Annotated in this window: 46 protein-coding genes, 1 tRNA gene and 1 pseudogene (1 of these 48 only partly in view); 28 read left to right on the top strand and 20 right to left on the bottom strand. The window is 40.8% G+C overall.

Going from position 1 to position 44,953, the window contains the following annotated elements; all coding sequences use genetic code 11:
• Positions 1-430: the beginning of a sodium/proton antiporter NhaB gene (nhaB, locus tag H5203_RS05735; protein ID WP_145239277.1), read on the bottom strand. The gene continues 1,154 nt to the left of window position 1, outside the view; 430 of the gene's 1,584 nt are visible here — the first part of the coding sequence; the start codon lies at positions 428-430; its stop codon lies beyond the left edge, outside the window.
• A gap of 419 nt (positions 431-849) precedes the next feature.
• Between nhaB and fadR the strand changes: the two genes are divergently transcribed.
• On the top strand, positions 850-1,563 hold the full coding sequence (gene fadR, locus H5203_RS05740; protein ID WP_064666576.1) for a fatty acid metabolism transcriptional regulator FadR: 714 nt from the start codon (positions 850-852) through the stop codon (positions 1,561-1,563).
• 273 nt (positions 1,564-1,836) lie between these two features.
• Positions 1,837-2,442: a peroxiredoxin C gene (locus H5203_RS05745; protein WP_145239274.1), complete on the top strand. Its 606-nt coding sequence runs from the start codon at positions 1,837-1,839 to the stop codon at positions 2,440-2,442.
• A 65-nt stretch (positions 2,443-2,507) separates the two neighbouring features.
• On the opposite strand, the gene H5203_RS05750 is transcribed toward H5203_RS05745, so the two are convergent.
• Both H5203_RS05750 and smpB read right to left on the bottom strand, forming a co-directional pair.
• The gene (locus H5203_RS05750) at positions 2,508-5,105 is read right to left on the bottom strand and encodes a TonB-dependent receptor (RefSeq protein WP_145239270.1); all 2,598 of its coding nucleotides are present in this window, start codon (positions 5,103-5,105) and stop codon (positions 2,508-2,510) included.
• 189 nt (positions 5,106-5,294) lie between these two features.
• Positions 5,295-5,774 carry an SsrA-binding protein SmpB gene (gene smpB, locus H5203_RS05755; RefSeq protein ID WP_064666579.1) on the bottom strand — a complete coding sequence of 160 codons (480 nt, stop codon included), beginning with the start codon at positions 5,772-5,774 and terminating at the stop codon, positions 5,295-5,297.
• Positions 5,775-5,920: 146 nt separating this feature from the next.
• Between smpB and H5203_RS05760 the strand changes: the two genes are divergently transcribed.
• A complete protein-coding gene (locus H5203_RS05760; protein WP_145239267.1) occupies positions 5,921-6,358 on the top strand; it encodes a type II toxin-antitoxin system RatA family toxin in 438 nt (145 codons plus the stop codon).
• Positions 6,358-6,687, top strand: coding sequence for an RnfH family protein (locus H5203_RS05765; RefSeq protein WP_145239596.1), 330 nt, complete (start codon positions 6,358-6,360; stop codon positions 6,685-6,687). The genes H5203_RS05760 and H5203_RS05765 overlap by 1 nt, the downstream gene beginning before the upstream one ends.
• A 60-nt stretch (positions 6,688-6,747) precedes the next feature.
• Here H5203_RS05765 and H5203_RS05770 read toward each other — a convergent pair whose 3' ends face one another.
• Complete coding sequence (locus tag H5203_RS05770) at positions 6,748-7,107, bottom strand: outer membrane protein assembly factor BamE (protein ID WP_145239264.1); 360 nt, start codon at positions 7,105-7,107, stop codon at positions 6,748-6,750.
• 119 nt (positions 7,108-7,226) lie between these two features.
• Between H5203_RS05770 and H5203_RS05775 the strand changes: the two genes are divergently transcribed.
• Positions 7,227-7,544, top strand: coding sequence for a GIY-YIG nuclease family protein (locus tag H5203_RS05775; RefSeq protein ID WP_145239261.1), 318 nt, complete (start codon positions 7,227-7,229; stop codon positions 7,542-7,544).
• 37 nt (positions 7,545-7,581) lie between these two features.
• Here the strand turns inward: H5203_RS05775 and H5203_RS05780 are convergent, their stop codons facing one another.
• The 4 genes from H5203_RS05780 to ilvC all read right to left on the bottom strand — a co-directional run bounded on the left by H5203_RS05780 (position 7,582) and on the right by ilvC (position 13,343).
• Positions 7,582-8,451, bottom strand: coding sequence for a M28 family peptidase (locus tag H5203_RS05780; protein ID WP_259397105.1), 870 nt, complete (start codon positions 8,449-8,451; stop codon positions 7,582-7,584).
• A 37-nt stretch (positions 8,452-8,488) separates the two neighbouring features.
• Positions 8,489-9,682, bottom strand: coding sequence for a tetratricopeptide repeat protein (locus H5203_RS05785; RefSeq protein ID WP_182819469.1), 1,194 nt, complete (start codon positions 9,680-9,682; stop codon positions 8,489-8,491).
• An 81-nt stretch (positions 9,683-9,763) separates the two neighbouring features.
• Complete coding sequence (locus tag H5203_RS05790) at positions 9,764-11,677, bottom strand: methyl-accepting chemotaxis protein (RefSeq protein ID WP_182731023.1); 1,914 nt, start codon at positions 11,675-11,677, stop codon at positions 9,764-9,766.
• 193 nt (positions 11,678-11,870) lie between these two features.
• Positions 11,871-13,343, bottom strand: coding sequence for a ketol-acid reductoisomerase (ilvC, locus tag H5203_RS05795; RefSeq protein WP_182731024.1), 1,473 nt, complete (start codon positions 13,341-13,343; stop codon positions 11,871-11,873).
• A 164-nt stretch (positions 13,344-13,507) separates the two neighbouring features.
• Between ilvC and ilvY the strand changes: the two genes are divergently transcribed.
• From ilvY to H5203_RS05820, 5 genes are all read left to right on the top strand, one after another.
• Positions 13,508-14,422, top strand: coding sequence for an HTH-type transcriptional activator IlvY (gene ilvY, locus H5203_RS05800; RefSeq protein ID WP_145239251.1), 915 nt, complete (start codon positions 13,508-13,510; stop codon positions 14,420-14,422).
• 152 nt (positions 14,423-14,574) lie between these two features.
• The gene (locus tag H5203_RS05805) at positions 14,575-15,435 is read left to right on the top strand and encodes a MipA/OmpV family protein (protein WP_182731025.1); all 861 of its coding nucleotides are present in this window, start codon (positions 14,575-14,577) and stop codon (positions 15,433-15,435) included.
• Between the two features lies 1 nt (position 15,436).
• Positions 15,437-15,823 carry a DUF3019 domain-containing protein gene (locus tag H5203_RS05810; protein WP_182719327.1) on the top strand — a complete coding sequence of 129 codons (387 nt, stop codon included), beginning with the start codon at positions 15,437-15,439 and terminating at the stop codon, positions 15,821-15,823.
• Positions 15,824-15,837: 14 nt separating this feature from the next.
• Positions 15,838-16,530 (top strand): response regulator, encoded by a 693-nt coding sequence (locus tag H5203_RS05815; protein WP_145239242.1) that lies wholly within the window; start codon positions 15,838-15,840, stop codon positions 16,528-16,530.
• A 6-nt stretch (positions 16,531-16,536) separates the two neighbouring features.
• Positions 16,537-17,772, top strand: coding sequence for an ATP-binding protein (locus tag H5203_RS05820; protein WP_182819470.1), 1,236 nt, complete (start codon positions 16,537-16,539; stop codon positions 17,770-17,772).
• Positions 17,773-17,943: 171 nt separating this feature from the next.
• Here the strand turns inward: H5203_RS05820 and H5203_RS05825 are convergent, their stop codons facing one another.
• The 3 genes from H5203_RS05825 to H5203_RS05835 form a co-directional block, all read right to left on the bottom strand.
• Entirely contained in the window at positions 17,944-18,162 is a 219-nt protein-coding gene (locus H5203_RS05825; protein ID WP_145239236.1) for a DUF3820 family protein, read from the bottom strand.
• A gap of 116 nt (positions 18,163-18,278) precedes the next feature.
• Positions 18,279-18,560: a hypothetical protein gene (locus H5203_RS05830; RefSeq protein WP_182819471.1), complete on the bottom strand. Its 282-nt coding sequence runs from the start codon at positions 18,558-18,560 to the stop codon at positions 18,279-18,281.
• 287 nt (positions 18,561-18,847) lie between these two features.
• Complete coding sequence (locus H5203_RS05835; RefSeq protein ID WP_145239230.1) at positions 18,848-20,419, bottom strand: cation:proton antiporter family protein; 1,572 nt, start codon at positions 20,417-20,419, stop codon at positions 18,848-18,850.
• A gap of 265 nt (positions 20,420-20,684) precedes the next feature.
• On the opposite strand from H5203_RS05835, the gene H5203_RS05840 reads away from it, so the two are divergent.
• The gene (locus H5203_RS05840) at positions 20,685-21,428 is read left to right on the top strand and encodes a sporulation protein (protein ID WP_145239228.1); all 744 of its coding nucleotides are present in this window, start codon (positions 20,685-20,687) and stop codon (positions 21,426-21,428) included.
• Positions 21,429-21,507: 79 nt separating this feature from the next.
• Positions 21,508-21,960: a GNAT family N-acetyltransferase gene (locus tag H5203_RS05845; protein ID WP_145239226.1), complete on the top strand. Its 453-nt coding sequence runs from the start codon at positions 21,508-21,510 to the stop codon at positions 21,958-21,960.
• 16 nt (positions 21,961-21,976) lie between these two features.
• Here H5203_RS05845 and H5203_RS05850 read toward each other — a convergent pair whose 3' ends face one another.
• From H5203_RS05850 to H5203_RS05875, 6 genes are all read right to left on the bottom strand, one after another.
• On the bottom strand, positions 21,977-23,329 hold the full coding sequence (locus H5203_RS05850; protein ID WP_145239223.1) for a sodium-dependent transporter: 1,353 nt from the start codon (positions 23,327-23,329) through the stop codon (positions 21,977-21,979).
• 216 nt (positions 23,330-23,545) lie between these two features.
• Positions 23,546-24,841 (bottom strand): ATP-binding protein, encoded by a 1,296-nt coding sequence (locus H5203_RS05855; protein ID WP_145239220.1) that lies wholly within the window; start codon positions 24,839-24,841, stop codon positions 23,546-23,548.
• A gap of 28 nt (positions 24,842-24,869) precedes the next feature.
• Positions 24,870-25,574: a response regulator transcription factor gene (locus tag H5203_RS05860; protein WP_145239217.1), complete on the bottom strand. Its 705-nt coding sequence runs from the start codon at positions 25,572-25,574 to the stop codon at positions 24,870-24,872.
• A 13-nt stretch (positions 25,575-25,587) separates the two neighbouring features.
• Positions 25,588-25,980 carry a DUF3019 domain-containing protein gene (locus H5203_RS05865; protein ID WP_145239213.1) on the bottom strand — a complete coding sequence of 131 codons (393 nt, stop codon included), beginning with the start codon at positions 25,978-25,980 and terminating at the stop codon, positions 25,588-25,590.
• Entirely contained in the window at positions 25,970-26,827 is an 858-nt protein-coding gene (locus H5203_RS05870; protein WP_145239210.1) for a MipA/OmpV family protein, read from the bottom strand. Before H5203_RS05870 ends, H5203_RS05865 begins: the two co-directional genes overlap by 11 nt.
• A 104-nt stretch (positions 26,828-26,931) precedes the next feature.
• Positions 26,932-27,735, bottom strand: a complete 804-nt coding sequence (locus H5203_RS05875; RefSeq protein ID WP_145239591.1) for a hypothetical protein — start codon at positions 27,733-27,735, stop codon at positions 26,932-26,934.
• A gap of 116 nt (positions 27,736-27,851) precedes the next feature.
• On the opposite strand from H5203_RS05875, the gene H5203_RS05880 reads away from it, so the two are divergent.
• Both H5203_RS05880 and H5203_RS05885 read left to right on the top strand, forming a co-directional pair.
• Complete coding sequence (locus H5203_RS05880) at positions 27,852-29,030, top strand: serine hydrolase (RefSeq protein ID WP_145239207.1); 1,179 nt, start codon at positions 27,852-27,854, stop codon at positions 29,028-29,030.
• Entirely contained in the window at positions 29,027-29,503 is a 477-nt protein-coding gene (locus tag H5203_RS05885; protein WP_145239204.1) for a histidine phosphatase family protein, read from the top strand. The genes H5203_RS05880 and H5203_RS05885 overlap by 4 nt, the downstream gene beginning before the upstream one ends.
• Before the next feature lie 93 nt (positions 29,504-29,596).
• On the opposite strand, the gene yhbY is transcribed toward H5203_RS05885, so the two are convergent.
• Entirely contained in the window at positions 29,597-29,893 is a 297-nt protein-coding gene (gene yhbY / locus H5203_RS05890; protein WP_016707974.1) for a ribosome assembly RNA-binding protein YhbY, read from the bottom strand.
• 88 nt (positions 29,894-29,981) lie between these two features.
• Between yhbY and rlmE the strand changes: the two genes are divergently transcribed.
• The 14 genes and pseudogenes from rlmE (at position 29,982) to H5203_RS05960 (ending at position 43,395) form a co-directional block, all read left to right on the top strand.
• A complete protein-coding gene (rlmE, locus tag H5203_RS05895; RefSeq protein WP_145239201.1) occupies positions 29,982-30,611 on the top strand; it encodes a 23S rRNA (uridine(2552)-2'-O)-methyltransferase RlmE in 630 nt (209 codons plus the stop codon).
• A 66-nt stretch (positions 30,612-30,677) separates the two neighbouring features.
• Positions 30,678-32,621, top strand: a complete 1,944-nt coding sequence (ftsH, locus tag H5203_RS05900) for an ATP-dependent zinc metalloprotease FtsH (RefSeq protein WP_145239198.1) — start codon at positions 30,678-30,680, stop codon at positions 32,619-32,621.
• Positions 32,622-32,723: 102 nt separating this feature from the next.
• The gene (gene folP, locus H5203_RS05905) at positions 32,724-33,578 is read left to right on the top strand and encodes a dihydropteroate synthase (protein WP_145239195.1); all 855 of its coding nucleotides are present in this window, start codon (positions 32,724-32,726) and stop codon (positions 33,576-33,578) included.
• A 2-nt stretch (positions 33,579-33,580) separates the two neighbouring features.
• On the top strand, positions 33,581-34,930 hold the full coding sequence (gene glmM, locus H5203_RS05910) for a phosphoglucosamine mutase (protein WP_145239192.1): 1,350 nt from the start codon (positions 33,581-33,583) through the stop codon (positions 34,928-34,930).
• Between the two features lie 72 nt (positions 34,931-35,002).
• Complete coding sequence (gene tpiA, locus H5203_RS05915) at positions 35,003-35,752, top strand: triose-phosphate isomerase (RefSeq protein WP_182819472.1); 750 nt, start codon at positions 35,003-35,005, stop codon at positions 35,750-35,752.
• Between the two features lies 1 nt (position 35,753).
• Positions 35,754-36,104: a preprotein translocase subunit SecG gene (secG, locus tag H5203_RS05920; RefSeq protein ID WP_169019853.1), complete on the top strand. Its 351-nt coding sequence runs from the start codon at positions 35,754-35,756 to the stop codon at positions 36,102-36,104.
• A gap of 82 nt (positions 36,105-36,186) precedes the next feature.
• Positions 36,187-36,271: transfer RNA gene (locus tag H5203_RS05925), tRNA-Leu, on the top strand.
• Between the two features lie 299 nt (positions 36,272-36,570).
• A complete protein-coding gene (locus H5203_RS05930; protein WP_182819473.1) occupies positions 36,571-36,780 on the top strand; it encodes a hypothetical protein in 210 nt (69 codons plus the stop codon).
• A 65-nt stretch (positions 36,781-36,845) separates the two neighbouring features.
• Positions 36,846-37,532: a F0F1 ATP synthase subunit A gene (locus tag H5203_RS05935; protein WP_182819474.1), complete on the top strand. Its 687-nt coding sequence runs from the start codon at positions 36,846-36,848 to the stop codon at positions 37,530-37,532.
• Positions 37,533-37,610: 78 nt separating this feature from the next.
• On the top strand, positions 37,611-37,892 hold the full coding sequence (locus H5203_RS05940) for a F0F1 ATP synthase subunit C (protein ID WP_145242870.1): 282 nt from the start codon (positions 37,611-37,613) through the stop codon (positions 37,890-37,892).
• 3 nt (positions 37,893-37,895) lie between these two features.
• Positions 37,896-38,801 carry a F0F1 ATP synthase subunit B gene (locus H5203_RS05945; protein WP_182819475.1) on the top strand — a complete coding sequence of 302 codons (906 nt, stop codon included), beginning with the start codon at positions 37,896-37,898 and terminating at the stop codon, positions 38,799-38,801.
• A gap of 151 nt (positions 38,802-38,952) precedes the next feature.
• Positions 38,953-40,434 (top strand): annotated as a pseudogene (locus tag H5203_RS05950) (alternate F1F0 ATPase, F1 subunit alpha).
• The gene (locus H5203_RS05955; RefSeq protein ID WP_182819476.1) at positions 40,431-41,348 is read left to right on the top strand and encodes a F0F1 ATP synthase subunit gamma; all 918 of its coding nucleotides are present in this window, start codon (positions 40,431-40,433) and stop codon (positions 41,346-41,348) included. Before H5203_RS05950 ends, H5203_RS05955 begins: the two are co-directional and overlap by 4 nt.
• Positions 41,349-41,769: 421 nt before the next feature.
• Positions 41,770-43,395 (top strand): methyl-accepting chemotaxis protein, encoded by a 1,626-nt coding sequence (locus H5203_RS05960; protein ID WP_182731043.1) that lies wholly within the window; start codon positions 41,770-41,772, stop codon positions 43,393-43,395.
• Positions 43,396-43,465: 70 nt separating this feature from the next.
• Here H5203_RS05960 and H5203_RS05965 read toward each other — a convergent pair whose 3' ends face one another.
• Both H5203_RS05965 and H5203_RS05970 read right to left on the bottom strand, forming a co-directional pair.
• Complete coding sequence (locus H5203_RS05965) at positions 43,466-43,873, bottom strand: phosphate ABC transporter substrate-binding protein (protein WP_145242880.1); 408 nt, start codon at positions 43,871-43,873, stop codon at positions 43,466-43,468.
• 10 nt (positions 43,874-43,883) lie between these two features.
• A partial coding sequence (locus tag H5203_RS05970) for a porin (RefSeq protein WP_182819477.1) occupies positions 43,884-44,953 on the bottom strand: 1,070 nt, incomplete at its 5' end.

The following is a 44,953-nucleotide window of genomic DNA, read 5'->3' on the forward strand; positions in this document are numbered from 1 at the left end:
ATGCAGAAAGAAATGCCGCCGCAATAGTAAACGCCAAGGAAAGTACTGTTTTACTTCGAACTGACACCACTAGGCGTGTAAAAATATAGAGCAGTAAATCTTTCATAAAGTAGATACCTGCGACCATAAAGATCAGCAGTAAGATTACATCTACATTTTGAACAATTTCATGTTCTACTTGCCCTGCAGTTGTCATGCCTATGAATAGTGCTTCAATCGCAAGTAAACCGCCGGGTTGCAGTGGGTAACATTTCAGCGCCATCGCGAGAGTAAAGATAAACTCTAAAACTAATGCCCAACCAGCCATGTAAGGGTTGATATGAAACAACACAGGGTTAATAGCTAAAAAAGCAATAATTGTGTATTTATACCACTGTGGGGCCGAGCCTAAAAAATTCTTAAAAATTGCATTGAAAACACTCTGTTGCATAGGTGTTCCTTATTATTTTGCATTTAAGTATAACTATTGTTGGTTAAGTTAATGTAGTCTAGCTGTGGTGTAAACAAAAAAGCTATAAACAACATCGAGTACCTTTTATCTGTTATGCGTTCCGCGCTATATTTAGTGTAGCTGAAATAGCTAAATGGGTGTATATAGTGTGCACAATGAAGTTAAAAGTCTATTACTCTTTAGGGTTAATACCTTAATTTAATATCGAAGAACTAGACAATGAAAGAGCAATAAATTAATTTTTATCCATTTTAGAAAACTTAGTTAGATAGAGGCTTTAACCTGCTATCGAAGGTGAATTAATGGGGTGACTTTACTTGTTAGTTTGGCTTCATCTGGTACAATCAGTCAGTTAATCGTTAAAAGTAATATTATGTGGTAACTCAAGTGGGAATTGAATGAGAATTTTTAAAGCGAAAAGCCCAGCAGGGTTTGCCGAAGAGTACATTGTTGAGTCAATCTGGAATGGTGATTTTCCTCCAGGTTCTATTCTTCCGGCTGAGCGAGAGTTATCAGAATTAATCGGTGTCACTCGTACAACCTTACGTGAAGTATTACAGCGTTTAGCGCGCGATGGTTGGTTAACAATCCAGCACGGTAAACCGACACGAGTAAATAACTTTTGGGAAACTTCAGGACTTAATATTTTAGAGACCTTAGCGCGTCTTGATGAAGATAAAATGCCCGAGTTAACCGACCAGCTACTTTCTGCGCGAACAAACATTAGCGCTATTTACACTCGTGCAGCCATTAAGCTAGCACCTGATCGCGTGATAGAAATCCTCTCGCAAAGTGATGAGCTTGAAGATAGTGCACAAGCTTTCGCTGATTATGATTACAAGGTACACCATGAGTTAGCTGTTGCAGGTAATAACCGTATTTATGTGCTTATTCTCAATGGCTTTAAAGGTTTTTACTCTAAGATTGGCTGTCATTACTTTTCAGATCCAGGCACGCGTCAGTTAGCGCGTCAATTCTATAAAGATTTAACCATACTTGCTGAGAAACGCGAACATGACGGCGCAATTTCAATGATGCGAAAATATGGTCATCAAACAGGTGAAATTTGGCAAAAAATTCGCGGTGATATGCCTGAAAATATCATGGATTAATACCGCATTTAATATGTAGTTATACCGATAAAAAGCCTGCATCTGCAGGTTTTTTTTGTTGCTGTTATTAGTGACAAATAGCGAGTGACAAACAGTCGTTCGCATTTTTCGATGACGTGAATCGGAAAATACGATTGTTCTTTTAAGTCTTTAGTCTCTAAAATAATTTGATAATTATGCATGTTAGCCCTTGGTATTTACTTTTTAGATCCCATATTAAAGGCAAGCATTGCGTAAGCAATTAAAAGCAAACTCAAATATTTGGAGAATAAAATGGGTGTATTAGTAGGCCGCCAGGCACCAGACTTTACCGCTGCAGCAGTACTAGGTAACGGCGAGATCGTAGATAGCTACAATCTTCACGAAACAATCAAAGGTAAAAAAGCAGTCATCTTCTTTTACCCACTAGATTTTACTTTCGTATGTCCTTCTGAACTAATTGCTTTTGACAAGCGTTATGAAGAATTCCAAAAGCGTGGCGTAGAAGTAATTGGTGTTTCAATCGATTCACAATTCTCACACAACGCATGGCGTAACACTGCTGTTGCAGACGGCGGTATCGGTGCAGTTAAATACGCACTAGTTGCAGATGTTAAGCACGAAATCTGTAAAGCATACGATGTTGAGCATCCAGAAGCCGGCGTTGCATTTCGTGGTTCATTCTTAATTGATGAAGAAGGTAATGTACGTCATCAAGTAGTAAATGACTTACCACTAGGTCGTAACATCGACGAAATGCTTCGTATGGTTGACGCTCTAGCGTTTCACACTGAGCACGGTGAAGTATGTCCAGCTGGTTGGACTGAAGGCAAAAAAGGTATGGATGCAAGCCCAGCAGGCGTTGCTAAGTTCCTTTCTGAAAACGAAAGCGACCTATAATTTAGGTCTTTGTTTTAGAATATGAAAACCCGCCAATTTGGCGGGTTTTTTATTTAGGGTAGTCGCTAGAAAGCGAATGACACTTTGGTGTAGATATAACGTCCGCGAGGGTTGTGAACCGCGGAAGCATAACCGTATAAATCACCATCACCATCACCAATTGCAAATGGTGGCTCTTCATCAAATAAGTTATTTACGCCAATCGAGATCTTGGTCGATTCGGTAATACGATAAGCCGTTTGTAAATCAACTAAGACTTGTGAATCAACCATTCTTGATGTGTTGCTATCAAAATCGAGGGTGCCATCAAAATCAATATCAGGCGTATCTTCAAACTCACCCACATAGCTGATATTTACATTAGTATTGAATTCACCAAGCTCCCAATTAGTTGAGAACATCCAGCGGTGTTCAGGGTAACCATATTCACCAGTATAATCGCGACCGTCTTTTTCAAACTTGTCTTGATAGGACCATTCTAAGTTGAACTTAAGTAAACCAAGATCATCCAAGGAGTGATTATAATTTGCTGAGAAATCAACACCAGACACTTCCTGCGAAGAGACATTTTTAAAAGTGCTATGAATTTTTTGGATAACACCAAGGGTTTCGCTTCCGGCTGGGGCTAGGCGAACACAAATCGTACTGTTTTGGTTGTTACATTCTGCGTCATAAATTGGGCCGAATGCTTGTTCATCAATTTTGTTATCTTGAGTAATACTCCATACATCAATACTAAAGCCAAGTTCAGCCATAGGAGCCCAAATAAAACCAACGTTCCATGATTCAGATTCTTCAGCTTGTAAATCAGGGTTACCAGCAAATTGGATATTGTAATCAAGAGCTTTACAATCAAGACCTGTAGCACTACAGCGGTAATTATCAATAAAGAATTGACTTTTCTCTGATGGACCTAGACCTATTTGTGCTAGTGAAGGTGCTCTAAAACCTTGTGCCCAAGAGCCGCGAACAGTAATTTCATCAGTAGGTGCCCAGCGCAGCGCTACTTTAGGATTGGTTGTGGTACCAAAGTCACTGTAATCATCGTAACGACCTGCAAGTTGTAATTCTAAGCTATCAGCTAATGGGATTGAGAATTCAACATAGGCAGCGTATTGGTCCCGCTCAGCGGCAGCAGAAACGGACTCAGTACCAAAAATTAAACCTCGCTGAAATTGATCATCAGGGGTATCACTGACATCCTCTTCACGGTACTCAATACCAGCCGCCATCATCACGACATTGTCACCAAAACTAAACGCTTCGCCAGTGATGTTGGCATCAAAAGAGGTCATATGTGATTCACCACGACGAACTAGGCTGGTTGAAATACGTTCAATGACTGCAGGATCATTATAAGTGCCGCCAAATGGGTTGTAGTTGCCGGCATCTATTTCTTGCTGTAAAAAATCAGTTCTTACCCAGCCTTGAGTACGATCACCGGTTTGCATTGATTTACTACGGCCTTTTTGTACAGCGGCTTCCCAGCTCCAATCGCTAATTTCACCACGTAGACCGGCAACAAATCGCAAAGTGTCTGACTCAATATCCCATTGACGGGCACCCGCATCAACAGTTCTATAGTAGTTGATAATTACTTCTTGATTGAAAGGATTATTTGGATGATTCCCTGGGACTGTTAAACCTGCATCTTTATCTAATGGTGTTGGAGCACCTGCGGCAATTGAATTGTTGTGTTGAACAGCCATTTCCATAAAGGCAGTAATACCATTATCAAAGTTATATTCAAACTGAGAAATTGCGCCAACGCGTTCAGAAGCTGGGGCAATATAGCCATAGGGTCCATAATCAAACACACAACTATCGCTACCACTAATTTGATCTGCAGGACAACTTGGATCTGGAGTTTGGACGCCATTCACGCCAAATGTACCTGGAAAGCCACGAGATGAACGGAAATCTTCACCACCATTCGCGGTTTGATTAGCAGTGCCTAAGCGGCCCATTTCATCTGATGATAAAGAGGTGTTTTTAAAGTAATCGATGATCACAGACGCACTGCTTTTTTCGTTTGAGGTACCCCAAACTATGCTTGCTGAGGTTTCTTCATAGTTAGGGCCGTCAGTACCACCATAACCTAAATTAACTTCTAAACCATCGATGTCTTTTTTCAAAATAATATTCACCACACCTGCAACGGCATCGGAACCATAAATTGCAGAGGCACCATCTTTAAGAATATCAATACGTTCGATAGCAGAGACCGGAATACTGTTAATATCAACAAATGAGTTAGTGATACTCTCAGCAAATGCGCTTATAGCTACTCGACGGCCATTAATTAACACAAGCGTTGCATCTGCGCCAAGACCACGAAGCGACACTGCCGCAGAGCCATTGGCCGTAGAGTCTTGGTTGTTGCCGCGAGTAGAAAAAGTACCATTACCAGCAGCAGGCATTCTTTCTAGTAATTGTTGTAGATTGTCATAGCCCATATTATCGATATCGGCGCGACTAATTGATTGTACTGGGGAAGGGCCTTCAATATCTGTTCGCTTTATTCTAGAACCAGTCACTTCAATACGTTCAACTTTTTTTGCTTCGTCCGCAGCAAATGATTGAGAAGTATAACCCGCTGTTGAAAGTGCAAGTGTTACACAAGCGATTAGCTTAGGTTTAAATGGGAGTGTTCTGTTCTTCATCCTTAAATCCTCGTTGTCATGTTAATTTTATCTGGTTAAATCAACCAGTAATATCAATATCATGTAAATGAATTGTTATCAAATTGTTTATTTGGATTGTGTACTATAATTTATACAGTTGCGGGGATTTAGGGGCTGAAAATAAAAACGCCTAACTGGGTTAGGCGTTTTTGAGGTTGTTTAGATAGATTAAACTTTGTGCTTCATTAACCGTTCTTTTTCGCGAGACCAGTCTTTGTTTTTACCGTCTTCACGTTTGTCATGCATTTTTTTACCCTTACCGAGGTGGAACTCAAGTTTCACCCAGCATTTTTTCCAATACATGGCAGTGGCAATTAATGAATAGCCATCGCGCTCAGTCGCACCGACTAAGCGATCTAGCTCGCGTCTGCTTAATAATAACTTGCGATAACGTAATGGATCGCAAATAACATGGGTTGAAGCACTATTGAGAGGCTGTATTTGACTGCCAAGCAAAAACGCTTCGCCATTTTTAAGGTGAATGTATGTTTCAGAGATGTTTACTTTACCAGCTCGGATACTTTTTACTTCCCAGCCTTGTAGTTCAACACCAGCCTCAAACTTGTCGTGTAAAAAATACTCATGACGCGCCTTTTTATTTAGCGCGATAGTATTACTTGTCGATTTAGATGAATTTTTCTTAGCCATAGTGGCCCATATTATACGTAAAGCTCTGCTTTTTACATCGATTTTTTATTTTTGCTAATAAAAAAGTGTTTGTAAATAAAGCGCCATGAAAGTTTGGGGAAAAACGCAAAGCTTGCTAAAATTCGCCCACACAGTTGGGAGTGAGTATGCCACAAATAGAAAAAAGTGCGCTAGTAATGTATAGCAGCAAAGAAATGTTTGATTTAGTCAATGATGTGGATGCTTATCCTGAATTTTTACCCCATTGCTCGGATGCAAAAATTATTGCACAGCAAGGTAATACCATGACGGCAAGTTTGGAAATTTCCAAAGCGGGTATAAAAAAATGGTTTACTACTGAAAACACCTTTTTAGATGACAATACAGTAACATTGCGCTTAGTTGATGGGCCATTTAAAGCCTTGCAAGGGCGTTGGCATTTTCAAGTGTTGGATGACAATGCATGTAAAGTTCAGCTACAGCTTGAGTTTGAATTTGCGAGTAAATTAATTGAACTTGCGTTTGGGCGCGTATTTAACGATGTTGCAAAAAACATGGTGAATGCATTTACTCAACGCGCTAAACAGGTATATGGACTGCGATGATGATAAAAGTTGAAGTTGTGTATGCATTACCTACCACGGCAACGTGTTTGCTTGTTGAAGTACCAGTTGGTACAACGGCAGAAAATGCCGTGATGCAATCAGGTATCCTCGCTAAGTGCCCTGAAATTGATGGCTTAGCATTAACCTTAGGAATATGGAACCGTACCTGCAAGCTTACGCAAGTGCTTGAGGATGGCGATAGAATTGAAATTTACCGTCCTTTAATTGCTGATCCTAAAGACGCACGACGAAAACGTGCAGAAAAAGCTAAAGACGAAGGTCGTGCTAATAAAATTACAGGTGGGCGACCGCTTGATAAAGCTAAATAATAGCTCAAACAAAAAAGGTTAGCTGTTGCTAACCTTTTCGTAATTTACTGAACTGGAGCGTTATTGCTCAAGCGGTGTATTAAACTCTGCGGGTTGTTCATAGTCACCACTGAGCGATACCAATTTTTCATTTTCAAAATTAATAGTTAGTGATTTACGTTGTTCGTTATCACGGCCAAGGTTAAAAGAATATAAGTAATGCCACGTGTTTTTATCGAAAGCGTCTTCTGCAACAGGTTTACCTAATACATAAAGAACTTGCTCACGGGTCATATTGATACGAAGCTTGTCAACATCGGTTTGTTCTAAAAAGTTACCTTGTGGGATGTTGATACGATAAACCCAGCTAGAACAACCGGCGGTTGCACTTAAGGTCAGAGCAACGATAAACCAAAGAGAAAAAGTTTTTAACGACTGCATTGTTTGTTTGGATCCTTATTTTTTATAAACTGCATGATACCGATTAGTCACCTAAGGTAAAACCCTTTTGAGTAATTGTTTGTGACTTAATTTTTACTATCGATGTTTGGAGCGTAATTTTGACCTCAGAGTCCGCTAAAAGTTTAACTACTACTGAAAATACTATGACAACTAAGATTTCCACGTGGTCACTTTATATTGTACAAACACGTTTAGGGCATTGGTACACTGGGATCAGCACGGATGTGGCAAAACGATTTGCCGCACATCAAGCGGGCAAAGGGGCTAAAAACTTAAAGGGGAAGGGGCCACTGACTTTAATATATCAATGTGAAGTCGGTTCTCGCAGTGAAGCCACCAAGCTTGAGATAAAAATTAAACGCTTAAGTAAGGCACAAAAGCGAGCGTTTGTTAGCTCTGGGATTTTGCTAACCTGAATTCAGTTTAAAATATATTTACTATCTACAATTTAGCTCAAAGAGTGTTTATATCGTTTATATCAAGTTGGCTAATAAATGCGGCAATATAATTAACTGCATCAATATAAAGTGCTTGGTCAATATTACTTAGTAGGTCGGAACTCTTATGATGGTGGGGATCATGACCCATACCAAAGTAAATATAAGCAATCCCGGCTTTAGCAAACGCATAATGGTCGCTTGCTCGGCGCCAATCAATACTATCTCCGAGGGTCATTCTGTTCATTGTGGTTGATGAACTAGCTACTTTTATCTTTAAATTATGCTCAGGCACCTGCTGTAGTTGTGCTTGTAAAGCACTGCGTTGTGCATGTGAGACAAAGGCATATAAGATTTTTTTTGGCGGCTTTACTGCTAACATATCCAAATTAATATTTAGCACGGTTACGCTGTCGTCGATTTGCAATTGACTAACAAAATATTCAGCTCCATGTAAACCATTTTCCTCTGCGTCAGTAGCAACAAAACTAAGTTGGAAAGGCAGATTTGTGTGTGCGAAGCGTTGCGCTAGGAATAACAAGGCACTGACGCCACTGGCATTATCGTTTGCGCCTGCATATAAAGTGTTACCACGCATACCTAAGTGATCATAATGAGCGGTAATTACCAAATGAGTCTTGGCTAAGTGTGGTGGTTTTAAAGTCGCAACGACATTTTTCCCCGTTGCTTTTGAAGACCAACCATGGCTGTAACTAAACGGCTGTAATTGCGTATTGTAACCGAGCGTTTGCAGTCGCATACTAATGTATTGGGCACTGGTATGCGCGCCGTCTGTATTGGTTTTTCTACCGCTTAGAGCCGTAGAGCTTAGATGCCTCAGATCATCGATCAGCTGTTGCTGCGCGCTGCTATTACTTTGGCACAATGTTGAAAAGCTGAGGCTCAATAGCAAAATAAAATAGTTAATGATTAATTACTCGCGCAGTCATGTCACTTAGTGCCTGTAATTTATTTTGATAACGTTGCTTATCATGGTCAAAATCGGCATGTTTATTAGCCAAACGAAATTGGCGATATGCTTGCTTAAAATCACCTAACTGATAATAAGTGCGGGCAAGACCAAAGTAGCTATCATGAATATCATCATCAATTCTTTTTGCTTTATTGAAATGCTTGATGGCATCTTGATAGTTTTGTCCAAGGTATGCGTTATTTCCTAATGACACATGATAATACGGATTACTTTGGCGCTTCAAATCAAGTTTATATAAAATCTTGTCTGCCAGCTCAGGACGGTCGGTGAGTTGATACAGTAAAGCTAAGTTGCCCAGTGCTGTATTGTTGTCGTTATTAAGCAGCAAAGCATAATTATAGGCTAATTCGGCGTTATCATACTGAGAATCAAGGCGAAGTAATACGGCTAAGTTACCCCATGCAGCAGAGTAATATTTATCTGCTTTTGTTGCCGCTAAAAAGTAGCTATAGGCTAAATCATAATTTTGATTGAGCATTGCCGCTGCCCCTTTATTGTTATAAAACATCGCGGTAATTCGTTGTTTGCTGATGGGGGTCGTCTGAAATTTCTCACCTCGCGAGTTCGGATCAAAATCAATCACTAATGAGGTTTTTGCGTCATACACATAAGTCACATTAGTGTGGTTATTACGACGCTGTGTGACGATCAAATTAATATGCCCAGTCAATAAGTTATAGCCTTTATTTAGCGCCCAATACTCAGGAATATGAACCGTTTGAAATTGCCCCTGCATGCCTAAATATTCCGCGATACTATAGGCCAAAATCGATAATGATAAACAGTTAGCATTTAAATCTCGGTAGGCTTGATTGGCGGTTAGGGTAGCCCCTGCTTGATATAGTAAGGATGCATCGCCATTTTCTAACAAAAAGTTTAGTAATTTTCGAGTTGTGTTTAAATTGTGTTTAGTACTTGGGAAGGCTGCATCGAGTTGTTGTGTTATTGTATCGCTTAAGGTAAAAATCTGTTCACTACTTTCCACCGGGTAAAGCGTGAAAGATTGGTTTTCAGTGACTGGTGGAGGGATGAGTATTGTTTGATTACTCACACTGGTACAGGCAGAGATACTAAAAAGCAGCACAATGACTGCTAACTTACAAAACCGCGTTAGTATTGTCATAATCATACCCCAACTAATTACTGACTTATTAAGTTTAGTCTGTTTTTTAGTCGAGATAGATGTTAAATGTTACAAACTGTGTCAGCGCTTTTCAAAGGTGGCGACTAAACTTGCTAAGGTTTGTGCGCTGGTTGCAAGTCCTTTGATCGCCTGCTCGGTATCAATTTGTTCTCGCATTGCCATATCGCTGATCTCACTAATTTGTTCAATATTACGGCCGACGTCAGCAACCACACTACTTTGCTCTTCAGTAGCTGTTGCAATCAAGGTTGCCATATCATTAATTTCATTAGCGGTATTGGTAATGGCATCAAGCAACTGCACAGAGCTTTGCATTGTTGCTACGCTGTACTGAGCTTTATCTTTGGACTGGGCAATATGTTCAACCACATTGGTAGCTGTTTTCGCGAGCTCTTCAATCATTGATTGAATTTCAGTCGTTGATTGTGACGTACGGTTGGCTAAGGCTCGTACTTCATCCGCAACTACGGCAAAGCCGCGGCCATGTTCACCAGCACGTGCTGATTCAATTGCTGCATTTAGTGCTAATAAATTGGTTTGCTCTGAAATACCACGAATAGAGTCAACAATACTGGCAATAGTCTGGGTTTTATTAGCAAGCTCAGTCACTTGTCCCGCAATTGTGTCAATATCACTGGCTAATGCGGTAATACTCTGTTGGCTTTGCACTACTTGCTGGTGGCTCTGTAATGTATTCGCTTTACTATCTTCGGTCAGTTTTGCGGCAGTTGCGGCGCTGTGGGCAATTTCTTGCACTGTCGCGCCCATTTCGTTGATTGCTGCTGCAACAGAGATAGTCTGCTCTTTTTGGTTGTCCATTGCCTGTGAGTTACGCTTGGCTTGAGTAAATACCTGATCTGAGCTTTGACGAATTTCTAAACTTTCGTGGGAGACTTGCGCAATAGCGGTTTCAATTTTATCAATGAATTGGTTAAAACCATTCGTTAATGCTAATAGCTCAGGCTGGTCACTGTGAGGTAAACGATAAGCTAGATTGGCATCACCAGACCCTAAACGAGTAAATAACTCTGCCATTTTTGATAGCGGTGAAGCTAACGAACGAGCCAGTAAAAAACTAACGATACATGCCAACAGCGCAATTGCGATAGCAAAACTTAAAATTTGCCATTGTAAAGTGGTGATCCCGGCAAACACTTCTGCTTTTGGTACTTGTGCAACCACATAGAGTTGAGTGTTTTTAATTGGACTCGCCGCAAGGAAAAAAGTGTCGCCATTGAGTTCGACTTCTTGCAAGTTAAATTCATTGCTTGTTAATAATTGACCACTTACTTGATGACCATACAAGCTATCTAGATTTGTTTTTTCTACTTTATTAACGTCTTGATGGAGTTTAATTACGCCTTTATCGTCAGTAATAAATACAAAGCCAGTCTGCTCGATAGTAAATTTATTCAGTAGTGCCTGCATATCATCAATACTTTTTGCCAGTCCGGTTAAGCCGATGCCATTGATCTGTTGATGATTAACAAACATTTTTGTGTCGCCATTAGGCTCTTGATATAAGCTAATAGAGTAAGCTTGGTTGGCGTTTTTAAAATCAAAAAACCAGCCATCTTGCTGCCGATCTAATACTCTTAAAAAGCCATCTTGATTCCAGTACTGCGCGGTATCGCGATTTGCCCATGATGCGGTTGCTAAGCCGTATTGTTTTACCAGACGATTTAATTCTTTGATTAAAACGTCATCATTGTTATCACGACTATTTGCCCACGCGAGTATAAAATGATTACTTGATACTTGTTCGGCCGCACTGAGTAATTCATTGATCTCTAAGCTTATATAGTTATTTATTGCGTGTAGTTTACTGGGCAACTCAGATTGTATCATCCGTTGTTCGATAATGGTTTTGGCGGATAACAGCGCCGTAATGCCAATTAAGCTGGCGACTGACAAGGCAATAGCGATCCCTAAAATAGTGATCTTACGTGTGATACTAAGACTTTTATACGGCATTGTGGGTACTGACTTTACAAATTATGAGGGTATTTTAGCATGTTTTTTTCATACAGTTCATCATCTAATAGAGTAAGTACTCAGTTTATAATTTACGCTAAGGCGTCTTTAGACAAATTAATAAAATGAAAAAGCCCACTGCGTTTAGCATGTGGGCTTGGTTTCTAACAAGCGAAATTGTTACTTTCCAGGGTTAAACAATTTTCTTCATTGCTGACATGTAGCCACGCAATTTGGTACCAATGATTTCAACAGGGTGCTCACGCAACGACTTGTTGATTGCAATTAGTGTTTGGTTATCAACATGATTACAGCGCTCGCCTAAGCCTCTACCAATCACATCAGTATCGATGTTTTGCATAAAGTCTTGTAACAGTGGCAAACATGCGTGATTGTATAAGTAACAACCATACTCTGCTGTATCAGAGATTGTGCGGTTCATTTCGAATAATTTTTTACGTGCAATGGTATTGGCAATTAATGGCGTTTCATGTAGCGATTCATAATATGCTGACTCAGCTATAATACCCGCTGCAGTCATGGTCTCAAACGCTAATTCTACACCGGCTTTCACCATTGCAACCATCAATATACCGTTATCAAAAAACTCTTGTTCGGTGATTTCAACATCACCGGCAGGGGTTTTTTCAAAATTTGTTTCAGCTGTTTCTGCACGCCATTTCAAAAGGTTTGCATCATCATTCGCCCAATCTTCCATCATTACACGAGAGAACGTACCATCGATGATGTCGTCTTGGTGTTTATTGTAAAGCGGGCGCATGATTACTTTTAATTCTTCACTTAATTCAAACGCTTTTACTTTCGCTGGGTTTGATAAACGGTCAAGCATATTTGTAACGCCGCCGTATTTAAGTGCTTCAGTAACAACTTCCCAACCGTATTGAATTAGTTTTGATGCGTAACCGGCATCTATACCTTTTTCGATCATCTTATCAAAACATAAAATTGAGCCTGTCTGTAACATGCCGCAAAGAATTGTTTGCTCACCCATTAGGTCTGATTTTACTTCAGCAATAAATGAAGACTTTAATACCCCAGCGCGATGACCGCCAGTACCCGCTGCATAAGCTTTAGCCTGGGCTAGACCATGTCCCTGAGGATCATTTTCTGGGTGAACAGCAATAAGAGTTGGGACACCAAAACCGCGTTTATACTCTTCACGAACCTCAGAGCCTGGGCACTTAGGTGCAACCATGATTACAGTGATATCATCACGTACTTGCATACCTTCTTCAACAATGTTGAAGCCATGAGAATAAGCAAGCGTAGAGCCTTGTTTCATCATCGGCATGATTGCGTTTACAACCGCAGTATGCTGTTTATCAGGTGTTAGGTTTAACACAACATCAGCAGTAGGGATCAATTCTTCGTAAGTACCTACAGTAAAACCATTTTCTGACGCATTAAGAAATGATTGACGACGTTCGCTGATTGCAGAATCACGCAATGTGTAGGCAACATCTAAACCTGAATCTCGTAAGTTCAGTCCTTGGTTTAAACCTTGTGCACCACACCCAACAATAACAAGTTTTTTGCCTTTAAGTGCTTCAACACCATCGGCAAATTCAGCCGGATCCATAAATTCACATTGTGCTAGTTGTGCTAACTGCTCGCGTAAGGGAAGAGTATTAAAATAATTCGCCATTGTTAGTATCCTATAAATTTCGTATTTGTTAGATGCAAGCGCTTGCTGCTTTGCTTAAAGTCACCATAAGGAATTTTTACCCTTGCGTAAAATGATATATTTGCATTAAAGTATTTCAAAAAATGAAATGCTTTAATTAATAACCGCTAACTATTGGGATCACTATGGACCATAAACGATTACATTACTTTCTGGCACTTGCCAAAACCTTACATTTTGCCCGTGCCAGCGAGTTATGCCACATAAGTGCTCCCACCTTAAGTCGCAATATTAAACAGTTAGAGGATGAAGTTGGAGTCGCATTATTCAGTCGCGATAATCGCAGTGTAAAGTTAACAGCTGAAGGAGAATCGTTTATTGACTATGCAACGGCTACGTTAGCTAATTGGCAGCGTTTTCGAGCAAATGTACAAAATCCTGAGCAAACTATTTACGGTAAAGTAAGCATTTACTGTTCAGTAACTGCCTCTTATAGTTTTTTGCATCAACTATTAGAGCAACTGCGTTTGCAACATCAACATATAGAAATAAAGCTTAATACTGGCGATCCCGCAGTGGCAATAAACCGTGTGCTTGACGGACACGAAGCCATGGCAATTGCCGCAAAGCCTGATAAATTACCGACGCAAATTGCATTTGCCAGTATTGGTTATTCATCCTTGGTATTTATCGCGCCACGTATTCCGTCGTTGCTCACTGAAAAACTGGCCCAGTTTGGCGATAAGATAGATTGGTCTGAGCTTGAGTTTATAGTGCCAGAGCAAGGTTTTACTCGTCAAAGGTTAGAGCTGTGGTGGCGTAAGCACGGTATTAATGCAAAGATCTATGCGCAAGTAGCGGGGCATGAAGCTATGGTGTCAATGGTGAGTTTAGGGCTAGGCATTGCCATGGTGCCAAAAATTGTTTTAGATAATAGCCCATTAAAAGATCGCGTTCAGGTGATCAGTGATCAAAAAGAGGCCCCTGCCGGGTTTGAGATTGGTTTGGCAGTATTACGTAAAGAGTTACCAGATGCCGCGTTAAATGCATTATGGGAGATTGCTCAATCACTGAAAAACGTTAATAGCTTAGCTCCTTAGCCGAGTCTAAATACGCAGATGTAAAGTTTATTTACCTTGAATCGTTCCATATGTATCAAAAGTGTGAATGATTGTAATCGTCTAGGGATTAGTTATTAATACCTTGCTATGATAACGATATTGGGTTGTCTCTTTTGGCATAAATAACAACAATGAAGTCGATAGTTAATATTCTTACTGCGCTTTGCATCTCTGTATGGCTTACAGTACCTTGTTTTGCACAGCCATCAGAAATTGAGCCTGTGCAGGATATAACAACAGGGCAGTGGCACTTGAGCCTTAACACGGGATTAGGAGTCATAACAAATCCATTAGCTGGTGGAGGTGATTTACCATTAGTGTTGATCCCAGATATAGCTTATTACGGTGAACAGTTCTTTTTTGATAATGGTCGCTTAGGCTATAGCCTGATACAAGACTCCCCACATACCTTTAATTTAGTCACTGAGTTTAATTCGGAAACTCGTTTTTTTGTTGATTGGCATCCAAGTAACATTTTTGCATTAAGATCAGAAAGTTCATTTACGAACAGTGAAAATGAACTTCAAATCCAACAACCTAGTCTAGATATCCGTGAGCTTAATAAACGTAAATGGGCACTTGATGCTGGCCTGAGTTACCATTATAGCTATCAGCAGCATGTATTTTCCGTGCAGGCATTAGCTGATGTATCCGGAGTGTATGACGGGTGGCGAAGTGCACTGCAGTGGCAAATGCACAAGAACATTGGTGAGTTACAGATTAAGCCGACTATTGGCATTTGGTATAAATCGGCAGCACTGAATACATATTTTTATGGCGTAACAGAAAAAGAGTCTCCAGTTCGTGCAATTGAGGTTGGCAGTAGTTGGCAGCCTTATGCTAAAATAGATGCCCGCTGGCCCTTAAATGGAGCCAACTCATTGCGTTTTCATCTGGCTTATTATGATTATTCCGCCTTAGCTGACGACAGTCCGCTGTTTGAACAAACGTATTCTCTGACTGCCTTTATAGGGTTTGATCATATTTTTTAATATGAAGTATTTACAACTTGGTGCGTGCGTCATTTTTTTGTTGGTATGGCCAAAGTTAGCTGCCGCAAAAAAAGATATATTAACAGTTACTCCAAAAGTCTGTGTGGTTTCCGAACAACAAGACTTTTGCGATGTTGATGTAAAATTTGCTTTAAATATGCCCCATAAAATGGACGTTTGTTTATACAGCGAAGATCAACAACTGCAATGTTGGCAACAGGTTACCTTAGAAGAATTCAATCATAAAGCGCGTGTTCAGGTTGAAACCATATACTCCCTAGTCAATCCTCACACGGATGAATTACTGGCGACAACACGCATTGAAGTACAGAGCACTCGCGCTAAAACAACTCGGCGCCGATTACGTTCTCCGTGGAGCTTTTTTTAATCTTGGAGCTGCAAATGGCAAAGATCTTACTTGTAGAAGATGATTTAGGGTTACAGCAATTAACCCGTGACTATCTTGAAAATAATGGCCTTGAAGTGGCGGTGCTAGACCGTGGCGATGAAGTGTTTAGTTACCTTGAAAACAATCCGGTTGATTTGATGATCCTCGATGTGATGCTGCCAGGTAAAGATGGCTTTAGTGTTTGTCGTCAAGTCAGAGATAAATTTAGCTTACCAATATTAATGTTGACCGCCAAAGGTGAAGACTTTGATCAAGTCATTGGTTTGGAACTTGGTGCCGATGATTATGTTATTAAGCCAGCTGAGCCAAGAGTATTGCTTGCCCGTATTAATGCGCTATTACGCCGTGGCCAAGCATCAGTAAAAGCGCCAGAAGAATTACAATTTGGCGATTTATGTATTGATAAAACCAGCCGTATTGTTCGCTTAAAGAATAACGAAATCACCCTCACTTCCCATGAATTTGAATTACTGTGGTTATTAGCTTCAAATTCCGGTGAAGTACTAAGTCGTGAACATGTTCATCAACACATGATTGGTCGCCAATATGATGGATTAGACCGCACCGTAGATGTACGTGTATCTCGGATCCGTAAAAAATTAGGTGATAACAGCGATAAACCATACCGTATTAAAACCGTTTGGGGACAAGGCTACTTATTTGTCTCCGATGCATGGGGTATGTAACTATTAATGGGGAAGCTATTTGCAAGTTTATATGTGTATATTATAGTTTCCCTGTTTTTAGTCAGTGGGGTAATTGAACAACTTTGGCCCTATGAAGACAGTCAACAACAAATTGCGCTCGATGATGAGTTTGGTCAATCCCTATGGCTATTAGCGCAAACCCCGCAAGGGCTTACAAAAATAGCCACTCGCTTTCAAAGTGAAATAGTACAAAAACAAGACCTAATGTTGCCCGCACAACAACAACAAGAACTTAACCTACATAATTATATTTATCTATTTGATCAACAACAGCGAGCTATCTGGTATATCGTTGTTGATAATGAGCAATTATTGCAAGTGGGTCCAATTACCGTTTCTGCGCCAGTATTCTCATCCGTTTGGCCTTATCTATTATTATTGTGTGTCGTTGGGATCCCTGTTGGCTTATGGAGTTTTTTACTGTGGCGTGATTTTGCTAAGTTGCGACTGGCCTGTGAAGCCGTTGGTGGATCACAAGACTTTGAGCTGAGCGCCACCTCGAAATCATTCTTTTTACCAATTACCGACACCTTAAGTGCTATGCAGCAGCGTATTCAGCATTTATTAACCGCTCAACAAGAACTTACATCGTCGGTATCGCATGAGTTTAGAACGCCACTGGCACGTTTAAAATTTGCGTTGGCAATGCTTGAGGATAAAGTAGCTGACGAAAAAGCCTTTGAATATATCGATAACATGCAATTAGATATTGTGGAGTTAGAGTCGTTAGTTAAAGAAATGCTTGATTATGCTCGCCTTGATAGCCAACAACCTAATCTTACGGTGCAAACATGTAACTTAGTGCAGCTAGTAGAAAGTGTTGTCACTAAACTTGATTTTGCTACGCAAATAAAACTCAATATGCAATTACCAGCTTTATGCCGTTACACTTGTGACAGTCACTTTATCGCCCGCAGTATCCAAAACTTAGTAGGCAATGCGTTGAAATATGCTCGTCACGAAGTGCGAATTAGCTTAGTTGAAAATACTGGGCAGTTAATTTTATCGGTCGAAGACGATGGCCCTGGCATTGAACAATCACAATGGGATGCAGTGTTTAAACCTTTTGCCCGACTTGATAAAAGTCGAGATAAAAAGACTGGAGGCTTTGGGCTTGGTTTAGCCATTGTGGCAAAAATAGTGTCTTGGCACCAAGGCAGCTGTTCGATATCGAATTCAGAATTAGGTGGCGCCAAATTTACAATCTATTTGCCTAAGTAACCAGAGTTCAGGGTAAGTAACTCCTTTTCTATTGCTATATCTGTGGCTAAATTGATACTCAAAAAAAAAGCGCCTAATAGGCGCTTTTCTGTGGTTAAAACCAAAATCAACAAGTAGCAAAAGAGTAGACTTCACTTTGCTAAGTAAGTTCCATTATTTATTACTTTTAATTTATTTATGTGTTTTTAAAAGCGGCATGAGCATCTGCTCCAAGCCATTGAGTTTAACTTCATACATCATTGCTAATTGAGCACCGAGTGTGCCGTGAGGAAATCCTTGCTGCTTAAACCAGACCAAGTATGGTTCTGGTAATAGCAGCAAAGGGCGGCCTGCGTATTTACCAAACGGCATTTTTGTATTGATCGCTGTTTTTAAAAGCTCTGGATCCATGATTAACTTAATTTGCTAGATTATGCGTGAAGTGTATTACAAAAGAGGGTGAGAAAATAGGCTGTGACGGGCAAGAAACAGCCTATTTAATGAGGGGAGTAGGCCCTCATAATTTACTAATGGATCTGATATTGATGCTTTTTGGTAAATCCAAGTTGTTTAAGTTTGTTTATAATTGACGGATCATCGATGCGGCTTGGTGTTTCGCTATCACGCAAGAAATGATTTTCCGGCACTTGATATATATCGAGCATTTTTTGAAATAGCACTGCGCGCATTGTTAACGCTGTCATTCCATTTTTTTGTATTTCATCAAGACGATTTTGAAGCTCAACCAGTTTTGGGTTATTTACATCATCCGCCACTGTCTGAAACTGTGTAGCAAACTTATTCTTCATCTAAAAACCTTATTTAATAGCAAAAGACAAAATGCCGATAAATACGTATTCAAAAACACGAGAAGGCTTTTTTTGTGCTAAAAATAGATACTTACGTATTACTCAACAAATGCAGTTTACTCTTTTTTCATGGGTAAATGCCAATCTGGATGTAAAGCTTTGTAAATGCGCTTGACTCTTATTTGGGGACTTTTGCGACGTTGTTTCAGGCGGTTATATATAAGGATATGAAAATTAAATGAAAATAGTTCTCAGTACCTTTTGTGGTGCTGAGAACTTTATTTATATTATGGAAATAATTTTTGTTTTACATGCTCAGCGAAGCCACTACCGGCCTCTAAATAGAAGTTATAAGTAGAGTCAACGCCCATATCTTCAAGTTCTTTTTGCTGATCTGGATAGTTAGCAATGGCAGTAACTTGACCTTGGTAACCCGAAGCACGCAATTGCTCCAAAGCAAAAATGTTTTGCATATGTTTCGGCATCGCGAGCATGATCATCTCTACATGGGAGTGATTTACCCGTTGCCAAAAGTCTGGATCGGTTGCATCTGCCAAGAGCGCCTTACGGCCTCGTGAAACATGCTTCTCGACCACTTCTGGCTTGATGTCTACTCCAGCTACAACGCCAGGATGGGTGATGTTAATTGTTTCATATGCACCGGTGCCAATACGACCCATACCAAAAATAACAATCTTGGTGTCATTTAAGTTCACAGGAAGTTCTTCTGCTAAGCGAGTAGGGCTTTCAAAACGTATGAGCCAAGCTTCGATTTTTACATAAATTTCGTTTGAACGTTTATTTAGTGGGGATGCAATGATAAAGGTCATTGATACTGCAATAGCCATAACAGCCAACCACTCAGATGTGATTAACCCGCTACTGGCAGCAACCATACAGACTATCAAGCCAAACTCGCTGTAGTTAGCTAAGGTAAATGCACTCAATAAGGAGGTACGAGCGCGTAACTTAAAGGCATTCGTTAGTATATAATACAGGGCAACTTTGACTGGTAGCACCAATACAATAATAAGCGCTATAAGTAATGAGTTGAGCGTCAGATCAGCACCTAAACCAATTGTTAAGAAAAACCCAACTAATAAAATTTCTTTTAAATTAAGTAGTGATTTTGCAAGCTCACTGGCTTTTTTATGAGGAGCAAAGATCATACCGATGATCAACGCGCCTAAATCACCTTTCAAGCCTGCAAATTCAAATGCATGATAGCCAACGACAAGTGCAAAGAAAAAGCCAAACAAAGGTAATAGTTCACCATGTTTAGAACGATTTAACACCCAAAACATGACTGGGCGTAATAATGGCAAGGCAACTAATAGCGCAAAAGCCCAACCGTTGGGGATTTTACCTGTGCTGATGGCTAAAAATATCACTGCAAAGATATCTTGCATAACCAAAATACCAATGGCTATTTTGCCGTGAAGGCTGGCCATTTCGCCACGTTCTTCAAGTACTTTTACAGCAAAAACTGTGCTAGAAAAGCTAAAAGCAAAACCAACAAGCAACGCACTTTGCCAACTTAGGTCTGCAAATAATGGCAACGAAAGTGCGCCTAAGAACAGCATCAAACTGCAAAAAATAGCGCTACTAATAATAATATGTAAAGAGGCAGGGGCCCAAACTTGTGGCTTAATAAGATGGCTAACTTTTAGTTTCAGACCAATACTAAATAGTAATAACGTGATCCCTAAATTAGCAATCGTATTAAGTAGCTCAGTGGTTTTAAAGCCAGATAAGTTCAGTACAAAGCCAGCAATCAAAAAACCGATTAGCGGAGGAAGTTTAAGTTGGTACACGGCAAAGCCACACACAAATGCGACAGCAAAATATAATAGTTCCATAATTCTTAATATCACTTCATTTGGTTACCTAGTGTAGCGAAATATCAGCATTTTTGAAAATCATTCGTGTATATTATGCATATAAATTGCGCGCATAGAGATATACCTGTGTATGAAAAACACTCGTTTAGTTAATTATTCTGCTAAAAACTCAAAAAATAGTTATTTTTTCACTGACAGCAGCTTTTAAATATGGTTAAGATGCAGTAACAAAGGAATTTAAGCGTGATTCAGGTTTAGGTGAATTAAGCTTAAGGAGAAATAGATGTTTAAAAAAATTCTTGCATCAGTCGGTATTGGTGCAGCAACAGTAGATACCGTGCTTGAAACTGAGCATTTACAACCTGGGCAATTATTTAATGCCCAAATAGTGATCACCGCAGGGGATGTTAGCCAAGCAATAACAGGTCTTGATTTAGCATTAATGACGCGCGTAAAAGTGGAAGGTGAAGACGGTGCTTATTTTACCAATCATATTATTGATAAGTGGCGTATAACCGATATTGGTACAATTGAACCTGGTCAACAAAAACACATTCCGTTTGAAGCGCGCTTACATTCAGAAACACCGATCACCGAAATCAACGCCGGTTATAACCAATCACATGTGTGGCTTGAAACAGGTTTAGATATTGATTTAGCACTTGATCCTACGGATAAAGATCATCTTCATATTTATCCAAATGATGCCGTAACTACTTTTATGCAAGCGATGGATAAACTGGGTTTTAGCTTGGTAAAAGCGGATGTTGAAAAGGGCTTCTTACGTGCTAGTACGTTTAACTCTGTCTCTGGTTGTTATCAAGAGCTGGAATATAAACCAAATAGCCGTAGCTTGTTCGGTATTCAAGAGATTGAACTATCGTTTGTGCCTGAAGCTCATAAAACTCATGTTTTAATTGAGCTTGACCGTGGTTTTCGTGGTGATGGCTATGTTGACCTGACGATTGAACATGATCACGTTAATCTTTCGCATTTATGTGATCAATTAGAACGTTTGCTTGCCTAGCTATTCAGAGCTCGGTTAGTTAGCTAAGCGTAATAAGTAGCCCAGTATTGACTGGGCTTTTTTTATGTTAGGAGTTTTTATGCGATTAACAACAAAACCATTTTCTCAACTGTCTGCGCAGGTACTGTTTACTATCATGCGCACGCGGGTCGATGTATTTGTAGTTGAGCAGCAATGCCCATACCCTGAATTAGACGATATCGATTGCACTGCAACAACTCAGCATCTCTATTGGCTCGAGGCTGAACAATTAGCTGCATACGCACGTTGTTATGAGAAAAATGAGCAGTACAGCGCTATTGGTCGCGTGCTGGTTGAAAAATCACAACGGGGTAAGGGGTTGGCAGTGTTATTGGTTAAAGAGGCGATCCAGTGTTGCTTTACGCATTGGCCGAACAAGGATATATACATTGGCGCGCAAACCTATTTACTCGCGTTTTATCAGTCGCTGGGTTTTCAGTGTATTGGCGAGCCTTATTTAGAAGATGGTATTGCACATCAAGATATGATTTTAAAAAACCGCTCCGTGTAAAGAGCGGTTTTTTGAGTTAGCCTAATAGCGAGCTGACAAACACTAAACCAATTGCAATTGGGCAAATGAATTTAATATACCATGGCCATATTTTCCAAAATAGGCTGGTAGCAACTTCTGGGCAGCCTTGTTGTATTTCGTTTAATAGTGAGTTGCGATACCAAATCCAGCCGACAAACAAGCAACACATTAAACCAAGAATAGGCTGACCAAATTTAGTTGTGAGCGCAATAACTAAACCAAACAGCGCATTAAAGTTCAGGACTATCGTAAAGCTCACCAATGCTATAATCGTTCCTATTAACCAAGTGGCTTTTACACGGCCAAGATCAAAGCGCTCTACCGCATACGAAACCGGTGCTTCAAGCATTGAAATAGACGATGTCAGTGCAGCTATACTCATCAATGCAAAAAAGGCAAAGCCAACGAATAAACCAATGGTGCCCATGCCATCAAAAAGAGCGGGTAATACTTGAAATACTAAAGTGTCTTCAGAAAGCAACTCTCCAGTAGCTGAGAATATTTCCACCCCTTGTGCCTGCGCAACGTACATCGCAGGGATAATTAGTAACCCAGCAACAAAAGCAATAAACACATCAATAAGGGTAACGTAGGCGCCAAGTGAGACTAAATTTTCTTTTTTACTAATGTAGGAGCCATAAATGATCATCACACTGGTGCCCAATGACAATGAAAAGAAAGCTTGCCCTAGTGCACTAACAAGTAATTCAGGGTCTAAAATAGAGCTAAAATCAGGTACTAAATAGGCTTTAAGGCCTGTCATAGCACCTTCTTGCATCAGCACATAAACAATCAGTGCAAATAAAATAGTCAGCAGTGCGGGCATTAAGCGTTTCGACCACTTTTCAATGCCGTTTTCTACTCCGCGGCTAATGATTGCGACAGTAAGAATAATAAACCCAGCTGTAAATATAAGGTTTCTAGAGAGTGACTGTTCACTTAACCAAGTTGAAGAGCTCTCACTACCCACTAAAGTCGCAATGGGCTCTAGAGTGGCACTGATCATCCAACCGGCGACAATGGCATAAAAGCTGAGGATCAGTCCGGCACATATGATACCGCCAAAACCGACCACAAACGCAAAGCGTTTTTGGAACGGGTTATTTGAAATTTTCCGCAATGAACTAACCGCATTGGCTTGACCATGGCGCCCAATCGTTAGTTCTGCCATCAGTGCTGGGTAAGCCAAACAAAATGCCAATACAAGGTAAGCAATTAAAAAGGCTGCGCCTCCATTGCTAGCTGTTTGTGTAGGGAAACCCCAAATATTACCAAGACCAACTGCAGATCCTGCTGCGGCCATAATGAATCCAAAACGGGAGCTAAACTCCCCTCTGACTGCGCTCATAATTATTTTTTCTTCTCTATATAGTGACGGCGCTGACAATCTACTGTAAATGTTAAAAAATAAAAAGCCCTTATTTTTAGCTGCAGCCGTGCAGAATTAACGCATGACTGTATTTACAAAATTTAGAATGCCAATGCTGTTAACATTGTTTGTTTAAGTTATTGTTATCTAATCATAATGAGGTGGTTTATGATGCTGTAAACTGTAACATAAAAGTTACAACTGTTCCGGGTTATGTATTTTAAGGGTAAGGCATGCCCCCGTTAGGTGTTTACTACGATTTACGCTTACACTGCCATGATGCCAATCAGCTACTTTAGCAACAATGGCAAGTCCTAGGCCATAACTTTGATCGGCCCGATTGCGATGACTCTGTTCTTGAAAAAAAGGGCTAAAAACTTTGTGCCAATTTTGCTCTTCGATACCTGGGCCATCATCCTCAACGGTAATAATAAGTGTTTGCTCTTTAATCGATGCCGTGAGAATAATTTTTTGTTTGGCAAAGTCACAGGCATTGCTAAGCAGATTAGTGATTGCGCGAGCTAACCAATGTAAATCTGCATAAATATGAGAATTATCATGACAGATAAGCTGTAAATCAAGTTGTTGCTGTACTAACTTAGGCTCTAGTTGCTGTATTAGGGTGCTTAGGTAGCTGTTTAACTCAGTGTGTGAGTAGGTCAGTTGGTTGGCTTTTTGCTCAAGCGTGGCAAATGCTAAATAACTTTTCAACATTGATTCCATTTGGTCTAAATCAGCTTCCATACGATTTAAATAATGTTTTATTTTTTCTTCGTTATGACTATCTAGTGCCGCATCTAAGCCAAATCGTAGGCAGGCAATGGGGGTGCGTATATCATGAGATAAACTCGAGGCCATCAGTTTATTTTCATCGAGTAATTTTTCGATCTGGCTTGCCATGCGGTTAAAAGTAAGCTCAACATCTTTAATGTAAGTGAAATGGGATACCCGAATGCGAGCATGTAAGTCGCCACTGGCAAACTTTTTAGCTGCGTCATTAACCACGCCTAGTCGTTTAGCTAATGGTGCAATAATAAACCCCATAAACACACATAACCCAGCGTAAAACATTAAGGTAAGTAACATATCATTTTGTTGATCTTGTTCGTGGGATTTTTCCAAACGTAATTTAAGATGAAAAGGCGCAAGCAAATCATTACTGTAGAGTAGGTAATACCCTTCTTGATCTTCTAAAATCAGTCCGCCTTCAGCATTGATCTCTTCTAGCAGTGATGGTGGCAGCGCTAAAGATTGCGTGGCTCGATAACTTAATCCCAACGAAAACTGTTGTGCAAGTAAGGCGGTGTAGTCTGCTCTTTGCATGAAGGGTTGGCTGGCAATTTGCTGGCTGAAGCCCATTAAAAGTTTACTTTGAAAGCCAAACTCATCCTGCGAGGTATGAGTTTGCTGACTAAAAGCATCAATTAACCAACCTAATATTACGATCGAGAGCAGGGCACTGGCTAATAAGGAGAGATAAAACTTTTTCATAGCATTTGCCAGTATACCTTAGCGGCGATCACCAAGCGCTTGCGACGAGTAAATAGCCTCGCCCCCAAATTGTTTTAATTTTTTCAGGTTGCTGCGGATCATCATTAAACTTTTTGCGCAGTGCAGAAATAAGCACATCGACACTACGATCAAGGCCATCGTATTCACGACCCTTGGTTGCTTTGAATACAGCATCTCGCGACACAACTTGCCCGGCGTTACAGGCTAAATAATGCAGTAATAAGTACTCGGCGCTGGAAACTCCTTGATCAATATTATTAATAAAAACGTTGCGAGATTGTGTATCAATTTTTAAAGAGCCAACTTGAATAATGGTATCATCCGTTTGCGACTCCGAATTGTCGTTATTGGCGCGCAGTGCCGCTTTGATCCGCGCAAGCAATGCACGCGGCCTGACCGGTTTCATTATGTAATCACTGGCACCGACTTCAAGACCAATCACTTCGTCCATTTCTTCGTCTCGAGCGGTTAGCATAATAATAGGGCTTTGGTAAAATTGACGTAGTTCACGACAGACACTAATACCGTCTTGGCCGGGGAGCATAATATCGAGTAAAATTAAGTCAGGCTTGAGCTCTTTTACATGACTGACAACTTGGTCGCCTCGCTCACAAATATGAGTTGTGTAGCCTTGCTCAGTTAAATACTCCGCCACCCACTGGGCTAAAGAGCCGTCATCTTCAACAAGTAATATTGTGCCGTAATTATCCATGTTTTATCTCGTTTTAAAAAAGCCGCCAGCGGCGTTTCTTTTGGCGATTTTGATACACCCATTGCAACTGTACTTGTGTTGATGCAATGATCTTACCGGTATCGCTGTTTATTAACTCAAATGAAATGCTTTCAACAGAATCAAAAGCATAATTTAACTTTCCGCTATTTTGTCTAAGCCAGCATTGCATAATATGCTTCGATGTTGCATCACGTAAACAGTAATTACCGATGCTAGTTTGTTGCCAGCTTAGCTCTATATCAGCATAGCAACTGCGTCCTTCACGCAGTGCAACACAGGTGTCGGGCAACGCAATTAAACTACTGTCATGCGGTTCTTCACCATTGGCTAGTATTTGTTTTGCGTTTAGTAACAGTAATAAAATTACTGTGGTTTTAAAATACATAGCGCACGCCTACCATGGCTTTATGCTGATAACCCTGAGATACAATGGGACTGTTGGAAATTTCACTTGAAAACCAGGTTGACAGCCAGCCACCTAAAAATACCCAGTGTCGATTAAGTGGGTACTCGGCGTGGAATTCAAAAATCATACTCATGGCGCCGTCTGTTTGATAGACAGCACGAGTAGCGGTGGCCTCTTCTGATGTTATGCCAAAATAGTAATTGCTGAAATCTGCTGAGTAAGCGCTAATGCCAACACCGGTGCGAAACTCCCAGTTTTGCCACGGTAAAATATGGCTAAAAAAGCTATTTACGACCCAACCATTATGAGCATTAGAAATATCATGTAAGTATTCAAAGGAAATCTGTGAGTTTTCAAAGCGACGGGTAAGGCGTAAGCCGGTATCAAAGTCACTTTTTCTGGTTCGTATACCTTTAAGTTCAGGCACCACCCCACTGCTATAAAAGTCGAGTCCTGTTTCATCAAACCCAGCTTGCATATTGGTACCAAGAATATCAAGATCCCAATTATACTTATTGATGATGCTATAACCAATAATGATGCCGCCACTGAGTTGGCTGTGATCAATATCTAAATAAAAGCGTTCGTAAGAAACAGCAAGGTTAATATCAAGTTCTAGACCGTCACTGTAAGAATCCATTCCAACTAGATAAGAATCTTCAACATAATAGCCCGCACCCGCGCTCCAATCCCAAGCAAAGCCTGAGGTTGGCTCTAAGGTGTTATCAGCATAATAGCGATTACTGGCATTGCTAGAGGTGCTCCATAAACTCACACTGATCAGTAATAACAGTAGTTTCTGTAGAGTGTGTTGTTTACGTTGCATCCATGATCCAAATAAATTAAGCAGTTGTTAAGTGTATTATATTGTCAAAGAGTTCCTTTGATCTGTAAAAAATTGTAGCCAGTAGTCATTCTGTGGACATTGACTTAGTGTACTTTTATTTTATCGATCAAAATACTACTTAGATAATAGTGCATCATTGGTGTTAGAGCACTCACTTCAGTGCGATTACACGGTCCTTGAAGTTTAGTTAAGCTGGTCATTTTTGAAATGGTTTTATAGCTTGGTATACTGATCTCCTGATTGGCGCGGGCAAGACGTGCTTGATCAGTATTTTGTTGATGGATAAAAGTGGCTACTTCAAGTTCATTACTGATCACTTGTTCATCACTGAAGCTGTAAATAAGTGGTTCGCGATGGAAGCTCGCACTGTCGATTGAGGATTTTCCAAACCACACTACATCACCCGATGCACGATGGATCAGGCGCATGCTAACCTCTGCATTGATGGTTGAGCATTGTTGGATCGGATACAGTTGTGTTATTTGCGCAAATAAAGGATACGCTTTATTTGGTGGTTGTATCTGATATTCGGTATCTTCAATAAAGTTGAGCTCTAGCTGGTGTATAGCTAGGGTATAATCACTATTACCTTGATCAACGACACGTAAGTTCATAGTCGTTAATGCATCAGTTATTTGTTTAAATAGGGTATCCGTGACACTTGCTTTATCGGCAATAACTTGCACAGTTTGGTTACGAGTAATTTTATGCGCTGGTAATTGTACTGATTTTACTTTCGGTGAAGCATGTTCGGTTTCATAGGCTACTTGATAGCTTTGGCTTTTTAATTGCGGCTTGAGTGGCATTTCTAAAGGCGCAGCAGGTGGCGGCGCAGTCACACAAGCTGTTGTAATGAAAGTGAAAAAAACTATTGATAAATAACGTATAAACACTGTTAAACCCTTTGAAAGCTCGATAATCGGAATATTGTACGTTAGTCTTAATAAAACTTCATGGTATTATAAAGCTAAGAATGTCTTAATCTAGATAAAAATAATAAAAAATGAAGTCCTTTGTGTCGTTAATCAACTCCTTTTTTTTCGTTATCACGTTAGTGTTATTTCAATCGCAGGTTCATGCCAGCGAGCAACAGTGGCAAGAATTTGTTAATGATTACACACAACATCTCGAACATAAATTAAAAAGCAAAGGGATCCCAGGGGCTGCGTTGTCGATAGTTAATGGCCCTGATGATACGCATATACAAGGGTTTGGGGTAACAAAGCTAAATAAGGGCTTAGCAGTCAATGCCCATACTCGGTTTCGCTTAGCATCGGTATCTAAAACGTTTGCAGGCTCACTCAGTGCAAAGTTAGCCAATGAGGGGAAGTTTTCTTTAGACGACCCTGTCAGTAAATTTATTCCAGCCTTCGCCAATACGGATTACAAAAATAATTTAAAAGTTTTTCACTTACTCAGTCACTCCAGCGGTTTAGTACCTAATGCGTATGATAACTTGATTGAATCAAGAATGAGTTACCCTGATATAGTGCAAAAGTTGTTGAGTGTGGAACCTATTTGCCAGCCAGGGCAGTGCTATGGCTATCAAAATGTGATGTTTAGCTTAATTGCTGAAGTGATCAAAAGCAGTACTAAATTGGATTACTCTCGGTGGATGAGTGAATTTATATTTTCACCATTAAATATGAATGATGCAAGCCTGGGTTATACAGCGATGGTAACAGATGATAATTATGCTCATCCCCATGTAAGAGGGCGCAAACGCTGGCATACCGCAAAATTGAAAAAAAATTATTACAAGGTACTTCCCGCAGCCGGCGTTAATGCTAGTGCCAGTGATATGGCTATTTGGTTAAAAGCGCAGTTAGGATATTACCCAACGGTATTATCCAGTGCAGTGTTAGCCAGTCAAACTCGTCCTTATACGCATACAAAAAAAGAGTTACGGCGTCGAGTGTGGAAAAAGCACCTTAGCGAGGCCTATTATGGCTTAGGCTGGCGGGTTTACGAATATGATAATGAAACCATTTACTATCATAGCGGCTGGGTGCAAGGATATCGCAGTGACCTTGTAGTAATACCGCACTTAAACATAGGTTTCAGTCTGATCCTTAACGCCGAAACCGGTATCATTAATGAATTAACGACAGAGTTTATTGATCGTGTGTTGCTATTCAAACGCTCACAACAACTAGCAATGTATAAAGAGGAAGACAAATGAACTATATCTTAGCGAGCTTAATATTACTGTTTACTGCGAATTTAACAGCAGCACCGCAAAGTATTTTTTTGTTTCGCCATAGTGAAAAATTAACAGGCAACGATCCCCATCTTACGGATGCCGGCAAGCAACGGGCGCAGCAGTTAGTGAGTCTGCTTAGTAAAGTCCAGCCAACAGCAGTTTTTAGTACGGACTATAATCGCACTATCGAGACCGCAACTCCTATTGCTGAACATTTTAATATTACAATTCAAAGCTACGACCCTCGTGACTTAGCCGCATTTAAACACACTGTTTTAGCGCAAGATGGCGTAGTGGTGATTGTAGGCCATAGTAATACCACGCCAGAATTGGCAAAATTAATAGCGCAAATAGATGTTGAAAAGATGCCTGAAACTGAATTTAACCGCTATTTTATCTTACAAAGCGAAGCGCAAGGTTATCAGTTGAGTGATATGAAGATGAATTTTTGAGCAATGTAATATATTTATTTACAATTTATTGCAGTTGCGTCGCAGATATAAAAAAACCAGCAATTGCTGGTTTTTTTATAGCGGAATAGAAAATTAATTACGTGGTAATTGGATCTTCTTTTCTTCGCTTTGGCGATAAAGCACAAGGGTGTGGCCGATTGACTGTAATTTCTCAGCACCGGTTTCACGAATAATAGCTTCAAAAATCAGTGCTTTAGTCTCACGATCATCAGTAGGTACTTTTACTTTAATAAGTTCGTGGATTTCTAGAGCGCTTTGAATTTCAACTAATACACCTTCAGTTAAACCGTTAGAACCAAGAAGTACAACTGGTTTTAGAGAGTGTGCTTGACCTTTTAAAAACTGCTTTTGTTTGTTCGATAATTTCATGTTGTTACAAATTTTGCTGAATATGGCTTGAATTAAGGGTATTCTAACGCCATCTAGAGAATATTACTAATTAGTTGCGTGTTAATTTATGACGAATAAGAAACTTTCGGCCAGTTCACAGCGATGGTTGAAGGAACATTTTGATGATCCTTATGTTCACGAGGCACAAAAGAAAGGTTGGCGCTCTCGTGCGATTTTTAAACTCGACGAGATCCAAAATAAAGATAAATTACTACGCCCAGCCATGACTGTTGTTGATTTGGGAGCTGCGCCGGGAAGCTGGTCACAGTATTTAGCAGAAAAAGTAGGCGATAAAGGGCAGGTGATCGCTTGTGATATATTACCTATGGATTCATTGGCCGGCGTTGATTTTTTGCAAGGAGATTTCCGAGAAGAAGCTGTTTTAGATGCGTTATTAAATCGCATTAATGGTAAAAATGTTGATGTGGTGCTCTCTGATATGGCACCAAACATGAGTGGTAATAGCTCCGTTGACCAAGCTGGAAGCATGTATTTAGTGGAATTAGCATTAGATATGTGTAGCCAAGTTTTAAAGAAAAATGGTGCATTTGTTGTTAAAGTATTCCAAGGTGAAGGCTTTGATGAATTCTTAAAAACAGTGCGTGATAGCTTTAAAACTGTAAAAATCCGTAAACCCGACGCCTCACGTGCGCGATCACGTGAAGTATATATAGTAGCGACAGGCTACAAACTGTAGTACAGTTGTCAGGCGTTTAGTTGAATTTAAATTAATTGGATACAAGAGGTTAACCCCTTGAGCGATATGGCGAAAAATCTAATACTCTGGCTGGTCATTGCAGTTGTGCTAATGTCAGTATTTCAGAGCTTTAATGGTGGCGATCAAACAGACCGTCAAACTAGTTACAGTCAATTTGTAAAAGATGCCCGAAGTGGCGCTATACAAGAAGTGGCAATCGAAAGTACCAGTGGCACAATTACTGGCACTAAAACCAATGGCGATCGCTTTCAAACGATCATGCCTATTTATGATAAAGACATTCTTAATGACTTATTAAAAAGTGATGTGAATGTAAAAGGTGTGAAGCCAGAAGAGCAATCATTCTTAGCGAGCATCTTAATTTCATGGTTCCCAATGTTATTACTAATTGGGGTATGGATTTTCTTCATGCGTCAAATGCAAGGCGGCGGTGGCAAAGGTGCTATGTCGTTTGGCAAGAGTAAAGCACGCTTAATGAGTGAAGACCAAATTAAAACCACCTTCGCAGATGTTGCCGGTTGTGATGAAGCTAAAGACGATCTAACAGAGCTTGTTGATTTCTTACGTGATCCATCTAAATTCCAAAAACTTGGCGGTAGTATTCCTAAAGGCGTATTAATGGTTGGTCCTCCAGGTACGGGTAAAACCTTGCTTGCTAAGGCCGTTGCTGGTGAAGCGAAAGTACCATTCTTTACGATTTCAGGTTCAGACTTTGTTGAGATGTTTGTTGGTGTGGGTGCTTCGCGTGTTCGTGATATGTTTGAGCAAGCGAAAAAAGCAGCGCCATGTATCATCTTTATCGATGAAATTGATGCCGTAGGCCGTAAACGTGGCGCAGGTATGGGTGGTGGTCACGATGAGCGTGAGCAAACACTTAACCAAATGCTAGTAGAGATGGATGGCTTTGAAGGCAATGAAGGTATTATCGTTATTGCCGCGACTAACCGCCCAGATGTACTTGATCCAGCATTACTTCGTCCTGGTCGTTTTGACCGCCAAGTAGTGGTTGGCTTACCTGATATCCGTGGCCGTGAACAGATCCTTAAAGTACATATGCGAAAAGTGCCATTAGGCGATAACGTAGAAGCTTCTGTTATTGCGCGTGGTACACCGGGATTTTCTGGTGCTGATCTTGCAAACTTAGTCAATGAAGCGGCTCTATATGCTGCACGTGGTAATAAACGTGTTGTTAGCATGGCTGAATTTGATGCTGCTAAAGATAAAATCATGATGGGCGCAGAGCGCAAGACCATGGTGATGAGCGAGAAAGAAAAAGAAATGACTGCGTATCATGAAGCCGGACATGCAATTGTTGGCCGCATAGTACCAGAGCACGATCCTGTTTATAAAGTATCGATTATTCCACGTGGCCGTGCCCTTGGTGTAACGATGTATTTACCAGAGCAAGACCGTGTTAGTCACTCTAAAGAGCTATTGGAATCAATGATTTCAAGCTTATATGGTGGCCGAATTGCTGAAGCGCTGATTTATGGTGAAGATAAAGTAACTACTGGTGCTAGTAACGATATTGAACGTGCTACTGACATTGCGCGTAAAATGGTTACACAGTGGGGCCTAAGTGAAAAATTAGGGCCATTACTATACGCTGAAGATCAAAATGAGATGTACATGGGTGGCGGCGGTGGTCGTGCCATGAGCATGTCGGATGAAACGGCAAAAGTAATTGATGCTGAAGTTCGTTTGTTCTCAGATCGCAACTATCAACGCGCTGAGCAAATCTTGAAAGATCATATTGATATTCTGCATTCAATGAAAGATGCATTAATGAAATATGAAACGATTGATGCTAAGCAAATTGATGATCTAATGGCACGTCAGCCTGTACGTGAACCACGTGATGCGCATGACCGCCGTGATACTGCTGATAAAAAACCAGCAGTTGAAGAGAGCAAAGCAGAGCCAGTTGCTGAAAAAGACGACAAGCCTGCTCAAAAAGATGAAACAAATCTTGATGATAAAGCTGAATAACAGTTAAAATAGCTAAACGAAAAGCCCCGATTGTCGGGGCTTTTTTGTAACTGGTTAAATAAAGTATATATATCAATGCAATGGATGTATTGAAGGTGATAGATGACCACAGTTAAGTTACCTAGAGGTCGCAGTTTACACCTCGACACCCCAGTTATAATGGGGATCTTGAATGTCACTCCTGACTCTTTTTCAGATGGCGGGCGCTACTATCAAACAGACAGCGCTGTCATACAAGCTCAAAAGTTACTCGCAGATGGTGCTACCATATTAGATATTGGTGGCGAATCAACACGTCCTGGTGCGCCTGATGTTAGCCTTGAGGATGAATTAGCCAGAGTAATACCCGCAATCGAGGCAATTCGTGCTCACAGTGATAGCGCCGTTAATGATTGCATCATTTCGATTGATACCAGTAAAAGTGAAGTAATGCGTCAAGCTATTCTAGCTGGTGCTGATATTGTTAATGATGTGCGTGCTTTACAAGAGCCAAACGCACTGGTAACAGTTGCTCAGTATCCAGACGTTGCGGTGTGTTTAATGCACATGCAAGGCCAACCTCGAAGTATGCAAAACTCTCCACATTACGATGATTTATTCAGTGATATAAATGATTTTTTTGTACAGCGGATCAATGCCTGTAAAACAGCGGGTATTCAGCGCCAGCAACTTATTTTAGACCCCGGGTTTGGCTTTGGTAAAACCCTCAGTCACAACTACCAATTACTGGCGCGGTTTAATGAATTTAACCACTTTGGTTTACCTGTTTTAGCAGGACTATCGCGCAAATCAATGATTGGCAACTTATTAAATAGACAAACAAACGAGCGCCTTGCTGGCAGTTTAGCAGGGGCATTAATTGCAGCGCAAAATGGCGCAAAAATTATTCGTGTACATGATGTAAAAGAAACCGCAGATGTGCTTGGCGTGTGGCAAGCTTGCGAACAAGGAATTTAAAAATGAAAGAAAGAAAGTATTTTGGCACCGATGGTGTACGTGGCATGGTGGGTGAATACCCAATTACACCAGAATTTGCACTTAAATTAGGTTGGGCTGCAGGCAAGGTACTATCAAAAAATGGCACTAAGAAAGTCATTATTGGTAAAGATACTCGCATTTCTGGTTATATGTTAGAGACATCACTTGAAGCAGGTTTGATCGCCGCAGGTATCGATGTGGTGTTACTTGGCCCGATGCCGACGCCAGCCGTTGCGTATTTAACGCAAACATTTCGTGCTGAAGCTGGAATTGTGATCAGTGCATCTCATAACCCATATCATGACAACGGCATTAAGTTTTTTTGTGGCCGAGGTTTGAAGTTAGCTGATGAAGTAGAGCTACAAATTGAAGCAATGCTTGATGAACCAATGACCTGTGTAGCATCTGATAAGCTAGGTAAAGCCCGCCGTTTAGAAAGCGCTGATGGCCGTTATATTGAGTTTTGTAAAAGCCAATTCCCACAAGGCCTGTCGTTAGAAGGTTTAAAGATTGTATTAGATTGTGCCAATGGTGCAACTTATCATATCGCACCATCAGTAATGCGAGAATTAGGCGCGCAGATAATCAGCCATGCTTGCGAGCCAAATGGTGTAAACATCAACCTAGAATGCGGTGCTACCCATGTTGATGCATTAAAACGCAAAGTATTAGAACATAATGCTGATGTTGGCATTGCCTATGATGGTGATGGCGACCGTGTAATGATGGTTGATCACAATGGCCGTGTATTTGATGGTGATGATATTGTTTACATTATTGCCTGCCAAGCTGCCAATGATGACATGTTAGGCGGCGGTGTTGTTGGCACGGTAATGTCTAATATGGGTCTTGAAAACGCGCTTAAAGCGAAAGGTATTGAGTTTGCTCGCAGTAAAGTGGGTGACCGTTATGTAATGGAATTACTACAAGAAAAAGGCTGGAAAATCGGCGGTGAAAGCTCAGGGCATGTATTGAATCTGGATTTGATCAGCACCGGTGATGGCATCATTTCAAGCCTACAAGTTTTGGCTGCTATGGTGGCGCAAAATCGTACGCTAAAAGATCTTGGCGCAGGGTTTGTTAAATACCCGATGAAGATGATTAATGTGCGCTATAAAGCGGGCACAGATCCAACACTTGCACCAGAGGTTATTGCTGCGGTTGCTGATGTTGAAAAACAACTTGCTGGTAAAGGCCGTGTGTTATTACGTAAATCTGGCACTGAGCCGGTTGTTCGCGTGATGGTAGAAGCCGAAGAAGAGAAAATAGTCCTTGATAGTGCACAAAAAATTGCTGCAGTTGTCGAATCTATGAGCAAACAAACTGATTAAGAACAATAACCTCTTGTAACTTTGGGCGAGTCGAGTTACTATCTCGCCCGCTTTCTAATGTGGAGTGGAAAAATGGCAACACGCAAGCCAATGGTCGCAGGCAATTGGAAAATGAACGGCTCGAAAGAGTTAGTACAGCAATTATCTGACGCTATCAACAACGTAAAATCAGATCAGATAGACGTTGTGGTATTTCCACCTTACCCATTGTTACCTATGCTAACAGCAACAGGTGTAACAACTGGGGCACAAACGGTTTCTGAAAATGAACCGGGTGCATTTACTGGTGAAGTTGATGCGCAATTAATTAAAGATTTAGGTTGCCAATATACGTTAGTTGGTCACTCTGAACGTCGTAGTATCTACGGCGAAAGCAATGACACTGTTGCAGCTAAGTTTGCTCGTGCACAACAAGTGGGTTTAACACCTATCTTATGTGTTGGTGAAAGTGAACAGCAACGCGAACAAGGTCAAACTGAATTAGTCGTTGCTGCACAAATTGATGCAGTAATTGATAAATTAGGTCTAGCAGCACTGAAAGATTCTGTGATAGCATACGAGCCCGTTTGGGCCATTGGCACAGGTAAGACTGCATCGCCTGAACAAGCACAACATGTGCACAAATTTATCCGTGATAAAATTGCTGCTAACAGTAGTGATTTAGCACAAGGGCTGACCATTCTTTATGGTGGCAGCGTAAATGAAAAAAATAGCGAATTATTATTTGCACAACCAGATATAGACGGCGGCCTGATTGGTGGCGCTAGTCTAAAAGCAGAGTTATTTACTGCAATCTGCGAAAGTGCAAAAGGGACCGTATAAGATGTACGAAATTTTATTAGTAGTTTATTTAGTTGTTGCTTTAGCGCTTGTTGGTATGGTTTTAATTCAACAAGGTAAAGGCGCGGACATGGGTTCATCATTTGGTGCTGGTGCCTCTGCAACCGTTTTCGGTTCGTCAGGTGCAGGTAACTTTATGACAAAAACAACTACAATCTTAGCCAGTGTTTTCTTTGTGCTAAGTATTGTACTAGGTAACTTAACTGCAGGTCAGATCAAAAAGACTGATGAGTGGGAAAACCTAGAAGCAGCACCAGCAGTTGAAACAATTGCTCCTGCAGCTGATGATGTTCCAGTAACATCAACGAAAGAGAAATCTGACGTACCAAATTAATACTTATTAAAAGTATCGTTAAACGATTTATCATCCTCAAATAAATCATATGTTTAACACCTAAAGCGAAAGCTTTAACAATGCGGTTGTGGTGGAATTGGTAGACACGCTACCTTGAGGGGGTAGTGCTTTCGGGCGTGGGGGTTCAAGTCCCCCCAACCGCACCATCTTTAAAGAACCAGTAACAGCGATGTTACTGGTTTTTTGCTTTTCGTGGTCTGCAATTAGCACAGACTCTCACCTCGGTTAGCTCCTCCTGTTTATTATACCAATCGTGTTAAGTTACTAACGCAGTTAGCGCTTTATTTAGCGCGCTAGAATGATTAAATATTTAAGTCGATTGGTATTAAAATTAGCATCACCTCAAGTATAGCGCTGTAGCGCACAGACGAAAAACGACGGTTAGTCCAAGTTATCAATAACTATTACGTTCTTTGATATATGGATTTATCCATTGGAGGCCTGAGTGACTGCAACGTGCAGCTTACCAGTTGTAAGCAATCATTTATTAAACTATTTACCTAGACTCGAATACCAATGGTTTGTTGAAAATTGCACGCCAGTAGAGCTGTTGTTTGGCGAAACACTCAATATTGCTGATGAAGCGATAAAGTTTGTTTGGATTTATTTGCGCACGACTTATCACAGCCCGCGTGGTTACGAAAATGACAGCTAAATTGGATACACCAGTACAGCAAGTAGCCGTTATTGAGCAGCTTAATCCACATGAAGGATCGCAACATGCACCTTAGTCCCGATGTAGTGATTTATTGGCAGCTTGGCTTTGTGAAAATTAATGCAACCATTGCTTTTACATGGGCACTGATGCTGCTGTTGACCCTTGGCTCTATGCTGATCACTCGAAATATATCAACTAACTTGCAACGTTCGCGCTGGCAAAATTTTTTAGAAATTATAGTCACGGGGATTGAAACGCAAATAGAAGAAGTTGGTTTGCAACAGGCGAAAAAATACCTCTATTTTCTTGGTACCTTATTTTTATTTTTGGTTAGTGCAAGTATCTTCACTATTGTTCCCGGCTATGAGCCGCCCACAGCGTCACTATCAACGACAGCGGCACTTAGTGTATTTATCGCGGTGCCAATGTTTGGCATTGCACAGCAGGGCGTTGTTAACTATCTCAAATCTTATATGGCGCCGACTATGATTATGTTGCCATTTAATATCATTAGTGAATTGTCACGCACATTGGCGTTGGCTGTGCGCTTGTTTGGCAACATGATGAGTGGTGCGATGACTATTGGTATTTTGTTGACCATCACCCCTTTTATTTTCCCTATCGTGATGACGGCACTAGGGCTACTAACTGGCATAGTGCAAGCCTATATTTTTACTATTCTTGCAGCTGTCTATATTGCGGCCGCAACACAAACTAGCCAACCGGATAACAGATCAGACAGCAAGTGAATGCCACAATAATGAACATCAATTAATCTTAACATTACATTTTTGCTTACTTTAACAATGAAAGATTTTGGAGATCACATGGACAGTATGACAATGATTGCAATCGCCTCGATAATTATTTCGGGCATCACTACCAGTATTGGGTGTATAGGTCCGGCTCTTGGCGAAGGACGTGCAGTAGCTGCTGCACTGAGTGCCTTAGCTCAACAGCCTGATGCTTCAACGACCATCACGCGCACTTTGTTTGTTGGTCTGGCGATGGTTGAATCCACAGCGATTTATTGTTTTGTGGTATCGATGATCTTACTTTTTGCAAACCCGTTTTGGAATTATGCCATCGCGCAAGCCACAGGATTGTAAGCCATGTTAATTGACTGGTTCACTGTAGCAGCACAGGCTGTTAATTTTTTGATCTTGGTATGGTTGTTAAAACGTTATCTTTACCAACCTATTTTGCATGCTATTGACGACCGTGAGCAACGCATTGCCGATGAGCTCGATGCTGCTGCGGCTAAACAGCAACAGGCCAGCGCTGAGCGAGCTATATTTGAAGATAAAAATAACCAATTTGCTCAAGCGCGTGACACGTTATTACAGCAAGCAAAAGATGATGCTGATGCAAAACGACAGCAGTTACTGGCTCAGGCACAACAAGACGTTGCTGCATTACATGATAAACATCAAGCAATAATGGCCGCAGATGCTGAACATCTGACCAATATACTGAGGCGTAAAACCAGCGATGAAGTACTTGCTATCACCCGCAAAACCTTACACGACCTTGCAAGCGCAAGTTTAGAGCAGCAAGTCACTCAGGTATTTATAGCGCAATTAAGTGAGTTGCAGCCAGCGGCAAAAACGACGCTAGTAAAAGCACTCAAAGCCAGCAAAAAACCGGCATTATTAACGAGTGCATTTGAGTTGCCTGATATAGAGCGCGCTGCTATTGATAAAGCGATTAAAGCAACATTTGGCGCTGACATTGACTTAGAGTTTGCCACCTCAGCAGAGCTTATCAGTGGTATTGAGTTGAGTACTAATGGCCAAAAATTAGGCTGGAATATTGCTTACTACCTGCAGTCGCTTGAACAAGACGTTGTGGCGCTGCTAAAACAAAATGGCAAAGCTGTTGAGCAGGGAGCAGCTGACAACAAAACCAAGCGCAGTAGTGATAATAAACCAAACGATGAGCTGCCTGACCAAGAGCAAGATAAAGGTAAAGTGCTTACTAGCAAACCCATTACTAACATTGAAAACCACCATGAGTGATGCAACTAATACAACTAATACAACTAATAGCAGCCAATCTTCGGCTTTAATTCGCCAAGCAACAACAGCCTATCATAGCGAAACACTCGATAATATTTTCGACAACTCATTCTCTCGAATCGAAAAAGCTCGTAAGGCATTTTCGCCTCAAATGAAATCGTATGAGGTGGGTATAATTACCAATAATGCAACCGGTATTGCCAAAGTATCAGGATTACCCAGTGCCGGTTTTGAAGAGATGTTGATCTTTGCTGGCAATGTGCGAGGTATCGTTTTCAATGTCGATATAGATGAGTTAGGCGTGGTATTACTTGGCGATTACGCACATTTACAAGCTGGTGATGAGGTTCGACGCAGCGGTCATGTTATGGATATCGCTGTGGGTAATGAGTTATTGGGGCGCGTTATTAATCCTCTTGGTCAGGTGCTAGATGATGGGTTGCCTATTCAAGCCACGCAGCATTTACCAATCGAACGCACGGCAACGGCGATAATGGATCGCGCTGCGGTGACAGTGCCGTTACAAACGGGGTTGATTGTTATTGATGCCTTGATCCCAATAGGACGAGGGCAACGGGAGCTTATTCTGGGTGATCGACAGACCGGAAAAACCGCGATTGCCATCGACACTATTCTCAATCAACACGATAAAAATGTGCTCTGTGTTTATTGCGCGATAGGGCAACGGGATTCGAGTGTGGCAAAGGCTGTGGCGACATTACGTGAACAAGGCGCAATGGCTTATACTGTGGTGGTGGTTACCGAAGGCAATGAACCGGCGGGCTTACAGTACATTGCCCCGTATGCAGCGATGAGTATCGCGGAATATTATATGCAACAGGGGCAAGATGTACTGATTGTTTTTGATGATTTAACCAAACATGCGCGCGCATACCGTGAACTGTCGTTGCTGCTTCGTCGTCCACCTGGGCGTGAAGCATTTCCTGGCGACATTTTTTATATTCACTCACGTTTACTTGAGCGCGCCACTCAATTAAATAAAGCACTTGGCGGTGGCTCACTTACTGCACTGCCTATTATTGAAACAGAAGCACAAAATATCTCAGCTTACATACCCACCAACTTAATTTCGATCACCGATGGGCAAATATATTTATCCCCATCGTTATTTGAATTGGGTGTTTTACCCGCTGTTGATGTTGGTAAATCTGTTTCGCGTGTTGGCGGCAAAGCTCAACTGGCAGCGTTTCGGGCTGTAGCGGGTGACCTAAAATTGACTTATGCATAATTTGAAGAGCTAGAAACATTTGCTCGCTTTGGTGCGCGTTTAGATCAAGATACCGCAAAATCAATTGAACATGGCCGCCGTATTCGCGCCAGTTTACGCCAGCCAGAATCATCTCCGCTTCCAGTCGCTGAACAAATCATATTATTACTTGCTTTGACTTCGGGCCTATTTGATACCATTGCATTAGCAAAAATGACTGCAGCAAAAAATGCTTTACGAGGTATTATCAATCGTTTGCCTGCTGAATTATCAACGCGATTAGCAACCTCAGGATCATTAAGTGACGAGGATCATCAAAATATCATTGCCCTATCAAAACAAGCGCTGGCGAGTATTGAAGATAGTAATGCGCCATTGCTGGCTGACGGCTCTGAACAACCATGAGTAATACCGCTGCTAATTTGCGTCATAAAATCGACAGTGCCAGCGATTTAAAAGGAGTTGTGCGGACGATGAAGGCGCTTGCCGCATCGAGTATTAGTCAATACGAAAAATCGGTCAGCTCATTAACTGATTACTATCGAACGGTAGAATTAGGATTAAGCGCTACGATACAGGCGGTTGATGTTAATTTACCTGCAGTGGATGCAATATCGAATACAGATAAGCAGGGCGATAATATAGTCAGTGCTATTGTGTTTGGCTCCGATCAAGGTTTAGTTGGGCAGTTCAATGAAGATATTGCTGACTTTGCAATTAAAGCACTGGCCGATTTAGGCGCGCAATCTCAGACCACACAACTGCAAGTGTGGGCGGTGGGTGAGCGAGTCTACTCACGACTCGCCGATGCCGGTTTATCTATGGAAAAAAGTTTTACGGTGCCCACTAGCATAAATGAGATCACCGCATTGGTTGGGCAAATTCAAATTGATAGCGAAACACACCTTGCTAATGCAAGCGCTGCCCGTGTTTATGTATTTTATAATCAGATGCAATCGGGCGCTCAATATCAGCCAATATCACAACGATTACTGCCGCTTGATCAAAAATGGCAACGAGAGCTAGCACAAATCCCTTGGCCGACAAAACGATTACCCGAAATTTTAGGTAGTAATGATATGACACTACGGGCATTGATCCGCGAATACATATTTATTTCGCTTTATCGCGCCTGTGCCGAGTCGTTGGCCAGTGAAAATGCTAGCCGGCTTGCGGCGATGCAGCGTGCAGAAAAAAACATAGAAGAATTATTAGACAATCTCGGTAAAGAGTTTCATGTGCTAAGGCAAAGCTCTATTGATGCAGAGCTAAGCGATGTACTGGCAGGTTATGAATTACTTAACTTGAATGCTGATTAAATAATCTATTAAGCCTTGTAACTCAAAATGAAGTTAGAACTAAGATATTTGCGTATTTCGCATCTTAATTTGTTGAGTTATTGAGTAACACGTTTTTTATAGTCAAGGTGATGTAATATTTGTTGATATTTCCAGCATAGTGTAGCCATATTTCAGCTCTTTTAACGATAAGTTCTGCTATATTGAAATAAAGAGAGTATATATTGTTAATATTAGTTAGTGATTGTGTGCTCAAATAATAACCTTGCAAGCACAAAAACAACAGATTGCTCTAATTATCTAGTTTTTATCGGGCGATTGATTTATTTTTTGTGCCTTTTGTGAACTTTTATGGCAATAAAGCTAGATAAATTAAAAATATAGTTAACACTTATAACTAATAGGCCGATAATACACATAGTTAAATAATAAGGTAGATCGCATGGCTTCAAGTTTGTCTTTTCAGGACCTAAGCATAAGTAAAAAAATTCACGCTATCACGAGTATTGCTGTTATCGCTTTTGTGGTTATTGTATTAATCAATTATATTTCGATGGTGGACAATCGGGGCTCATTAGACGAACTTGAAAAAACATCTTATCAAGTGGTAAAACTAACATCAGCGAACGTCGGGTTACTTGAAAAATTAGATGAGCTTTATACACAAGCAGTTACATTTGGCGAACAAGATATTGTTGATAAAGCAAAAGAGACGCTGACAGCATTAACTGAGAATCTTGACGCAATAAATAATATTAATAGTACCTACATTGATAGGCAAACACGCACACAGTTAACCGAATACGCTGCTATATCAACAAAAATTGCTAACGATATGATCAGTGGAACTGCTGATTTTAGTAAAATCCAGCAGCAAGCACAATCTAAAACCAATATGTATAACTCGGTGTTGCAAAGTCTTAAAGCTGCTCAGCAACGTGCCGATGCGCGCTTTTTTGAGTTGGTAAAAAATACCAAGTCACGCTCTGATCATGCATTAACGTTAATGCTGGTTGTGTCATCTGTATCATTGTTATTACTATTATTTATGGCTATTTGGATTGCTCGTGGAATTGCTGCCGCCGCCAGTGATGCGGCTGGCAATTTACGCTTATTAGGTGAGGGGAAAGGCTCTCTTAGCACGCAGCTTACAGTTCGTAGTGAAGATGAAATCGGCCAAGTTGCAATTAACTTCAATACATTTATAGCCTTGTTAAGAGAGTCGGTACTCGAAGTAATGGCGGTGTGTGAACCCTTGATGGAAAACTCAACGCGCTTAGTGCAAGGCATGGAACAAGCAGAAAATGCGACCAGCAAGCAAACCGCAGATGCTGAAATAGTTAAACAGTCGATGGAAGAAATGAAGCAAAGTGTAGGAGACATTTCACATTCGGCAGCAAGTGCCTCACGTGCAGCGCAAACGGCTGAGCAAGAAGTGGAACAAAGCCGTTCACAGATCCGAACATCGGTCACTGAATCTCAGACGTTAAGCGCTGAAATTAATCGTGCCGCTTCGACAATTAACAAGCTAGCGGATGATACAAAAAATGTAACTCAGATACTTAATGTGATCACTTCGATTGCAGAGCAAACCAACTTGTTAGCACTTAATGCTGCTATAGAAGCTGCGCGAGCGGGTGAACAAGGACGTGGTTTCGCTGTGGTTGCTGATGAAGTCAGAGAGTTGGCATCGCGTACGGCTAAATCAACCAATGAAATTCGTGAATTATTAAACACTTTAACCAGTGCTGCAAACGAGTCGGTTAGCGCTATGACATCGGCGCGTGATATGGCCAGTAATAATGCAACAGCTGCAGAAAATACAGGTATTTCAATTGAAAAAATTGCAGAGCAAATGCTTGAAATTAATGGTATGAACTCACAAATTGCAGCAGCCACTGAAGAGCAAACATCAGTTGCGGCAATGGTGGTCGAAAATGTATCTAATATGCATACATCATTCGAAGATACTATGGCTTCGCTTACTGCAGTTCGTGATGTGGCGAAGAACTTACATTACTTGTCTGATAATCTATTGGATGCGACGGCTAAATTTAAAGTCGAATAACCTTGTAGTTATAATAAAAAACGCCTTGTGGTTAGATACCACAAGGCGTTTTTTATTTAAGTTATAACAGCTAGAAAGTTGCGATTACTTTCACTGCATCACTCACTTTACTGCTATCAATATAGCCAATAGCATCGGCATTACTCGAAACAAAGTCGATCACCGCTTGGTCATTATCTAGTTTTTCTGGCGGTGTACCTTTACCAGTAAAAACCAATTTTGACCAATAGGCATTAAGTTGGCTACTTGATTTACCAACCACTTTGTCATTGAATTCATCAGCAATACTGTTGCCGTTTTGATTTACTGGATTTACTTTCACACCATCCGCGAATGACTTGCTTTTGCCAAGGTAGATTTTTTTGATTTCATCTTGGTCTATCGCGTTGGCATTACCTGTATTTACTATCACAGTAACGCCTGCAAACGCACTAAATGAACAGGCAGACATAAGGCCCGCTAAAATTAGTTTTTTCATAACCATCCCCTTAAAAAACCAAATCAACAGCAACGGCAATAACATCCGTTTCAGTATCTGAGATATCATCATTAAAACGGCTAAAATCAACTTTTAGTGCCGCAGATGGGTGAAAGTCGTAACGAGTTCCGATAGTGTATACATTACTTTGTGCACGAACACCATCGAGTGCCTGATTAATCCCATTATTGAGAGGAGGCACTTGGGTTAATTGATCAAAGCGAGATTTGTCATGTTTGTCGTCATTATCTTCATAAGTAAAATGAACGATCCACTCATCCATACGATAACCAATCGACGCATAATATTGTGATTGTTTTGCTAAGATACTTTTTTCAACTTCAAACTGTGTATATTCGGCATCAAATAATATGTTGTTATAGTCAATCGAAAAACCCACACCAATAAATGTACCGTCATCTTCATTTATAGCAATATCATCAGCTTGAGTTATTAGGCCGTTGTCGCGCAGTAATTGTTCAAGGCCATTAATAGCTTGTCCGCCAGCTTCACCATTGCTTAAATCAATAGAGGTTTCAGCAACTAAGTAAGCAGCGCGAACACTAAACCAATCATACGATAGAGTCCAGTTAACCCCTGCGATGTCGTTTAGTTTGGCTTCATCATTGTTTGTAACTGCTGCAATGTCACCATCAAAGCCACCATAAATGACTTGTAAGGTTGAATCCCAATCTCCTATTTGTGAAGTGTGCAGTAGGCTCAAGCCTTCATAGGTAGAAAATGGAATACTATAAACAGACTGCGGTGGTCTTACCCAGCGATAAGCATAGCCAACATCTAAGAAGTCAGAGTAGCGATAAAAAGGCACACGCATTTTACCCGCACTGAGTTGCAGCTCATCGGTAAATTCGTATGTTAAATAAGCCCATTCAAATTCGGCATCAAAGCTATTGTTACCACGGGCTACAATTTGTGCAGTTGCACTGAGCTTATCTTGTAAATCAGCCGATAATTGTAAAGCAAAAACGCTTTCATTTTTAAATGAAATGTCGTTGTCGTACCCGTATCGAGTTGTATTATCATCCAATGTTTTGCCACCAACAATAGAGGCAAAACCAT

It is taken from the genome of Pseudoalteromonas sp. SG41-1 (assembly GCF_014164575.1).
Lineage (GTDB): Bacteria > Pseudomonadota > Gammaproteobacteria > Enterobacterales > Alteromonadaceae > Pseudoalteromonas > Pseudoalteromonas rhizosphaerae.

Bases quoted from the DNA above. Each gene is read 5' to 3' on its own strand.
- fadR (WP_064666576.1), top strand. From the start codon at position 850: ATGAGAATTTTTAAAGCGAAAAGCCCAGCAGGGTTTGCCGAAGAGTAC.
- H5203_RS05745 (WP_145239274.1), top strand. From the start codon at position 1,837: ATGGGTGTATTAGTAGGCCGCCAGGCACCAGACTTTACCGCTGCAGCA.
- H5203_RS05750 (WP_145239270.1), bottom strand. From the start codon at position 5,105: ATGAAGAACAGAACACTCCCATTTAAACCTAAGCTAATCGCTTGTGTA.
- smpB (WP_064666579.1), bottom strand. From the start codon at position 5,774: ATGGCTAAGAAAAATTCATCTAAATCGACAAGTAATACTATCGCGCTA.
- H5203_RS05760 (WP_145239267.1), top strand. From the start codon at position 5,921: ATGCCACAAATAGAAAAAAGTGCGCTAGTAATGTATAGCAGCAAAGAA.
- H5203_RS05765 (WP_145239596.1), top strand. From the start codon at position 6,358: ATGATAAAAGTTGAAGTTGTGTATGCATTACCTACCACGGCAACGTGT.
- H5203_RS05770 (WP_145239264.1), bottom strand. From the start codon at position 7,107: ATGCAGTCGTTAAAAACTTTTTCTCTTTGGTTTATCGTTGCTCTGACC.
- H5203_RS05785 (WP_182819469.1), bottom strand. From the start codon at position 9,682: ATGACAATACTAACGCGGTTTTGTAAGTTAGCAGTCATTGTGCTGCTT.
- H5203_RS05790 (WP_182731023.1), bottom strand. From the start codon at position 11,677: ATGCCGTATAAAAGTCTTAGTATCACACGTAAGATCACTATTTTAGGG.
- ilvC (WP_182731024.1), bottom strand. From the start codon at position 13,343: ATGGCGAATTATTTTAATACTCTTCCCTTACGCGAGCAGTTAGCACAA.
- ilvY (WP_145239251.1), top strand. From the start codon at position 13,508: ATGGACCATAAACGATTACATTACTTTCTGGCACTTGCCAAAACCTTA.
- H5203_RS05805 (WP_182731025.1), top strand. From the start codon at position 14,575: ATGAAGTCGATAGTTAATATTCTTACTGCGCTTTGCATCTCTGTATGG.
- H5203_RS05810 (WP_182719327.1), top strand. From the start codon at position 15,437: ATGAAGTATTTACAACTTGGTGCGTGCGTCATTTTTTTGTTGGTATGG.
- H5203_RS05815 (WP_145239242.1), top strand. From the start codon at position 15,838: ATGGCAAAGATCTTACTTGTAGAAGATGATTTAGGGTTACAGCAATTA.
- H5203_RS05820 (WP_182819470.1), top strand. From the start codon at position 16,537: ATGGGGAAGCTATTTGCAAGTTTATATGTGTATATTATAGTTTCCCTG.
- H5203_RS05825 (WP_145239236.1), bottom strand. From the start codon at position 18,162: ATGGATCCAGAGCTTTTAAAAACAGCGATCAATACAAAAATGCCGTTT.
- H5203_RS05830 (WP_182819471.1), bottom strand. From the start codon at position 18,560: ATGAAGAATAAGTTTGCTACACAGTTTCAGACAGTGGCGGATGATGTA.
- H5203_RS05835 (WP_145239230.1), bottom strand. From the start codon at position 20,419: ATGGAACTATTATATTTTGCTGTCGCATTTGTGTGTGGCTTTGCCGTG.
- H5203_RS05840 (WP_145239228.1), top strand. From the start codon at position 20,685: ATGTTTAAAAAAATTCTTGCATCAGTCGGTATTGGTGCAGCAACAGTA.
- H5203_RS05845 (WP_145239226.1), top strand. From the start codon at position 21,508: ATGCGATTAACAACAAAACCATTTTCTCAACTGTCTGCGCAGGTACTG.
- H5203_RS05850 (WP_145239223.1), bottom strand. From the start codon at position 23,329: ATGAGCGCAGTCAGAGGGGAGTTTAGCTCCCGTTTTGGATTCATTATG.
- H5203_RS05855 (WP_145239220.1), bottom strand. From the start codon at position 24,841: ATGAAAAAGTTTTATCTCTCCTTATTAGCCAGTGCCCTGCTCTCGATC.
- H5203_RS05860 (WP_145239217.1), bottom strand. From the start codon at position 25,574: ATGGATAATTACGGCACAATATTACTTGTTGAAGATGACGGCTCTTTA.
- H5203_RS05865 (WP_145239213.1), bottom strand. From the start codon at position 25,980: ATGTATTTTAAAACCACAGTAATTTTATTACTGTTACTAAACGCAAAA.
- H5203_RS05870 (WP_145239210.1), bottom strand. From the start codon at position 26,827: ATGCAACGTAAACAACACACTCTACAGAAACTACTGTTATTACTGATC.
- H5203_RS05880 (WP_145239207.1), top strand. From the start codon at position 27,852: ATGAAGTCCTTTGTGTCGTTAATCAACTCCTTTTTTTTCGTTATCACG.
- H5203_RS05885 (WP_145239204.1), top strand. From the start codon at position 29,027: ATGAACTATATCTTAGCGAGCTTAATATTACTGTTTACTGCGAATTTA.
- yhbY (WP_016707974.1), bottom strand. From the start codon at position 29,893: ATGAAATTATCGAACAAACAAAAGCAGTTTTTAAAAGGTCAAGCACAC.
- rlmE (WP_145239201.1), top strand. From the start codon at position 29,982: ATGACGAATAAGAAACTTTCGGCCAGTTCACAGCGATGGTTGAAGGAA.
- ftsH (WP_145239198.1), top strand. From the start codon at position 30,678: ATGGCGAAAAATCTAATACTCTGGCTGGTCATTGCAGTTGTGCTAATG.
- folP (WP_145239195.1), top strand. From the start codon at position 32,724: ATGACCACAGTTAAGTTACCTAGAGGTCGCAGTTTACACCTCGACACC.
- glmM (WP_145239192.1), top strand. From the start codon at position 33,581: ATGAAAGAAAGAAAGTATTTTGGCACCGATGGTGTACGTGGCATGGTG.
- tpiA (WP_182819472.1), top strand. From the start codon at position 35,003: ATGGCAACACGCAAGCCAATGGTCGCAGGCAATTGGAAAATGAACGGC.
- secG (WP_169019853.1), top strand. From the start codon at position 35,754: ATGTACGAAATTTTATTAGTAGTTTATTTAGTTGTTGCTTTAGCGCTT.
- H5203_RS05935 (WP_182819474.1), top strand. From the start codon at position 36,846: ATGCACCTTAGTCCCGATGTAGTGATTTATTGGCAGCTTGGCTTTGTG.
- H5203_RS05940 (WP_145242870.1), top strand. From the start codon at position 37,611: ATGGACAGTATGACAATGATTGCAATCGCCTCGATAATTATTTCGGGC.
- H5203_RS05945 (WP_182819475.1), top strand. From the start codon at position 37,896: ATGTTAATTGACTGGTTCACTGTAGCAGCACAGGCTGTTAATTTTTTG.
- H5203_RS05955 (WP_182819476.1), top strand. From the start codon at position 40,431: ATGAGTAATACCGCTGCTAATTTGCGTCATAAAATCGACAGTGCCAGC.
- H5203_RS05960 (WP_182731043.1), top strand. From the start codon at position 41,770: ATGGCTTCAAGTTTGTCTTTTCAGGACCTAAGCATAAGTAAAAAAATT.
- H5203_RS05965 (WP_145242880.1), bottom strand. From the start codon at position 43,873: ATGAAAAAACTAATTTTAGCGGGCCTTATGTCTGCCTGTTCATTTAGT.